Here is a 55,664-nt window from a genome sequence, read left to right as displayed (position 1 = left end):
ACGACGCCCTCGCCTTCCGCTGCCACGGCGCCGGCCAGCCATTCGCCGGTCTTCAGCCCGCCGGAGACGTCGCGCGGCGTGTGGCATTCGCCGCAATGGCCGGGTCCCTCGACGAGATACTGCCCGAGGAGCACGTCCGCCGACGCGCCTTCGATCGAGACGACCGGCGCCGGGTCGAGATTGACCAGCTTCCACAGGCCGATGCCGCGGCGGATGTTGAAGGGAAAGCCGAGGCGGGTCGGCTCGGCCTGGCCCGCCACCGGAGGGAGGGTCTTCAGGAAAGCGAAGAGGTTCGCCACGTCGTCCGGCGTCATCCGCGCATAGGACGTGTAGGGGAAGGCCGGATAATAGTGCCGTCCATCCGGCGAGACGCCGCGCTGCATGGCGTTGGCGAAGTCGCCGATGTCCCAGGCGCCGATGCCGTCGACCGGGTGGGAGGAGATGTTGGGCGCGATGAAGGTGCCGAAACCCGTTGCCAGCCGTACCCCGCCCGGCAGCGACAGGCGGGCTTCGCCCTCCGATCCGGGCGAGGCATGGCAGGAGGCGCAGCCGCCTGCCCAGAAGATGCGCTCGCCCTCGGCGGCGTCGCCCGGCGGAAAGGCAGCGACGTCTTCCGCCGGAAGAACCCGGGGCGCGGTGAGCCACCAGAAGGCGAGCGCGGACGCGCCGGCAAGGACGGCTGCAGCGATGGCCAGCTTGCCGGCGAGTCTCATGCGCGGGCCGTCCTCAGCCCTTCTTGGCGCGGTAGGTCTCGTGGCAGGAGGCGCAATTGCCGCCGATGGTGCCGAGCGCGGCGCCGAGCTTGGCCTGGTCGGCCGGCGGATTCGCCGCGAGCGCCGAGACGTCGGCCTTCATCTTGTCGACGCGCGCCTGGAAGTCGGCCATGTTCTCCCAGATCGCCGGGAGTGCTTCCGTTCCCGCGCCCGAGCCGGCCGGGAACAGCGCCGCGACGTCGAACTTCGCGGCATTCGCGTTCAGCGTCTCCAGAGCTGCGGCGACTGCCGCGGCATCGAACGGCTTCTCGCCCTTGGCCATCGGGGCCAGTTGCCCCAGGGAGGCGCCGAACGACTTCATCAGTGCCTCGCGGTCCTCGACCGGGCCTGCGATCGAGGCCGTCATGGCCAAACCGAGTGCCGCTGCGGCTAGAACGAACTTCCTCATCATGTCCTCCGGATGCCTTGCTGGGTAACGGCCTTGCTGGAATTGGCAGAACCGACGGGACCGACAATGGCAAACTTCGCGGTCACGCGCGTTCACGCTCGCGTGATGAGGCGATCGGCAGATCCGACACACCGTCAACGAAAAACGCCCCGACCATGGTCGGGGCGCTGCGACGTTCGTCTGTGGCTGGGGCCGATCAGGAGGCCTTCTCGAAGCACTCCAGCACGTAGTCCCAGTTGATCAGGTTGTCGACGAAGGCCTCGAGATATTTCGGCCGGGCGTTGCGGTAGTCGATGTAATAGGAATGCTCCCACACGTCGACGCCGAGGATCGGGCTCGCGCCGTGCACCAGCGGGTTCTCGCCGTTCGGGGTCTTGGAGATCTCGAGCTTGCCGTTCTTGACCGAGAGCCAGGCCCAGCCCGAGCCGAACTGGGTCGTGCCCGCGGCGATGAAGTCGGCCCTGAACTTGTCGTAGCCGCCGAGGTCCGAATCGACCGCCTTCTGCAGCGCGCCCGGCAGGGCCTTGCCGCCGCCGCCCTTCTTCATCCACTTCCAGAAATGGATGTGGTTGTAGTGCTGGCCGGCATTGTTGAAGAGACCGGCGTTCTTGCCGTAGGACTGCTTGACGATCTCCTCCAGAGACAGCCCGTCCATGCCCGCTTCGGCGGCCAGCTTGTTGCCGTTGTCGACATAGGCCTTGTGGTGCTTGTCGTGGTGGTATTCGAGCGTCTCCTTCGACATGAAGGGCTGCAGCGCCTCGTAGTCGTAGGGAAGTTCGGGAAGTTCGAAAGCCATCGTGGTTCTCCTTTGGGAGGCTGCGGGACGGGTGAAAGGGTCGGGCTCCATATAGGACAGACGGTCGCGCGAATCGAGACGTCGCTCGCGCGGGAGCCCGGGTTTGCCTCAGGCCGAGCGTCCGTGCGCCCAGTCCCAGTAGAGCGCGCGCGCCTTGGCGGCCACGGGTCCGGCCTGCAGCGTCCGGTCTTCGATCTGCAGCACCGGCACGACCTTGGAATGGTTGCCGGTCGAGAAAATCTCGTCGGCACCGAGGAAATCGGCCACCGTCAGCGTCTTCTCCACGACCGCCTGACCCGCCTCGCGCAGCAGGCCGATGGTGCGGGACCGCGTGATGCCGGACAGGAAGGTGCCGTTGGCCACCGGCGTGAAGGCCACCCCGTCCTTGACCATGAAGATGTTCGACGAGCCGGTCTCGGCCACGTTGCCCAGCATGTCGAGCACCAGCGCATTGTCGAAGCCGCGCGACCGCGCCTCCAGGATCGCCCGGCCGTTGTTGGGGTAGAGGCAGCCGGCCTTGGCGTTGGTCGGCATCGTCTCCAGCGAGGGGCGGCGGAACGGCGAGACCGTCAGCGAGAAGCCCGTCGGCGCGATCATCGGCGATTCGTAGAGGCACAGGCAGAAGCGCGTCGAGGCGGGGTCTGCCGGCACGCCCATGTAGCCGCCGTGCTCGGCCCAGTACATCGGGCGGATGTAGACGGCGGTGTTGCCGTCGAACTTCTTCAGCCCGTCCATCGTCAGGCCGACGATCTCGTCCGCCGTCATCGTCGGCTGCAGGCCGAGCGCCAGCGCCGAGGCGTTGACGCGGGCGGCGTGCAGGTCGAGGTCGGGGGCGACGTTCTCGAACCAGCGCGCGCCGTCGAACACGCTCGAGCCCAGCCACATCACGTGGCTGCGCGGTCCCACCAGCGCCACGTTGCCCTCGTTCCAGTCCCCGTCGACATAGGTCCAGGTGAGCGACTGCGCCTTCGTATCCACCGCCATGATGCATCCGCCTTTCGTTGACCCATGGATAGCGGCTCGTGCGGGTGCGTCAATCGTCCATGCCGCGGTTTTCTTGCGCCAGCGCTGCGCTTGACCGGTGCCGCCCGATCGGATCAAGTCTCGGGATCACCGACGGAACTTCCCATGCGCCACTCCGCCTACGTTTTCGACGCCTATGGTACGCTGTTCGACGTGCACGCGGCCGTGCGCCGCCATGCCGAGGCGATCGGGCCGGACGGCCCGCTCCTGTCGGAGATCTGGCGCGCCAAGCAGCTCGAATATTCCTGGGTGCGGACCCTGATGGGCTCCTACCAGGATTTCTGGCAGCTCACCCAGCAGGCGCTCGACTTCGCCTTCGCCCGCGTGCCCTCGGCCGACCGGTCGCTGCGGCAGACCCTGCTCGACGCCTACTGGCGGCTCGACTGCTATCCGGAGGTGCCGGCCGTGCTGAAGGCGCTGAAGGCCGACGGCGCGCGGCTGGCCATTCTCTCCAACGGCTCGCCTGCGATGCTGGAGGCGGCGGTGAAGTCGGCCGGGCTCGACCTCGTGCTCGACCACGTCTTCTCGGTCGACGAGGTCCGGAAGTTCAAGACCGATCCCGCCGTTTACGACATCGTGACCACGGCGTTACGCGTCTATCCGCAGGCCGTCTCCTTCCAGTCGTCCAACCGCTGGGACGTTGCGGGCGCTGCGAAATTCGGCTTCCGCACGGTGTGGATCAACCGGTCCGGGCAGCCCGACGAGTATCTCGATCATCCGCCCGCGGTGATCCTGCCCTCGCTCGGAGGCTTGCCGAACCTCGGCTGATCGGGGATACCGCAGGCATGAGCGCGGTGCGGCGAAAACCGGGCAACCGTTTGACCGCATGCGCGTTGTGCGGCTTCCACGAGGGTGACAGATTTTCATGACCGGACGTACGACTTCCACCGGCGGCGTTTCGCGGCGCTTCCTGCTGACGGCGGGCGCTCTCGGCGCCGGCCAGCTGGTTCTCTCCGCCTGCACCACGTCGCGCCCGATGCCGCAGCTGCCGCAATTGCCGCGGTTCGGCGAGGAGATGGGCGGCGGCTTCGACCATGCCGAGATCTATGCGGCGCGCAGCGACGGCGGCTTCCTCGTCCCGGCCGTGCCCTACGAGCGGATCCCGTCGCGCTTCCTGCGGCAGTATGTCTCCGACCCCACCGGCGAGGCGCCGGGCACCGTCGTCGTCGACACCTCGAAGCACTATCTCTACCTCGTCCAGCCGGGCGGACAGGCGATCCGCTACGGCGTCGGCCTCGGCCGCGCCGGCTTCGAATGGTCGGGCCGCGCCGTCATCCAGTGGAAGCGCGCCTGGCCGACCTGGACGCCGCCGGACGAGATGATCGCCCGCCAGCCCGAGCTCGCCAAGTACAGCGCCGACAATGGCGGCATGCGCCCCGGTCTCGACAACCCGCTCGGCGCCCGCGCCCTCTACATCTTCAAGGACAACGTCGACACCCTCTACCGCGTCCACGGCTCGCCCGAATGGTGGTCGATCGGCAAGTCCGTCTCCTCGGGCTGCGTGCGCATGATCAACCAGGACGTCATGGACCTCTTCAACCGCGTGCCGAACAAGACGCCGATCCTGGTGCGGTAGGCGGGCGGCACGCGGGTTCGTTCGCGAGAACGGCGGTTCCAACAGTACGGGCGGTCTTGTGGCTCGCCTGTTGGAACTTCTCCAGCCCGTCCGACCATGGTACGTTCCAACAGTTCGGATGAAATCCGCGCGCAACTGTTGGAACCGCCATGGACTTCGTCGAATTCGTCACCGATCAGAGCCGGGAAGCGATCAACACGCGCCAGCGCTACCAGGCATGGCGCAATGCGGTCGAACGCGAGCGCGGCTTCCGCGGGTCGATGGTCTGGGAGACGTCGAAGGGACAGGACTACCTGTTCCGGGCCTATTATGCCGAGGACGGCAAGCGCCGGCAGAAATCGCTTGGCCGACGCTCACCGGAGACCAAGGCCCTCAAGCAGACGTTCGAGAACGAGCGCGCCGCCGCGATCGCCAGCCGCAAGCGGCTCGATGAGGCGCTCGCCCGGCAGGCGGCGGTCAATCGTGCGCTGGGCATGGGCCGCGTTCCCCTGATCGCCGCCCGCATTCTGCGGCTGCTCGACCAGCGCGGCTTCCTCGGCAAGGGACTTCGGGTCGTCGGCACCAACGCGCTCTATGCCTACGAGGCCGCCGCTGGCGTGTTCCTCGATCCGGGCATCACCGCCACCGGCGACCTCGACCTTCTCTTCGACGCCCGCCGCGGCCTGAACCTCGTCGGCGATCCGGCGCTTTCGCAGGACGGGCTCGTCGATCTCCTGCGACGTGCCGATCGATCCTTCCGCAAGAGCCCGCAAGGTTTTCGCGCCGAGAACGACGAGGGCTATCTCGTCGATCTGATCACGCCGCTGCGCCGCCCGCCCTGGGCCCTGGCATCCGCCGCAGCCGGCGCCGACGCGCTCGAAGCCGCCGAGATCGAGGGCCTGTCATGGCTCGAGAACGCCCCCGCCTTCGACCAGGTCGCGCTCGACGAACGCGGCGCGCCGCTGCGCCTCGTCACGGTCGACCCGCGGGTCTTTGCGATCCACAAGCACTGGATTGCGAAACGTGCCGACCGCGACCCCCTGAAACGCCGCCGCGACGACGAGCAGGCGAGAACGGTCGCGGCCCTGACGCGACGCTATCTCGGCCACCTGCCGTTCGAGGCACCGGACCTGCTGATGCTGCCCCGCGGGGTGGTGGAGGAGGCGATGGCGGAGCTTGCCGGATAGACGCTGCCGCTCGCAACCGGGAGGCCTGCCGTTTCCCTTCAGACTGGACCCGGCAGAAGGGCTGCGTCCCTCGCCCCTCAGCGCTTCAAGCTCCCCAGGATCCCCCGCACCAGCGCCCGGCCGAGCGAGGTGCCCACCGACCGCACCACTGACTTGACCGCCGCCTCCGCCACGGTCTGGCGGTTCGAGGTCCGCGGGCGCGGGGCGGACGACTTGCTGCGGGTGCCGCCCGAACCCGATGAGCTCGAACCCGTGCGGCCCGAGGTCGTGCGGCTCGACCCGCCCGAGCGCCTCTGCCGGTACTCCTGCTCGAAGTCCTCGTCGCGGCGGCCCTTGCCGTCGAAATCGGGCAGCGTCCAGCGGTCGCCCTCGCGGGTCGCGTCGCGACCGCCGCTCCCGCGCCGGTCGTCGTCGCGGTCCTCGTCGCGTCCGTCGCCGCCCCAGGGCCCGCGCGGCCGGTCGCCCGCGTCCTCGCCCCACGGCCCGCGCGAACGCCCGCCATCCTCGCGCTCGGCCGCATCGGCCGCCTCGGCGCCGCGCCTCTGCAGGATCTCGAACGCCGATTCGCGGTCGATGGTCTTGTCGTACTGGCCGGCCACCGGGCTCATCGCCTGGATCTGCCGACGCTCCTCGTCGCTGATCGGCCCGAGCCGCGAGGCCGGCGGGCGGATCAGCGTGCGCTGCACGACCGACGGCACGCCCTTGGCCTCCAGCGTCGACACCAGCGCCTCGCCGACGCCGAGCTGGGTGATGGCCTCGGCGCAGTCGAAGTCGGGATTCGCGCGGAAGGTCTCGGCCGAGGCCTTCACCGCCTTCTGCTCGCGCGGGGTGTAGGCGCGCAGCGCGTGCTGGATGCGGTTGCCGAGCTGGGCCAGCACCGTGTCGGGCACGTCGAGCGGGTTCTGGGTGACGAAGTAGACGCCGACGCCCTTGGAGCGGATCAGCCGCACCACCTGCTCCACCCGGTCGACAAGGATCTTGGGCGCGTCGTCGAACAGGAGATGCGCCTCGTCGAAGAAGAAGACGAGCTTCGGCCGGTCCGGGTCGCCCACCTCCGGCAACGCCTCGAACAGCTCCGACATCAGCCAGAGCAGGAAGGTCGCGTAGAGCCGCGGGTTCATCATCAGCCTGTCGGCGGCGAGCACGCCGATGGCGCCGCGGCCGTCGCGCGTCGTGCGCATCAGGTCGGCGATCGCGAGTGCCGGCTCGCCGAAGAAGTTCGCCCCGCCCTGCTGCTCGAGAATCAGCAGCGAACGCTGGATCGCGCCGACGGAGGTCTTCGAGACGTTGCCGTAGAGCCTGGAGATTTCCGCGGCGCGGTCGGCCACGTGCGCCAGCATCGCCTGCAGATCCTTCAGGTCGAGCAGCAGCAGGCCGTCCTCGTCGGCGATGCGGAAGGCGATGTTGAGCACGCCCTCCTGCGCTTCCGAGAGGTTCATCAGCCGTGCCAGCAGCAGCGGCCCCATCTCCGAGACGGTCGCCCGGATCGGATGGCCCTTCTCGCCGAACAGATCCCAGAAGATCACCGGGAATTCCTGGAAGTCGTAGGGCTCGAGCTTCACCTGCTGTGCCCGCTTGACGAGGAACTCCTTGGGCTCGCCCATCGCCGCGATGCCCGACAGGTCGCCCTTCACGTCGGCGCAGAACACCGGCACCCCGGCATTGGAAAAGGCCTCGGCCAGCACCTGCAGCGTCACCGTCTTGCCGGTGCCGGTCGCCCCGGTCACCAGGCCGTGCCGGTTGCCGTATTTCAACAGCAGCGTCTCGGCCTTCTGATAGGCGTCGTCGGGCGTCCGGCTCGCACCGAGAAACAGGCTGTCGTCACTCATCAGGCGCAGTCCTCCATGGTCCCGACCGCGGCCGGTCTTGCCCGTCAGGTATAATCGCACCGATGCCGCCCCACAACGGCGCCACCGAAGGGTGGGACTCCGGCCGACGCTATACCTGCACCGCGTCATTCCGGAAGGCTGCGCCGCGCGGAGCGCGGTGGAGCCTGTCCGGAATCCATTCCGTGACGTCGGTAAGGGGGGGCACCGGCCGCAGGCGTCACGGAATGGATTCCGGATACGCCCGCCTCCGCTTCGCTCGGCGGCCGTTCCGGAATGACGCGGCGCAGCGAGAAAACGGCCGTCCACGACCCCCCTCACACCGGCCGTGCACGGTCCCGGCGAACGTCGCGGTTGCGGTCGGCCTCCGTCCGGCCTAATCCGACCGGCGGGCGAGGAGAGGAGCGGCAGCGATGCGGGAAGGTGTGGCGCCGATGCGTCGGAAGCGGTGCGATGCACGGGCCGGCGCTCCGGCTTTGTTGCGGTGCCCGCGGTTGCCCTCTACTCTGGCGGCGAAGCGGCCCGTGCACGGCCGCGCAGATGCGGACGGACGATGACACCTGATCTCCTGAGCCAGGCGGATTTTCCGCCGGTCGACGAAGCGCTCTGGCGCGACATGGCGGCGAAGGCGCTGCGCGGCGCCGATTTCGAGACCACGCTGGTCTCGCGCACCGACGACGGCATCCGCGTCGAGCCCCTCCACGCCCGGTCGCAGGAGCCGCAGCCGATCTCGCGGGTCGACAAGCATGCCGGCTGGCGCATCCTCCAGCGCGTCGACGATCCCGACCCGGTGCGCGCCCGCGCGCAGGCGCTGGAGGACGTGAAGAACGGCGCCGACGGGCTGTCGATCGTCTTCGAGGGCGCCCCCAACGCCTTCGGCTACGGCCTGCCCGCCACCCAGGAAGCGCTGGCGGCCACGCTCGACGACGTGCCGCTCGGCCGGCTCGACCTGCGCGTCGACACCCATCCGACGAGCCGCATCACCGCCGAATGGCTCGTCGCCTACCTGTCCGCCCGTCGCGCCGATCCCGCCCGCATGCATCTCTCCTTCGGCATCGATCCGTCGGCGATCTTCGCCGGCACCGGGCGCATGCGGATGTCGATCGAGGCGCTGAAGGCTTCGCTGCCGCAGTCGCTCGCCCATTTCTTCGCGCTCGGCGTGCCGGGCGTGCTGCTCGAGGCCGACGGCCGCGTCTGCCACAATGCCGGCGCCACCGAGGCGCAGGAACTCGCCTTCATGCTGTCCTCGGCGCTGTCGCATCTGCGCATGTTCGAGGCGGCGCGCCAGCCGCTGGTCTACGCGGCACCCCATATCGGCTTCGCCACCGCGGCCAACCAGGACCAGTTCGTCACCATCGCCAAGATGCGGGCGCTGCGGCGCCTGTGGTCGCGGGTGCAGGAAGTCTGCTCGGTCGAGCCGTCGCTGGCGATGATCCATGCCGAGACCTCCTGGCGGATGATGACGCGCCGCGATCCCGAGACCAACATCCTGCGCTCCACCATCGCGGTCTTTGCCGCCGCCGTCGGCGGGGTGGATTCGATCTCGGTGCTGCCGCACACGCTGCCCCACGGCCTGCCCGACGATTTCGCCCGACGCGTCGCCCGCAACACCCAGCTGGTGCTGTCGCGCGAGGCCAATGTCGGCTTCGTCAACGATCCGGCTGCCGGTGCCGGCGGCATCGCCCATCTCACCGAGGCACTCTGCGAGGCCGCCTGGGAAGAGTTCAAGGTCATCGAGCAGGAGGGCGGGATCCTGGAGAGCCTTGCCGCCGGCCGTTACCAGGCACGCGTCGTCGCGGCCCGCGAAGCCCGGGCAGCGCGCTACCGCGCCGGCGAGCGCCGCATCGTCGGCACCACCGTCTTCCCGCTGGCGCAGGAACGCCCGGTCGCCACCCTGCCCGCGGAGCGGCGCGAGGGACCGAAGGAGGGCGGCGCCTTCTGCGAGAAGCTCGCCGCCACGCGCATCGACGAGAGCCTGGGAGAACCGGCATGATCCCCGATTTCGCCGCCATCGACTGGTCGAAGCCCGCGCGCGGCAAGACGAGCCGCGACGACCTGTGGGAGACGCCGGAAGGCATCGACATCAAGCGCGTCTACGGCGAGGCCGACGTCGAGGGCCTGCCCTTCCTCGACACGGTGCCGGGTGCCGCCCCCTTCCTGCGCGGCCCCTACCCGACCATGTACGTCCAGCAGCCCTGGACGATCCGGCAATATGCCGGATTCTCGACGGCCGAGGAGTCCAACGCCTTCTACCGCCGCAACCTCGCCGCCGGCCAGAAGGGCCTGTCGGTCGCCTTCGACCTCGCCACCCATCGCGGCTATGATTCGGACCATCCGCGGGTCGCGGGCGACGTCGGCATGGCGGGCGTGGCGATCGATTCCATCCTCGACATGCGCCAGCTCTTCGACGGCATCCCGCTCGGCGAGATGACCGTTTCGATGACCATGAACGGCGCCGTGCTGCCGATCATGGCGCTCTACGTCGTGGCGGCGGAGGAACAGGGCGTCGCCCGGAAGGACCTCGCCGGGACCATCCAGAACGACATCCTCAAGGAGTTCATGGTCCGCAACACCTACATCTACCCGCCGAAGCCGTCGATGCGGATCATCTCCGACATCTTCGCCTACACATCGCGCGAGATGCCGAAGTTCAACTCGATCTCGATTTCCGGCTACCACATCCAGGAGGCCGGGGCGACGGTCGACCTCGAGCTCGCCTACACCATCGCCGACGGCATCGAATATGTCCGCGCCGGCATCGCCGCCGGGCTCGACGTCGACGCCTTCGCGCCGCGCCTCTCCTTCTTCTGGAACGCCGGCATGAACTTCTTCATGGAGCTCGCCAAGCAGCGCGCCGGCCGCCTGCTCTGGTCGATCCTGATGAAGAAGAACTTCGCGCCGAAGAGCGACAAGTCGCTGGCGCTGCGCGCCCACACCCAGACCTCCGGCTGGTCGCTCACCGCGCAGGATCCCTACAACAACATCACCCGCACCATGATCGAGGCGATGGCGGCGACCCAGGGCGGCACCCAGTCGCTGCACACCAACGCCTTCGACGAGGCGCTGGCGCTGCCGACCGACCATTCCGCCCGCATCGCCCGCAACACGCAGATCATCCTGCAGCAGGAATCCGGCACCACGCGCATCATCGATCCCTGGGGCGGCTCGGCCTTCGTCGAGCGGCTGACCTACGACCTCGCCGCCCGCGCGCTCGCCCACATCGAGGAGGTGGAGGCGCTGGGCGGCATGGCCGCCGCCATCGAGAAGGGCATCCCCAAGCTCAGGATCGAGGAGGCCGCCGCCCGCACCCAGGCGCGCATCGACGGCGGACGGCAGGCGCTGATCGGCGTCAACGCCTTCCAGCCGGAAAGCGAGATCGAGGTCGACGTGCTCAAGGTCGACAACGCGCAGGTGCGCGCCCGCCAGCTCTCCAAGCTGCAGCAGCTCAAGGGCACGCGCGACGTCGCCGCCGTCGAAGGCGCTCTTGCGGCGCTCACGGAAGCGGCGGCCGGCGGCGGCAATCTGCTCGAGTTCGCCATCCGCGCGGCGCGCGCCAGGGCCACCGTCGGCGAGATCTCGCTGGCGCTGGAAAAGGTCTTCGGCCGCCATGTCGCGACCGTCCAGACGATCTCCGGCGTCTACCGCGCCGAGGCCGGCGACATCCCCGCCATTCCGCGCGTGCAGGAGAAGGTCGAGGCCTTCCGGCAGAAGACCGGCGCAGCACCCCGCATCCTCGTCGCCAAGATGGGCCAGGACGGCCACGACCGCGGCCAGAAGGTCATCGCCACGGCCTTCGCCGACCTCGGCTTCGACGTCACCGTCGGCGCCATGTTCCAGACGCCGGAGGAGATCGCGAAGCTCTGCGTCGAGCACGACGTCCACATCGTCGGCGCCTCGTCGCTGGCCGCCGGCCACCTGACCCTGATCCCCGAACTGAAGGAAGCCCTGTCGCGTCTCGGCCGCGAGGACATCATGATCGTCGCCGGCGGCGTCATCCCGCCCGACGATTTCGACGCCGTGCTCGCCGCCGGCGCCACCGCCATCTTCCCGCCCGGCACGGTGATCCCGGAAGCGGCGGAGAAGCTCATGGACGCCCTGCTGGAGGGGTGATTTGCGCCTCGGTAACGTGTGTCGTATTCTCGGCCGCATAGGCGAGGCCACACGCATGACGCTCAACATCCGAAATCCCGAAGCCGACCAGCTCGCGCGCCAGCTCGCACGCATAGACGACACCAGCATCACGGACGCGGTCATCGTCGCGCTGCGCGAGGCGATCCGCGCCCGTGTCGGGGCTGAGGCGCCAGGCGAGACTATCCATGACCGGCCCGAGAACGAAACGCCGGGCGAGACGGCCAAGCGGCTGCTCGCCAAGCATGGGCTGTCCTTCCAGCCGGGCCGCCAGCCCGTGCCGCAGAGTGTCTACCACGACATGGATCATGACCTGATCGGCGAGAACTGATGTTCGTCGATGCCTGCGTCATCATTTCACTGATGGCCGGCGAGGACACGGCGGCGGCCTATGAAGCCGCGCTGGAGAAAGCCGACTCCCCCTTCACCTCGCCATTGGCGGCCTGGGAGGCGATCATCGCCATGTCGCGCCCCGACCAGCTCGACTGTCCCTACTCCGCCACCGCAGCCCTCGTCGTCGATTGGCTGGCGGAGCGTCAGATCGAACTGCGAGAGCCGATTTCGCCCCACGAGGTCTTGTCCCACGCCGTCGCCGTTGCCGAGAGGCATGGTCTCGGCAAGCGGTATCTGAGCAATTTCGACTGCTTCCACTATGCCCATGCCAAGGCGGCCGGCGTTCCCATGCTGACGCTCGACCGGCTCCTGCGCGAAACCGACGTGGAGACGCTGCCGGCATAGCCCCCGTTCAGCTGAACGGGTTGATGTCTGCCTCCGCGATCGGCAATTCCCTTCCCTCACGACGTGGAGGAGAGGTGGCACGCGTAGGGTGACGGTGAGGGGGCTTACGCCCTGCGATGCGAGACTTCGCGGCCCCGGCTGTTCCAACCCCTGTTGCAACCTGGTGCGATCAATGTTCTAATGCCCGTTGCAACAGGAGTCCTCGCCATGAACACCGTCATCCGCAAGATCGGCAATTCCGAAGGCGTCATCCTGCCGAAGGACCTGCTCCAGAGCCTCAACCTCAAGGCGGGCGACTCGGTCGTGGTCATCCGGGACGGCGACGAGTTGCGTCTGCGCCGGGTCGAGGATTCAGCGGAGGAGTTCGAGCGCAAGATGGCGATCGCCCGCGAGCGCATGAAGAAATATGAAACCGTCTACCGGGCGCTCGCGAAATGATCGTCCATCATTCGCGGGAGTTCGTGGAGGCTCTCCACGCAGAACAACTGCGCCTCTACGGAGGTCCTCCCGGCATCCGCGATATCGGGATGCTCGAGTCCGCGCTCGCCCGACCGCTGCAGAAGGAAGCCTATGGCGATCCCGACATCTTCGACCTCGCAGCCGCCTATCTCTTCGGAATCGCGCGGAACCACCCTTTCGTCGATGGAAACAAGCGAACGGCGCTGGCCGCCGCCGACCTGTTTCTCTTCTTCAACGGCTGGAGCCTGGAAGCCGATGACGCCGACCTGATTCAGTTCGTCCTGATGGTGGCCGCCGGCGAGATCGACGAGACCGGCGCGGCGGCGTTCTTCCGCGACCATACCGAGGCCGTGCCGGTCGGCGCGTGACGGACCCTGCCCGGCGTGGTAGGCACCGCCGGCCGAAACCGCGCGGACGCCGACGATGCTGAAGACGTACACCGTTGCCGATCACAGGCTCGTCCTGGCCGAGCCGGCCGCCGAAGCCGCCATGCCGGATGGCCTCGTCTGGATCGACATGATCGAGCCGTCCGCCGAGGAGGATGCGCGGGTGGAGGCGCTCGCCGGCATCTCGATCCCGACCCGCGACGAGATGCGCGCGATCGAGGAATCGAGCCGCTTCTACGCGGAGAACGGCACGCTCTATCTGACCTGCCCGGTCATCTATGCGGCCGATTCCGGCGTGCCCGGCATCGCGCCGATCACCTTCGTCCTGTCGGAACGCCTGCTCGTCACCGTACGCTACAGCCGGCCGCAGCCCTTCGACTTCTACGTCGCGCATGCGGGCAAGTCCGGCAACAATCTCGTCTCCGACGGCTGCGAACCGACGGCGGTCCTGTTCGGGCTGCTCGAGAGCATCACCGACCGGCTGGCCGACGTGCTCGAAAGCGTCTCGCAGCGCCTCGACGCGGAATCGACCCGGCTGATCACCGGCGCCCGCGGCAAGCCGATGTCGACCGCCGAGTTCCGGACCGGCCTGCAGTCGATCGGCCGCGAAGGCGAGTTCCTGGGCAAGGTGCGCGACAGCCTGTCCGGGCTCGCCCGCCTGATCCTCTACGTCCAGAACAACGGCAGGCCGGAAAAGTCGAAATCGGCGGCCCGGACCTGGCTGAAGTCGCTGCAGCGCGACGTCCAGTCGCTCACCGAGCAGGTGAGCTATCTGTCGGAACGGACGATCTTCCTCCTCGACACGGTGGTCGGCCTCGTCTCCGTCGAGCAGAATGCCATCATCAAGATCTTCTCGGTCGCCGCCGTCGTGTTCATGCCGCCGACGCTGGTCGCCTCGATCTACGGCATGAACTTCGAGCACATGCCCGAACTCCAGTGGCTGCTCGGCTATCCCTTCGCGCTGGGCGCCATGGTCGTCGCCGCGGTGGTGCCGCTGCTGTTCTTCCGCGCCAAGGGCTGGCTGTAGACGGCGCCGCCGATCCCCATCCTCACCCCAGCGCGACGATCTCCCATTCCTTGCCGCCGACCGTCACCAGCGCGCCGACGCCCTTGCCGAACAGCGCCTGCGCCATCGGCGAGACGTGGCTGATGGTGCCGTGCGCCGCGTCGGCCTCGTCCTCGCCGACGATGCGCCAGGTCTTGCGCGCGCCGTCCTCGTCCTCGATCGTCGCCGTCATGCCGAAGCGCACGACCTCGCTGTCCGGGTCCGGCTCGGAAAGCTCGGCATTCTCGCGCCGTGCCGTCCAGTAGCGCAGGTCGCGCGAGACGAGCGCGATCTTCTCGCGGTCGGCCTCGGCCTCCGCCCGGGCGAACAGCGCGTGCAGTTCGGCGAGTTGCGCGTCGATGGCGGCCAGCCCCTCGCGCGTCACGAGGTTGCGGTGCGGGCTGACGGGACGTTCGCCGATGTCGGAGAGGCCCGACAGGCTGTCGCCATTGCTGGTGAAGGCTCTGCTCATTCCCCGAATCTGGGGTCCCGGGACCGGCGAAGCAACCCGCGCGGGTCGCGACAGGCTGCGAGCCTGCCGGTCGATGGCTCTTCCCCCGCCCAGACAACGTTCCCAGGCTGGACGCCGGACGAGAATTCGCCGAAAGATTGCAGATCGTCTGCCCCCCGGGCTGTCCTCATGCGCAAGACCGTCATTTACGGCCTCGTCTGGTTCGCTGCGCTGCAGCTGCTGACCTGGACCGTCCGGGACGCATCGACGGACGGTCGCCTGCTTGCCTCGATGCTCCTGATGGCGATGCTTCTCTTCCCTGCAGCCATGGTGGGCATCGAACGAATTGCACCGCCGCAGTTCAAACCCAAAGTGAACGGCGAGCCAATGAAGTACATTCCGGAAGTATTTCTTTGTCTCTTTCTCGCCTGCTCGATGACATCGTCCCTGTTGACGCATATCGAGAATGACGATTCGATATGGGGTTTCTTTCGGGAATCGATCGCCGTTGCGGGAAGCTATGTCTTCCCCTTCATCGACAAGTATGAGACGGTGCTTGGCCTCACCGGCGACCATCTTCTACGTGTTCAGTCGATCATGACGACCATCGTGTCTGGCGGATTGGTCTTCACGATGTTCATTGCGCTATCCACCCTGTCGAGGGCGAACAGAAAACCAACCGATTCGGTCTATCCGCAGGGACGACCACCGTTCAGGATCAGGGGTCTGGTTGGATTGTTCCTGTTTGTACTCCTCTTTCTCGCAGCCTATTTCGGATGGATCGACTACGCGGAACACGGATCGGCGAGGCGCGCCGCGCGAGACTGTCTGGTCAGGGCATCCTGCTATACGAGCCGAGGCGATCTCCACCTGATGTCCGCAGCATTTCTCAAGATGATGGCGATCGCACCCTCCCCGCTGATCCTGCTGTTTCTGCACCTGTGGCTGGCGGGACAGCGGAATGCCCCTCTCCCGCGATGACGCCGGCGAACGCTCTCACGTCCGACGCCGTCGTCTACTCCGCGCGTCTGGGCACCCGGTGCTTGAGACCGGCACCTCGTAACGGCTACCTGGTCACAACGATCGTCCAAACCCTCATCGGCGCGCGCCAGCCCGGCGCACCGTCGCCCGCCCCGTCTGGCACGCGTCCTGCCTCGTGTCCCATTCCAACGGCAAGGACGTACCGATGATGGACAGGCGGCGCTTCATGGCGGGACTGGCGGCCACGGGCGCCGCGATGGCGGCAGGCACCGCGTCCACGCGCGGACAGGCCCTGTCCGGTTTCGGGACGGCGGCGCTGCGCGGGGCGATCGACGCGGCCGAGTTCGGCCTCCGGCCGGACGTCGCCGAGGACCAGAGCCGGGCCTTCGCCCGCGTGCTCGCGGCTGCCGCCGGGCGCGAGGCGCCGGTGTTCCTGCCCGCAGGCACCTACGTCGTCGCCGACGTTCCCCTGCCGCGCCGGCTGGTGCTCATGGGCGTGCCCGGCGCCACGCGCCTCGTCCAGGGCGGCGGCGGCTCCCTCTTCGCCGGCGACGGCGCCGCACACGTCGAACTGTCGGGGCTGGTGCTCGACGGCGCCGGCCGGCGGCCTGGAAAGGGCGTCCGGGCGACGCTCGAACTCGCCGGCGTGGCGCGGCTGGTCATCGAGGACTGCAGCTTCACCGGCAGCGCCGGCAGCGGCCTCGCACTCGCGCGCTGCGGCGGCAGCGTCGCGCGCTGCACCATCGCGGAGGCGGCGAATTTCGGCCTCTACAGCGTCGACGCGACCGGGCTCGAGATCTCCGGCAACAGGGTGACCGACTGTGGCAATGGCGGTATCCTCGTCCATCGCAGCGCGCCCGGCGAGGACGGCACGCTTGTCACCGGCAACCGCGTGCAGCGGATCGCCGCCCGCGACGGCGGCACCGGCCAGGTCGGCAACGGCATCAACGTGTTCCGCGCCGGCTCCGTCACGATCTCCGGCAACCAGGTCTCCGACTGCGCCTTCTCGGCCATCCGGTCGAACGGCGGCAGCAATCTCCAGGTCGCGGCCAACACCTGCCTGCGCTCGGGCGAGACGGCGATCTACGCCGAATTCGCCTTCGAGGGCGCGGTGATTTCGAACAACGTCGTCGACGGCGCCGCCAAGGGCATCTCCATCGTCAACTTCGACAAGGGCGGCCGGCTCGCGGTCTGCTCCGGCAATCTCGTCCGCAACCTCTCGCAAACCGGCCCCTACGAATCCTCCGGCGCCGGCTTCGGCATCGGCATCACCGTGGAGGCCGACACCGCCGTCACCGGCAACGTGATCGAGGGCGCGCCGCGCCATGGCCTGCAGCTCGGCTGGGGATCGTTCCTGCGCGACGTCTCCGCCACCGGCAACGTCATCCGCCGGGCCGGCACGGGCATCGCGGTCAGCGTGGTGGAGGGCGCCGGCGCGGCGGTCATCTCCGGCAATATCATCTCCGAAACGCCGTACGGCGCCATTGTCGGCCATCGCTGGGGCAAGCCCGCCACCGGCGATCTCGCGCTCCCCGGCGCCGCCGGTTTCGCGCATCTGACGATCGCGGCCAACCATTCGGACTGACGCGCAGCGCCCCCCGATTGCCGTCGAGGACGGCGCGGCGGCTCGCGCGGCAGGCCCGCCTCAGCGCGCCAGCGCCAGCGCCTCCGTCGGCCGCACCTGCCCGACCGCCGTGCCGTTGCGGTTCTTCACCGCCGGGCGGGCGAGGTCGCTGAGCCGCGCCGACAGCCCCTCGTCGCCGGCAAACAGGCCCGCCAGCACCTCGGCCACGATCGCCTCCGAGGCGCGCGTGCCGCCATCGTCGCATTTCACCGCGACGCCGAGCCCCAGCGTCGGCAGCGCCGCGACATAGACGGCCTCCGCGCCGGTCTTGACGAAGATGCGCCCCTGCCCGGCCTGCATCAGCGCCAGGTCCATCGTGCCGCTGCCCGACATGTGGAAAGGCTCGGCCATGCAGGCCGAAAGCAGCCGGCGCGCCGCCTTCATCCGCTCCACGCCCATGCCGATGCCGCTGCCCATGCGCGCGAAGCCCAGCGCCAGCGCCCGCAAAGGGATCGCGTAGGTCGGGATGGCGCAGCCGTCGATGCCCACATTGGCCTCGTCGTGGATCGCGCCCGTCACCTCCTCCATCGTGGCGCGCAGCAGCGCCTGGTAGCGGTGGCCGTAGTCGACGTAGCCGCGATGGGCGAGACCCATGTGCGTGCAGGCGCAGAGGAAGCCGGCATGCTTGCCCGAGCAGTTGTTGTGCAGCTGCGACGGCGCGCCGCCCGCGCGGGCGAGCTCCAGCGTCGCCTCCTGGCTGCCCGGCCAGTGCGTGCCGCATTCGAGCGCGGTCTCGTCGAGCCCCGCGCGGGCGAGCATGGCGGCCGCACCCGCCACATGCGCCGGCTCACCCGAATGCGAGGCGCAGGCGAGCGCCAGTTCGCGGTCACCGAGGCCGAAGGCGTCGGCCGCGCCGCTCTCCACCAGCGGCAGCGCCTGGATCGCCTTGATGCAGGAGCGCGGGAAGACCGGCCGGTCGGCATCGCCGATCTCCACCAGCGTGCCGCCCTCGGCGTCGACCACGACGACCGCGCCGCGGTGGCGGCTCTCGACGCGGTTGCCGCGGGTGACTTCCACGAGGACGGGGTTCGCCATGGCTTCACCAAGATTTCACTGTCTCGATCCTGCGCCCGCACCTATTCCCTTCGACGATGAGACGCAAAGGCTTTCGAATCCTGTCGACGCTCAAGCTCCTGGCGATGCTGGTCGCCATCCTCTTCGTCGCGCCCGCGGTCGCCACCGCCGGCTGGTGGTCGCTGGTCGACCGGCCCGGCTCCTGGCGCTCGGCCGACTGGTCGTCGAGCGGGCTGCTGCCGGCCGCACCCGAACGCAATGCTGCGGCCGTCTACGTGTTCGCCGCCCGCACCGGCGGCCTGAAGGGAGCGTTCTCGGTGCACAGCTGGATCGTGCTCAAGCGGCCCGGCGCCACCCGCTACGAACGCTACGACAAGGTGGGCTGGGGCTCGCCGATCCGCCGCGACGGCTGGGCCGCCGACGGGCGCTGGTACTCCAATGCGCCCGAGCTCGTGGCGATGGCCGAGGGCGAGCGCGCGGCAAGCCTGCTGGCGGAGATGGACGCGGCGATCGCCTCCTATCCCTATGCCGGACGGGGCGACTACCGCATCTGGCCGGGGCCGAACTCCAACAGCTTCGTCGCGCACGTGCTGCGGCAGGTGCCGGCGCTGGGCGCCACGCTGCCGCCCAACGCGACGGGCCGCGACTATGCGCCGGGCGTCGCCTCGTTCGACCTCGCGCCCGACGGCCGCGACCTGCACGTGACCTTGAACGGCCTCGCCGGCTTCGCGGTCGGTGCCCGCAGCGGCCTCGAACTGCATTTCATGGGGCTGGTGGCCGGGCTGGATCTGGCCCGGCCGGCACTGAAGATCCCCGCCTTCGGCCGCGTGCCGCTCTGGCCGGGAGCCTGATGCTATTCGGCGAAGGCGTTTGCCAGCGCGCCGCGCAGGGAGTCCTCGCCTTCCTCGCCATAGAGCACGTCGTCGATCGTGTAGGCGCCGTCCGGCCCCTTCACCAGCACCAGCCGGTCGATCCAGTTGCCGTCCGGCTGGTCGGGGAAGCGATACTGGACCCGGGCGATCAGCCTGTCGCCGTCGGCGGTGGTGGCGCCGGCCTCGCAGACCGGGGCGACATCGGGAAAACTCTGCCAGGGAATGCCGTCGCCGAGCGGCGGCTTCTCGTCCGGCGTCTCGGCCTGCCGCTTCTCGTTCTCGCCGAGCGCCTTCATGATCGCGTCGCCGAGGCCGGGCGTGACGAGATACAGCCTGCCCATCCCGTTCTCGGCATTGGCCAGCACGCAGAAGGCCTGCACATAGGGCGTACCGAGGTCGTCCTGGGCGGCGGCGGCACCGGTCAGGGCAAGGCCGAAAGCAAGGGTCGCAGCAAGTCTGCGCATCGGGAAAAATCCTCCGGAATCTGTTCTGGTCAGCGGTCGCGGCGGATGATGCCCGCCGCCAGGAACCCGCCGTCGACGGCCAGCGTGTGGCCATTGACGTAGCTCGCCTCCGGCGACAGCAGGAAGGCTACCGCCGCGGCAACCTCCGCCGGGCCGCCGTAGCGCGCCTGCGGCACCCGCGCAACCCAGTCGGCGCGATCCTCGGCACGGTGAAGTTGCGCCACCAGCGGCGTGTCGATCGGACCAGGGGCGACGCAGTTGACGCGCACGCCGTCGGCGCCGAGTTCGAGCGCCAGCACCTCCGTCATCATCTTCACGCCGGCCTTCGAACTGCCATAGGCGACGCGGCCGGCATTCGCCCGCAGCCCCGACACCGACGCGACGTTGACGATCGAGAGCGCTTCTGCGCGGCGCGCGATCGCGGCCCGCACGCAGATGAAGGAGCCGACGAGATTGACGTCGAGGATGCGGCGGAAGAGTTCGGCGCTCGTCTCCAGCGCCGGCAGGTCGCGGGCGATGCCGGCGCAGTTGACCAGCCCGCCGATCGGCCCGAAACGGTCCACGACGGCGTCGAACGCGTCGTCGACATCCTCGCCGGCGGTGATGTCGGCCCGCAGGAAGACCACGTCCTCGCCGTCGAATGCCTCCTCGCTTTCGGCAAGTGCCTCGGCATTCGCATCCAGCACGGCCACCGACCAGCCGTCGTCCAGCAGGCGTTCGACAACGGCCAGGCCGATGCCGGACGCTCCGCCGGTGACGACGGCCACCGGTTTCATTTGACGCGTTCGAGGATCGACACGTAGTTGGCCACCGCCGCACCGCCCATGTTGAAGATGCCGCCGAGCTTGGCGCCTTCGACCTGGATGCCGCCGGCCTCGCCGGTCAACTGCGCGGCCGTCAGCGCGTGCATCGACACGCCGGTGGCGCCGATCGGGTGGCCCTTGGCCTTCAGCCCGCCCGACGGGTTGACCGGCAGCCTGCCGTCCTTGTCGGTGATGCCCTCGGCCACGACGCGAGCGCCCTGGCCTGGTTTGGCCAGCCCCATCGCCTCGTATTCGATCAGCTCGGCGATGGTGAAGCAGTCATGCGTCTCGACGAAGGAGAGGTCGTCCAGCGTCAGCCGCGCCTTCTCCAGCGCGCGTCCCCAGGCCGTCGAGCAGCCCTCGAACAAAAGGATGTCGCGCTTCGACATCGGCAGGAAGTCCTGCACGTGCTCGTTGGCGCGGAAGGCGACCGCGCGGCGCATCGACAGCGCCGTCGACATGTCGGCCAGCACGATCGCGGCCGCGCCGTCGGAGACGAGCGAGCAGTCGGTGCGCTTCAGCGGGCCGGCCACGTAGGGGTTCTTCTCGCTCTCGGCGCGGCAGAACTCGTAGCCGAAATCCTTGCGCATCTGGGCATAGGGATTATCGACGCCGTTCCTGTGGTTCTTCGCCGCGATGCGGGCGAGCGCATCGGACTGGTCGCCGTGGCGCTGGAAATAGGCCGCGGCGATCTTGCCGAAGACGCCGGCGAAACCCGCCGGCGTATCGCCGTCCTCGGGCAGGTAGGACGCGCGCAGCAGGTTCCTGCCGACCTCCGCACCGGGCGTCTTCGTCATCTGCTCGGCGCCGACGACCAGAACGATCCGGGCGGCATTGGCGTCGATGGCGCGGATGCCCTGGCGAACGGCGGCCGAGCCGGTCGCGCAGGCGTTCTCCACCCGCGTCGCCGGCTTGAAGCGCAGCCGGTCGTCGGCCTGCAGCACCAGGCTCGCGGTGAATTCCTGCGGCGAGAAGCCCGCGTTGAAATGGCCGAGCACGATCTCGTCGACGTCGTCCGGGCCGATGCCGGCATGCTCCAGCGCTTCGGTCGCGACCTTGACGATCAGGCTCTCGAGCGTCTCGTCCTCGAGCTTGCCGAAGCGCGAATGTGCCCAGCCGACGATGGCAGCGGTCATGGATGTCTCTCCCTGCGGAACATGTCGTCGCACGATACAGGAAATGTGGCGAGCGGCAAGAACTGTTCAAGTCTGAACCGATTGAAGCCGCGCAAAGGGGACCGTGCAGAAATGCGCAACGCTGTGGGACGCGGGCGAACGCCCGGCCTCACCCGCGCGGGCGATCCTTCTCCGTGACCAGGCGGGCGCCGCGCTCATAGGTCACGTAGCGCCAGAGCCACTGCACCGAGACGCGGACCCGGTTCTGGAAGCCGACCAGCAGATAGACGTGGATGACAACCCAGGCGAACCAGGCGAACCAGCCGCGGACCTTCAGGCGACCCTGCTCGAAGACGGCGGCGTTGCGGCCGACGATGGCGGTGTTGCCGCGGCCGCGATAGCGGAACGGCTCCAGCGGCGCGCCGTCGCGGATGTGGCGCACGAGGCCGCGGCCGAGGTGCCGCCCCTGCTGCTTGGCCACCTGCGCGAGGCCCGGCACCGGCTTGCCGTCCGGCCCCGGGCAGTGCGCCAGGTCGCCGAGGGCATACACTCCGGGCAGGCCGGGCACGGCCAGCGTCTCGTCGACGAGGACGCGGCCCGCCTTGTCGGTCTCGGCGCCGAGCATGGCGGCCAGCGGCGAGGCGGCGACGCCGGCCGCCCACAGCGTGTGGCCCACCGCGACGCTGCGTCCGTCGATGCGGATCTCGCCCTCGCGCACATCCTCGACCGCCGTGTCCGTCAGCACCTCGACGCCGAGCTTGCGCAGGCGCGTCTCCGCGTAGCGCGAGGCCTCCTGCGAGAAGCCCGCGAGCAGGCGCGGCCCCGCCTCGATCAGCATGATGCGTGCGTGTTCGGGAGCGATGTTGCGGAAATCGTCGGCGAGCGTGTGACGGCAGAGTTCGGCGAGCGAGCCGGCCAGCTCGACGCCGGTCGGCCCGCCGCCGACGATGGCGATCGTCATCAGGCGCTGCTGTTCGGCCGGATCGACGCTGCGCTCGGCCTGCTCGAAGGCCAGCAGCACCCGCGACCGCATCGCCTGCGCGTTCGCGAGCGACTTGAGGCCCAGCAGGTGGGGCTTCCACTCGTCATGGCCGAAATGGCTGTCGACCGCGCCGGCCGCCAGGACGAGCACTTCGTAGGGAAGGTTCGACCCGTCCCCCAGCCGGAGCCGCCGCGCCGCCGTGTCGATGCCGTCCACACGTCCGAGCAGCACCTGGACGCTGTCGTGGCCGCGCAGCACCTTGCGGATCGGCTCGGCGATGTCGGCCGCAGAGAGCCCGGCGGTGGCGACCTGGTAGAGCAGCGGCTGGAACAGATGGTGGTTCTCCCGGTCGACCACGGTGACGCCGATGCCGGCGCGCCCCAGCTCCTTCGCGACCTCCAGCCCGGCGAAACCGGCACCGACGATCACCACGCCCGGGTCGGCCGGACGTGATCGTTGCGCGCGCGTCGTCTCGTCGTTCATGCAGTCCGTCGCCTCCGGATCGAAGTCGCAGGCGCAACGGGCGATGCGTCGGGAATGTTCCCCGGCGGTCCCGCGGGGCCGCCACCCGCCGTGAGGTCGCCTTGCCGATTTTTTCGCCAGATGGAGGAACACGCGGCACGAATGCAGGTTCGGGAGGACGCTTGCTCGAGCAGGCGCAACGATGAAAAAAGGACAGGAAAGCCATGAAGACCAGGATGATGACGGCCACTGCCGTCGCGATGATGCTGTGTGCTCCCGCGCTTGCCCAGACCAGCACGACGACCACGGACACCGCCAATTCCAGCGCCACGTCTTCGGCCATGCCTCAGGGATGGAACGACGAACTCGGCACCGCCTTCTTCAGCGATTCGGCCCTCGGCACGCTGCGCACCGAAGACGAGATCACCTCGAACTGGGAAGGCCTCTCCGACGAGCAGAAGGCCCAGGTGACCGGCTACTGCGACACCATGGACACCGCTTCGGCCTCGGGTTCGACGATGTCGTCGGGCGGGTCGTCGGGAACCTCGGCGGGCGGCACGGCCGGCGCGACGGGTGGCGCGACGACCGGCACCGGCACCACCGCCGGCACCACGACCAGCCCCAGCATCACGGGCGACGCCACGCCCAGCACGACGGCCGACACCGCCGCCGGCACCTCCACCGGCACGACGGCGGGCACCACGACCGGCACCGCCGGCGCGTCCGGCGGCGTTTCGACCGACACGACGGCGAGCACCTCGCAGGACGGCACGTCGGCCACCGGCAGCATGGATGCCGGCGCCAGCGTCAACATGGCGTCGATGCAGCGCCTGTGCGACGTGGTCGGCGATCTCGACTGATCGCCGCCTGCCACCACTCTGCAGCAGGGGGTCGCCATCGGCGGCCCCTTTGCCGTTCCGGGCCCGGTGCCGCGATGGCGGACCCGATGCGGCGCGGCCGTCTGCCGGTGCGCGGTCGCTCAGCCTTCGGCCTCCCAGACCGCCAGAATCTCATCCACCTTCATGACGAGCCCTGTGTGGTAGGAGACGATCGACAGCGCCGCCGCTTCCAGTTCCGCGTCCGATCCGCGCACCAGGTCTGCAGCCACGCAGACGCGGTAGCCGAGGTTGGAGGCGTCGAACGTGGCATTGAGCACGCAGCAGTCGGTCATGCCGCCGTTGAAGACGACGCGCTTCACGCCCATCGAGCGCAGCAGGAAGTCGAGATCGGTCGGGTAGAAAGGCGACAGCCGGCGTTTGGTCTGGACGATCAGGTCGGTGTCGAGCACCTCGGTGGCGAACTCGGTCCAGCGCGAGCCCTCGATCGCGTGCTCGTCGATGCCGGGGATCGGGTCGGCATAGAGCTGCACCAGGGTGCGCCAGGCCGCCGGATGCCGCCCCTTCAGGTCGTCCTCGCCGGTCTTGCGCAGCGTCGAGCGGACATGGACGATCGGCACGCCGAGCGCCCGCGCCCGGCGGTGGAAGGCGTCGACGGGGGCGATGATCTCGCGTCCGCGCGGCGCCGGACAGGGGCACATCGGATCCTCCGACAGGTGCCCCTGATGCATGTCGATCGACACCACCGCGCAGTCGTGCCGCGAGCACCAGTCGCGGAACGGCACGTCGGGGATCTCCTTCTCGACGCCGCGGACGATGGCTTTCATGGACGCTCCTTTCGATTGGAAGGGCCGCCGGGCTGCCGGCAGGTCTGCAAGGCAAGGCCCGGCGCCCGTCACGGACGCCGGGCCGGCCGGTCGTCGATCGCCCGTTCAGGGCGTCGGGCAGGCGAGCCGCAGCGCGTTGCCGTCCGGATCGCGCAGCACGGCCATGTACCAGCCGTAATAGGTCGTGAACGGCGGCTTCACGAGCGCCGCCCCTCTGGCCTCGGCCGTCACGACGGCAGCGTCGAGCTCGGCCCTGGTGTCGAAGCGGAAGGTCAGCGCGGTCTGGTCGCCCTCGCCCGCCTTGCGCTCGTCGAGCCCCAGCATGCCGTAGGCGGCGAGCGCGCTGAAGCCGATCATGCACTCGCCCGACATGTAGCCGCGGAAGACGTCGGAGCGCAGGCCGACGTTCTCCGGGAGGTCGAAGACGTCCCGGTAGAATTCCGACAGCGCCACGAAGTCCGCCGAAAAGAGGCTCACCTGCATCAGGAGGTTCATCGAACGGGCCTCACGCGGCGATGCCGAAGGTCTTCTGGAACTGCGCGCGCAGATGCTCGCCCGCCGTCATCTCCGGATATTTCGCCGTGCCGTCCGGCCCGAGGCAGGTCTCGGCGCACTTGACCTTGTAGAAATATTCCGGGTCGACGAAGGTCGGGCAGGAGTAGCGCACCTTGTCGCTGGTGTTGTTCAGCACCCGGTGCATGGTCGCCTTGTAGGCGTCGTTGGTGATGACCGGGAACATCTCGCCGAGATTGACGATATAGGCGCCGCGGACCGGTGGCGCGGCGATCCAGTCGCCGGAGGCCGAGCGCACCTCGAGCCCGCCGACGTCGTCCTGCAGCAGAAGCGTGATCAGGCCCCAGTCGGTGTGCGCGCCGGCGCCGAGCTGGTTGGGCTTGGCGTCCTTCGGCATCGGCGGATATTTCAGAATGCGGCAATAGTGCAGCGGCTCCTCCAGCCCGGCGTCGAAATAATCCTCCGGCAGTTCCAGCGACAGCGCGATCAGGCGGGCGACGTGCCGGCCGAGATCGAGCGCCTTCTCGACATAGGCCTCGTACTGCACCTTGAATTCCGGGAAGCTCGGCGGCCACTGGTTGAGGCCGGTGCCCGGCACGTTGAGCTTGGTGTAGCGATGGTTCTCGTCGGCGTTGACGCTCGACATGAAGCCTTCCTTCAGGTCGGGCGGCGAGCCTTCGTCCAGCGTCTGCGCCGCCATCGGCTCGTAGCCGCGGGTGGAGGACTGGAAGCGCGAGTCCATCGCCATCTTCTCGTCCAGCGGCAGCTCGAAGAACTTCGCCGCCAGCGCCAGCTGGTCGTCCATCACCTGCTGCGGGATGCCGTGGTTGACGATGTAGAAGAAGCCTGGGTCGACGCAGGCCTTGTGGATCTCCCAGGCGACCTTCTTCCGCTTCTCGATGTCGTCCGAGAAGCTGTCGGCGAGGTCGATGAGCGGAACCGAGGTCGCGGGCTGCGGCGGTTCGTAGATGATCATGGTCGGATCTCCCTTGGTTTGAAGAGGCTTGAGGCTCAGGTCCGCTCTTCGCGGATGTGGTGGATGCCGAGTGCGGCCGGCTGTGCCGACCGGTCCTTCAGGCGGGCGGCCGTCCACACCATGACGAGCAGCGTGACGAGGTAGGGCGTCATCAGGAGCAGGTAGCGGGGCACGTCGACGCCGGCCGCCGCGAGCCGCGGGATCAGCGCCTCGATGCAGCCGAACAGCACGGCACCCGCGAGCGCCCGCCAGGGGTGCCAGCGCGCGAAGATGACCAGCGCGATGGCGATCCAGCCGCGGCCGCCGACGACGCCGTCGACCCAGATCCGCGTGACGGCGAGCGTCAGGTAGCCGCCCGCGAGCCCGATCAGCGCGGCCCCCGCGACGATCGCGAGAAACCGCACCGTCGTCGCGTCGATGCCGGCGGCGTCGGCCGCGGCCGGGTTCTGGCCGACCGCACGCAGCGCCAGCCCCGCGCGGGTCCGGTAGAGCACCAGCACCGCGACGAGGAAGATCAGCGGCGTGGCGAAGGCCACGACGTCCTGGCCGAGGAAGACCGGCTGCAAGCCGCCGATCGCCTTGTTGGTCCATTTCTGGCTGCTCGCGACATAGCTCGTCAGCGCCTGCGCAGAGAAGACCAGCGCCAGTCCGGCGATCACGTGGTTGATCCTCAGGCTCGCCGCGAGGACGGCGAAGACGACGCCGAGCGCGGCACCCGCCAGCGCCGAACCTGCGAGCGCCGCTTCGGGAGAGACTCCATTGATCGTCAGGCCGACGCCGGCCAGCGCGCCGGCCAGCATGAAGCCTTCCGCGCCGAGGTTCAGCACGCCCGCCTGCTCGCAGATGATCAGCCCCAGCGCCGCCAGTGCGAAGGGCACCGCGAAGCTCGGCACGATCGCCACCCAGTTGATCAGGAACTCGGTCACGACGCGCTCCGCCAGTGCATGCGGTAGGTGAGGAAGAATTCCGACGCCGCCACGCAGACGATGAAGATCGCCTGCACCAGCTGCACCAGCGCCGCGGGGATGCCGAAAAAGACCTGCAGGCTCTGGCCGAGCAGCAGCAGCACCGCCATCGCGAAGGACACGACCAGCACGCCGAGCGGGTGGTTGCGGGCGATGAAGGCGATGAGGACGCCCGAGAAGAGATAGCCGACGAAGAAGTTCTGCGTCGTGCGGAACTCGATCCCGGCCGAAATCGCGAAGCCGGCGAGCCCGCCGACCGCGCCCGAGGCGAGGATCGCCACCGTCGACAGCGCCGCCACCGGCACGCCGACAGCCCGCGCCATCTCGCGGTTCGCGCGCATCAGGTCGACGAGGTAGCCGAAGCGGCTGACCGAGAGCGCCCACCAGGCGACCAGCACGACGGCGATCGCCAGCGGCAGGGCCAGCGTCAGGTTCTGCCATCCGAGCGGCGCCAGCCGCTCGACGGTTTCGAACTGCTGCGTGTGCGGGAAGGCCGAGACCGGGTCCTTCCACGGCCCGTAGAGCAGATGCAGCAGGAGGTTGAAGGCGACGTAGTTCAGGAGCAGCGTGCTGATCACCTCGTTGACCCCGAGGCGCTGCTTGAGGAAACCCGGACCGGCGATCCACAGCATGCCGCCGGCGCAGGCGGCCAGCGCCATCAGCACGATGCGCAGGCTCTCCGGTCCGACGTCGTGGATCGCCACGAAGGCGGCGAAGATCGCGCCGAGGATCATCTGGCCTTCGAGCCCGATGTTCCAGAAGCCGGCGCGGAAGGCGATCGCGGTGGCGAGCCCGCCGATGGCCAGCGGTGCGGTCTGCGCCAGCACCGAGCCCAGCGCCCGCGGCGAGCCGAAGCCGACGGTCGCGATCTCGCGCGCCAGATCGGCGGGCGCGACGCCCGAGGCGGCGAGCAGCGCCACCGAAGCCAGCGCTGCGACCGCCAGGCTCGCGGCATAGACCGCGATGCGGTAGCGCTCCGACACGCTCTGCCGCACCTCCAGGAACGGGACGAGCTGGACGGACGCGAGCTTGCGGCGGGCCTTTCCGGCGCCCGCCGAAGCGTCCAGGCCTGCGTCTGCGGCAAGCGGTGCGTCGCTCATGATGACGCCTCGTGCGAAACCATCGCCGCGCCGATCGCCGCTCGGTCGGCGGGTGCGGCGAATTCGGCCGCGATGCGGCCGCCGTTCAGCACGCCGATGCGGTCGGAAAGCAGCAGGATCTCGTCCAGGTCCTCGCTCATCAGGATGACGGCGGCGCCCCGGTCGCGCGCCTCGCGCAGGCGGTCGTGCACGGCCTTGGTGGCGCGCACGTCGAGACCGCGCGAGGGGCTATGCGCCAGCACCACGGCCGGCTCGTCGGCGAACTCGCGCGCGATCACCAGCTTCTGCGCGTTGCCGCCCGACAGCAGCGCCGCGCGCTGGCCGGGGCCGCGCACGCCGCGCACGTCGAAGGCGCCGATCGCCGCCTGCGTCGCCGCGCGCGCCGCCTTGCGGTCGAAGCGCAGCCACGACCCGTAGCGGCCGGCGAGCGTGCCCTTGACCGCATAATTGTCCGTCACGCCCACCCCGCCGGCCAGCGCGTGGCGGTAGCGGTCGACGGGAATGAAGGCGAGCCGCGCCCGCCGCTGCTTCAGCGGCGGGGCGGGGCTCAGGCCGGCGCCGTCGCCCATGGCGACCTGCCCCGCCTCGGGCTCCGCCAGGCCGGCGATCACCTCGGCGAGCTGGTTCTGCCCGTTCCCGGACACGCCGGCCATGCCGTAGATCTCGCCGCCGCGCACCTCGAAGGAGATGCCCTCGAGGCCGCGGCGTCCGTCCTCGCCGGCGCGGTGCACGTCCTCCAGCCGCAGGCGCGGGGCGCCGATCGCCTTCGAGGGCGACGGCCGTTCCACGATCTGCTCGCCGACGATCATCGTCGTCAGCCGCGACGGGTCGAGATCGGCCGGCCGCGCCTCGGCCACCTTGCGGCCGCCGCGCATGACCGTGATGCGGTCGGAATGGTCGAGCGCCTCGTGCAGCTTGTGCGTGACGAGGACGACGGCGCGGCCGGCCTCGGCCAGCCCGCGCACCAGCCCCATCAGGACGCGGCCCTCCGCCTCGCCGAGCACGGCCGTCGGCTCGTCCAGGATCACGATGCGGGCGCCGGCCACCAGCACCTTGAGGATCTCGATCCGGTGCTGCTCGGCGATGCCGAGGTCGCCGACCCGCTGCGACAGCCCGACCGCGAAGCCCATGCGGCCGGCAAGCGCCGTCGCCTGCGCGGCGATCTCGGCCGGCGACCGGCCCGGGTTGAACAGGCAGATGTTCTCCAGCACGGAAAATGCGCGCACCAGCTTGAAGTGCTGGTGCACCATGCCCACGCCGCGCGCGGCGGCCTCGCGGGCTCCCGACAGCCGGACGCTCTCGCCGCCGATCTCGATCCGGCCCTCGTCGGGCGCATAGAGGCCGGCGGCGACGTTCATCAGCGTCGACTTGCCCGCACCGTTCTCGCCGAGCAGGGCGTGAACCTCGCCGGTGCGGGCGGCGAAGTCCACGCCGTCCAGCGCCTTGAAGCCGCCGAAGCTCTTGGAGATCCCGCGCAGGACGATCGCGTCGGTCATGACCGCACCACCAGCAATCGGAGGATGAGCGGGGCTACTGCCCGCTCACGCCGGCGACGTACCAGTCCATGGCCCAGAGATCCGCGTCGCCGAGCGAAGCACCTGCGGCGACGCGCTCCTTGCCGTCGCGGTCGGCCAGCGGGCCGGCGAAGATCTGCTTGCCCGCGAGGATCGCCTCGCGCTCGGCCATCACCTTGGCCTTCAGCTCCTCGGAGACGGCCGGGCCGCAGCAGGCGACGTCGATGGCGCCCTCGCCGATGGAGAGGAAGGCGCCGTACGGGGCGGCCTCGAAGGTTCCGGCCGCGATCTTCTCGATCTCGGGCTTCAGGAAGCGCTCCCAGGTCCACACCGACGAGCACTGCGTGGCGCTGCTGAACTCCGACAGGTCGCGGTGGTGGCCGGTGCCGTAGACGCCCTTCTCGGCCGCCACGATCTGCACCGTGGGCGTGTCGACGTGCTGGCCGAGCACGTCCGCGCCCTGCTCGATGAGGGCCTCGGCGGCCGCGCGCTCCTTGACCGGATCGCCCCAGGCGCCGGTGAAGACGACCGACAGTTCCACGTTCGGATTTACCTGGCGGGCGCCGAGCAGGTAGGCGTTGACGGTCCAGTTGACGAGGCCGAAGGGGTTGGCCGCGACGAAGCCGATCTTGTTCGACTTGGTCAGCCCGCCGGCGACCATGCCGCACAGATAATGCGTCTCGTAGGTGCGGCCGTAGACGCTCTTCAGGTTCTTGCCGTTGGTCGTCCCGGCCGGGTTGATGAACACGACCTCCGGGAACTGCTCGGCCAGCGTCGCGAACGTGTCCGAATAGCCGAAGGCCGAGCCGATCACGATGTTGGCGCCCCGCTCGATGAACAGCTCCGCGGCCGGGCGGATGGCGGTGGCCGCTTCCGGCACCTCCGCCGCCTGCGGGATCTTCAGCCCGAGATCGCCTTCGAGCTTCTGGCGCGCCTCGTCGATCGCCTGCGACCAGCCGCCGTCATTGGCCGGTCCGAACAGGATGACTGCCGGCTTCGGGTTCCCGACCGCGGCGAAGTCCGCCGCGGCGGGAGCGATGGCGGCGAACAGGGCGAGCGCACCCGCCGATGCGAGGCGTGGAGCGAAGCGTTTGAAGTCCATGGTACACCCCTTTTGAAACAGCAAAACGTCCGCGCGAGAAGTCGCGCGTAACAACCTGTGGCACCACGACTTGCAGCGCCCGATTTATGATTGAACTGACGATCTTTCGCCTTCGTACGAGACTGCGATACGAGCCGGAGTCCTGTCAATCGTCAATGTTATCTGATTTTTCGTGCTTTCTTTATCATCAGCGCGTCGATATTTTGTGCCCATTATTCAAGCTTATGCTTCGTTTCAGCCCGATCTTTTCTTTCGTCGTCCGCCCGTTGCCGCCCATTGGGACCGCAACCGCACACCGATCGCGCATGTGATCGCGGGATGACCGTCTGCCGTCGTCCGCGGCAACGTCGCGACGCCGGCGGCCGCCCTCGACGCGTCTCTCGGTTTTTTCTTGATTGATGCGTCAATCAAATCTAGCCTCGCACATCCACGGAGTTCGGAATGCCCAAAGTCGGAATGGAGCCCGTGCGCCGCAGGGCGCTGATCGACGCCACGATCGCCGCCATCGGCGAGCGGGGCTCGGTCGACGTCACCATGTCGGAGATCGCCGGAATCGCCGGGGTGTCCTCCGCGCTCGCGCATCATTACTTCGGCGCCAAGACCGACCTGCTGCAGGCCACCATGCGCCATCTCCTGTCGGAACTCGGCGCCGACTGCCGGGCCGCGCTGGCGCAGGCGCGCACGCCGCGGGCGCGCGTCTCGGCGGTGATCGCCGTCAACTTCTCCGACAAGCAGTTCCGGCCGGAGATCATCGCGGCCTGGCTCGCCTTCTACGTGGAAGCGCAGCGCTCGGCGGCGATGCGCCGGCTGCTGCGCGTCTATGCGCGGCGGCTCCACTCGAACCTGATGAGCGGGCTCGTCGGCCTGCTCGAGCGGCCTGCCGCGACCCGCGCCGCCGAGGGCATCGCGGCCCTGATCGACGGGCTCTACATCCGCCACGCCCTGAAGGACCAGCCGCCGGATGCCGCCGCGGCCATCGCGCTCGTCGAAGACCATCTCGAATCCAAGCTGTCGGTCGCCGGAGCCGTGTCATGACCTCGAAGCCCAACATCCTGATCGTCATGGTCGACCAGCTGAACGGGACGCTGTTCCCCGACGGCCCGGCCGATTTCCTGCACGCGCCGCACCTCAAGGCGCTGGCGCGGCGCTCGGCGCGCTTCGTGAACAACTACACCGCCTCGCCGCTCTGCGCGCCGGGCCGCGCCGCCTTCATGAGCGGGCAACTGCCGTCGCGCACGCGGGTCTACGACAACGCCGCCGAGTTCCCCTCGTCGATCCCCACCTTCGCCCACCATCTGCGCGCCGCCGGCTACCACACCTGCCTGTCGGGCAAGATGCACTTCGTCGGCCCCGACCAGCTGCACGGCTTCGAGGAGCGGCTGACGACCGACATCTACCCGGCCGATTTCGGCTGGACGCCCGACTACCGCAAGCCCGGCGAGCGCATCGACTGGTGGTACCACAATCTCGGCTCGGTCACCGGTGCGGGCGTCGCCGAGATCACCAACCAGATGGAGTATGACGACGAGGTCTGCTTCCTGGCGACGCAACGGCTCTACGAGCACGCCCGCCACTCGACCGATCCCGGGCGCCGGCCCTGGTGCCTCACCGTCTCCTTCACCCATCCGCACGACCCCTACGTGGCGCGGCGGAAATACTGGGACCTCTACGAGGACTGTCCGGCGCTGGAGCCGCAGGTCGGCTTCATCCCCTACGAGGCGCAGGACCCGCATTCGCAGCGTCTCTACGTCGCCAGCGACTACCCCTCCTTCGACATCACGCCCGACATGGTCCGGCGGGCGCGGCAGGGTTATTTCGCCAACATCTCCTATCTCGACGACAAGATCGGCGAGCTGATCGACGTGCTCGCCCGCACGCGCATGCTCGACGACACGCTGATCCTGTTCGCTTCCGACCACGGCGACATGCTGGGCGAGCGCGGATTGTGGTTCAAGATGTGCTTCTACGAGGGCTCCGCGCGCGTGCCGCTGATGGTCGCCGGCAAGGGCATCCCCGCCGGGCGGATCGATGCGCCCTCCTCCAATCTCGACTTTCTGCCGACGCTCTGCGATCTCGCCGGGATCGACCTCGCCGCGATCATGCCCTGGACCGACGGCGTCTCGCTCGTGCCGCAGCTGTCGGGCGCCTCCCGCAGTGCGCCGGTGCTGATGGAATATGCCGCGGAGGGCTCGCAGGCGCCGCTGGTCGCGATCCGCGACGGACGCTTCAAGTTCGTCCATTGCGAGATCGACCCGCCGCAGCTCTTCGACCTCGCGGCCGACCCGCTGGAGCTGACCAACCTCGCCGCCGATCCCGCGCATGCCGACACCGTCGCCCGGTGCATGGGCATGGTGCGCGCGCGCTGGGACATGGCCCGCTTCGACGCGGACGTGCGCGAGAGCCAGGCGCGCCGCTGGGTCGTCTATCCGGCGCTGCGCAACGGCTCCTACTACCCCTGGGACTTCCAGCCGCTGCGCCAGGCCTCCGAACGCTACATGCGCAACCACATGGATCTCAACGTGCTCGAAGAAGCCAAGCGGTTTCCGCGGGGAGAGTGAGATGATCAAGGTCTGGGGTCGCGCCACCTCCTCGAACGTCCAGATGGTCATGTGGGCGCTGGCCGAGATCGGCCTGCCCTGCGAGCGGGTCGACGTCGGCGGCAGTTTCGGCGGCACCGATACGGAGGCGTACCGCGCCATGAACCCGAACCGGCTTGTGCCGGTGCTGCAGGACGGCGAGCTGACGCTGTTCGAGAGCGCGGCCATCGTGCGCTATCTCGGCGCGCGCTACGGATCGGACCGGTTCTGGCCGACGGATCCGGCGGTGCGGGCGCCGCTCGACATGTGGGCCGAATGGATCAAGACCAGCTTCGGCCCGCTTTTCCTCGGCCAGGTGTTCTGGCCCCTGATCGGGCAGAGGCAGGAGATGCGCGACACGGCTGCCCTGGCGGCGGCCGAGGCCCGGCTTGCCGCGCTGGCGGGAATGCTCGACGAGCGCCTCGCCGGCGACACGGGCCCCTTCCTCGGCGGCGATGCGCCCTGTTTCGCCGACATCATCGTCGGCACCCTGCTCTACCGCTACTTCACGCTGGAGTGCCAGCGCGCCGCGACGCCGGCGCTCGCGGCCTATTACGACCGTCTGTCCCGCCGCCCGGCCTATGGCGCGCAGGTCATGGTCTCCTATGACAGCCTGAGGGTGTCATGATCCCGACGCTCGACCACCTGCAGCGCGCCCATGCCGTCACCCGCGAGGCCACCCAGGTCACGCCGCTGCTCGAATCCGCCGCACTCGCGAAGCTGACGGGTGCTGCCCGCGTCTTCGTCAAGCCGGAATCGCTGCAATGGGCCGGCTCCTTCAAGGCGCGCGGCGCCTACTGGCGGCTGAAGCAGCTTTCGCCGGAGGCCGCCGCACGCGGCGTCGTCGCCTATTCCTCGGGCAATTTCGCCCAGGGGCTCGCCGCCGCCGGCGAGGCGCTCGGCATTCCCGTCACCATCGTCATGCCGGTCGACGCGCCGGCCGCAAAGCGCGAGGCGACCGCGGGCTACGGCGCCCGCGTGGTCCTGACCGAGCACGGGACCCGCGCCCGCGAGGAGGTCGCCGCCGAGAAGGCCCGCGCCATAGCCGCCGAGGAGACGCTCACGCTGCTGCATCCCTTCGACGATCCCGAGATCGTCGCCGGCCAGGCGGCGGCCGGGCTCGAGGCGCTGGAACAGCTCGCGGCCAAGGGGGCCGCGGCCGATCTCGTCTTCTGCTCGGTCGGCGGCGGCGGACTGATCGGCGGCGTGTCGCTCGCCTTCCACTATCTGTCGCCGCAGACCCGCATCCTCGCCGTCGAGCCCGAAGGTTTCGACGGCATGGGCCGCTCGCTCGCCCACGGCGCGATCGAGGCGACCGCCATCGGTCCGAGCACGATCTGCGACGGGCTGATGGCGCGGCGGCCGGGCGACGCGCCCTTCGAAGCGGTCCGGGTGGCCGGCGTCGAGGGCATCGCCGTGTCGGACGCCGCCGTGCGCGGCGCCATGCGCATCGCCTTCGAACGGCTGAAGCTCGTGCTGGAGCCGTCCGGCGCCGCCTCGCTCGCCGCACTCCTGTCGGGCAGAGCCGACGTCGCCGGCAGGACCGTCCTCGTCATCGCCACCGGCGGCAACATTGCGCTCGCCGATTTCCTGAAACACGTCGCGGAGGCCTGACCATGCCGCGCAAGCACCTCACGCAAAACCATGCTTGAAGCCGATTACGTCATCGTGGGCGCCGGGTCGGCCGGCTGCGCGCTGGCCTACCGCCTGTCCGAAGACGGGAAGCACTCCGTCATCGTCATTGAATTCGGCGGCACCGACATCGGGCCGCTGATCCAGATGCCGTCGGCGCTGTCCTTCCCCATGAACATGAGCCTCTACGACTGGGGCCTGTCGACCGAGCCGGAACCGCATCTCGGCGGCCGCGTGCTCGCCACGCCGCGCGGCAAGGTCATCGGCGGGTCCTCGTCGATCAACGGCATGGTCTACGTGCGCGGCCATGCCCGCGATTTCGACCACTGGGCGGAAGCCGGCGCCACCGGCTGGGGCTATGCCGACGTGCTGCCCTACTTCAAGCGCATGGAGCATTCCCATGGCGGCGAGGAGGGCTGGCGCGGCACCGACGGGCCGCTGCACGTGCGCCGCGGCACGCGCGCGAACCCGCTCTACCGGGTCTTCGTGGAGGCCGGCCGCGAGGCGGGCTTCGAGGTGACGGAGGACTACAACGGCCGCCAGCAGGAAGGCTTCGGGCCGATGGAGCAGACGATCCATCTCGGCCGCCGCTGGTCGGCCGCCAATGCCTATCTGCGCCCGGCGCTGAAGCGCCAGAACGTGCGCCTCGTCAGCGGGCTGGCCCGCCGCGTGGTGATGGAGAACCGCCGCGCGGTCGGCGTCGAGATCGGCACAAGCGGGCCCGGGCAGGTGGTGCGCGCGCGGCGCGAGGTGATCATCGCCGCCTCCTCGATCAATTCGCCCAAGCTCCTGATGCTGTCGGGCATCGGACCGGCCGCGCATCTGAAGGACCGCGGCATCGACATCGTCGCCGACCGGCGCGGCGTCGGGCAGAACCTGCAGGACCATCTCGAACTCTACATCCAGCAGGAATCGATCCAGCCGGTCACGCTCTATTCGGTGCTCAACCCCGTCTCCAAGGCGCGGATCGGGCTGCAGTGGCTGCTCTTCAAGTCGGGCCTCGGCGCGACCAACCATTTCGAGGCGGCGGCCTTCGTGCGCTCCAGGGCCGGCGTCGACTATCCCGACATCCAGTATCATTTCCTGCCCGCCGCGATCCGCTACGACGGCAAGGCGGCGGCGAAGATGCACGGCTTCCAGGCCCATGTCGGCCCGATGCGCTCGAAGTCGCGCGGCGCGGTGACGCTGCGCTCGCCCGACCCGGCCGCGAAGGCCGAGATCCGCTTCAACTACATGTCGCATCCCGACGACTGGACCGACTTCCGCCACTGCATCCGGCTGACGCGCGAGATCTTCGGCCAGAAGGCCTTCGACCCCTATCGCGGCCGCGAACTCTCGCCGGGCGCGGAGGTCCGGACCGACGACCAGCTCGACGCCTTCATCCGCGCGCACGTCGAGAGCGCCTACCATCCCTGCGGCACCTGCCGGATGGGCCGCGCCGACGATCCGATGGCCGTCGTCGACCCGCAATGCCGGGTGATCGGCGTCGAGGGCCTGCGCGTCGCCGACTCCTCGATCTTCCCGCGCATCACCAACGGCAACCTCAATGCCCCGTCGATCATGACCGGCGAGAAGGCCGCCGACCACATCCTCGGCAAGACCCCGCTGCCGCCGTCGAATCAGGAGCCCTGGATCAACCCGCGCTGGCAGGTCAGCGACCGGTGAGGCAGGTGGCGCCGGAGCGGTCAGAGCATGTGAACCAATCGAGGCTGCGAAAAAATGCCCGCTGAAATCCTTGCGAATTTTGGCCTATCGAGCGCGGAAAGGGCATTCTTTCACATCCTCTCAGGCGTCAACGATCTCTATGTGCAGGCGCTTGCCGACCGCGCGCGCCGCCTTGTCGAGGGTTTCGAGAGAGACCGACACGTTGGCAGGGTCGAGAACACGGTCGAGTTGCGACCGGCTCGTTCCGATCCGCTGCGCGACCTCGCTCTTGGAAAGGCCGGACGCGCGGCGGGCTTCTTCGATCTGCCACGCCAGGACGCGCTTGATGGCTTCGCCGTAGACGTCCTCGCGCTCGCCAAGCGAATGGAGAAACTCCTCCAGTGTCCCGCCCACGGTTTCGCGGGTCGTTCCATCCTCGGTCATGTTCCGCATCCTTCTCTCTTTCCAATCGGTGCTCAGGCACCACGCCGATGATCTCGAAACCGAGCCATGGCCGGTTCGACGTCGTCCCGCTGCCGGTCTTTTCCATCGGCGCCATGCAGCAGCAGCATCTGGCCGTCCTCCGGAGCGAAATAGGTCCGTGCCTCGACGTTCCCGGACCGGATGGTCGAACGGACTTCGAAAATCCCGCGTCCGACCGAGCGGCAGATCGGCATTCCGATCGGCCAACCGAACTCCACTGTCGCAATGTCCATTCCGACGATCCTCCGGTCGGCCGCGTCCAGACCCGCGAGCCACTCTCGCACCGGTTCCCTTCCTGCTCGCGTGCGATAGAATCGAGCGACTATCCGCTTCATACGGGTTGCGTACCACAGATGGTACACATCCTCAACAGCCCCGCCCTCGCCCGACCAACGGAGCCCCGACTATGAACGCCCAGCCGAAAGCCTCGCATTACATCAACGGCCGTTTCGTCGAGGACGAGGGCGGGCGGCCGATGGACGTGGTCTACCCCGCCACCGGCGAGGTGATCGCGCGCGTCCATGCCGCAACGTCCAACATCGTCGAACTCGCCGTGGAGGCCGCGCGCGCCGCGCAGGGGGCGTGGGCGCGGCTGAAGCCGGTCGAGCGCGGCCGCATCCTGCGCCGCGTCGCCGACCTGCTGCGCGAGCGCAACGCCGTGCTGGCGCGGCTGGAGACGCTCGACACCGGCAAGGCGATCCAGGAGACGCTGGTGGCCGACCCGGCCTCGGCCGCCGATGCGCTGGAGTTCTTCGGCGGCGCGGTCGCTTCGGTGACCGGCGATTATGTCGATCTCGGCGGCCCCTTCGCCTACACGCGGCGCGAGGCGCTCGGCGTCTGCGTCGGCATCGGTGCCTGGAACTATCCCATCCAGGGCGCGGCGTGGAAGTCCGGGCCGGCGCTCGCCATGGGCAACGCCATGGTCTTCAAGCCGTCCGAGAACACGCCGCTGTCGGCGCTGGCGCTCGCCGAGATCTACACCGAAGCCGGCCTGCCCGACGGCCTCTTCAACGTCGTGCAGGGGTTCGGCGACGTCGGTGCGGCGCTGGCCTCGCACCCGACGGTGGCGAAGGTCTCGCTCACCGGCTCGGTGCCCACCGGCCGCAAGGTGCTGGCGCTCGCCGGCTCGCACATGAAGCACGCCACCATGGAACTCGGCGGCAAGTCGCCGCTGATCGTCTTCGACGATGCCGACGTCGAGAACGCGGTCGGCGGAGCCATGCTCGCCAATTTCTACTCGACCGGCCAGGTCTGCTCCAACGGCACCCGCGTCTTCGTCCAGGACGGCATCCGCGAGCGCTTCCTCGACCGGCTCCTCGCCCGCACCAAGGCGATCCGCATCGGCGACCCGCTCGATCCGGAGACCCAGATGGGGCCGCTGATCAATGCCCAGCAGCACGAGAAGGTCATGGGCTACATCGCCATCGGCAAGGCCGAGGGCGCGACGCTCGCCTGCGGCGGCGGCGTGCCGCGGCTGCAGGGGCTGGAGGGCGGCTTCTTCGTCGAGCCGACCATCTTCACCGGCGTCGTCGACGACATGCGCATCGCGCGCGAGGAGATCTTCGGCCCGGTGATGAGCGTGCTCGGCTTCTCGTCGGAGGAAGAGGCGATCGAGCGGGCCAACGACAGCGAGTTCGGGCTCTCGGCCGGCGTCTTCACCCGCGACCTGCCGCGCGCCCACCGCGTCATCGCCGACCTGCAGGCCGGCACCTGCTGGATCAACCACTACAACCTCTCGCCGGCCGAAATCCCCTTCGGCGGCGTCAAGCAGTCGGGCATCGGCCGCGAAAACTCGCTCGCCGCGCTGCACCATTATTCGCAGCTGAAGACCGTCTACGTCGAGACCGGCGACGTCCAGAGCCCCTACTGAGCCCCCCGCCGGGCCCTTGCAGCGGCGGCCGGCATCCCGCTCCGGCCGCCCTGTCTCCCGCGCGTGAAGCACCCTTTGCCGGCTGCGATCCGCCGCAACCGGCCGGGCGCGCAACGGAAGCACGCAGCATCGTGAAAATATGAGACGACGCGCTTGCAGGATCGCCGGGCGGGCGCTATAGACCCCCCCGACTGGTCACGGAGTGTAGCGCAGCCTGGTAGCGCACATCGTTCGGGACGATGGGGTCGCAGGTTCAAATCCTGCCACTCCGACCAGATTTCCCGATTTTCCCGAATGTTTCGAGCGGATTGGCAAGGGGGCGCCGCCTCCTTCGCATCGACCGAAATCCCGGCGCGGTCCGCGTCGGGCGCGCCGTCTCCGGCGTCGATCGCGGACGGCCCGCCCGACGGCCTCGCGTCGGCCGCCCGCGCCCCTGCCTCCAAATCGCCTCCTTTCGAACCGGAACGATCCCGCGCGCCGATGATTTCGGGGGCGAAGGGAAAGGAACCGCTCAACCGAAGGAGAGATTCCCCATGCTGAAGCGAAACCTGATCACGACGACGCTCGCCCTCGGGCTTCTGGCTCCCGGCGCGGCCATCGCCGCCACGCAGGCCATCACGACCACAGACCTGAACATCCGGACGGGTCCCGGCACATCCTATCAGCGCTTCGACACGATCCCGTCGCGCGACGGCGTGGTCGTCCACGGCTGTCTCGACGGCTACAACTGGTGCGACGTCGGCTGGCGCGGCGAGCGGGGCTGGGTGTCGGGCAACTACCTCGCCTATCGCAGCGAGCGCTACCGCGACCGCACGATCTCGTCCGTCGGCGTCTCCATCGGCCTGCCGGTGGTCGGCTTCGAGCCCTATGCCTATCACGGGCGCTACTACCGCGACCGGCCCTGGTACCGCGACCGCTATCTCGACCGCCGGGACCGCATGGAACGGCGCGAACTGAGAAGCGAGCGCCGCGACGTCCGCGAGGCGCGCGAGGACCTGCGCGACGCCCGCCGCGATCTGCGCGAAGCACGGCGCAACGGCGAGAACCTGCGGCCCCACCGCCGCGAGGTGCGCGAGGAGCGTCGTGACCTGCGCCGCGAACGGCGGGAACTGCGCCGCGAACGCTGGGACTGACGCCTCCCCGAGTCGCGAAGGCCGTGGCGCCGCCGTCCCGCGACGGCGGCGCCTTCACGCAAGGGAAAGCTTTGCATGGAATGGTCGAACGTGCGCGGGACGCGGGAACCACGCCCCTTCCCGCACGTTCATCATGCGGCCCCCAGAGAGCGAGTGCAGGCGATGACCCTCTTCCATGAACCGGTAAGACTGCTGCAGGGCGAGGATGCGCGCCCGCTCGAGATTCACGATGCCGTCCAGGCGGCGATCGCGCTCGAGAACGACTGGCCGGAGGCCCGCGGCAAATGGTACTGGGCGGCCCGGCAGGCCTGCCGCGCCGCCGGCGAAGGCCGCGCCTCGCCGCACATCGCGCGCCGCATCTTCCTGCGTGCCCTCGAGGAGTCGCGGCAGCCGCATCTGTCGGCATGAAAGCCGCAGCCGGAACGAGCCGCGGCGACACGCTCGCCGAACTCGAGCAGCTGGCCCGCAACCTCGATTCGCGCTGGCACATCCCCGGCACGGGCATCCGCTTCGGCCTCGACGCGGTCGCCGGCCTGATCCCGGGCGTGGGTGACGTCGCTGCCGCCCTGGTGTCCGGACACATCATCCTGCATGGCTGGCGCGCCGGCGCCCCCGGCCATGTGATCGCGCGCATGATCGGCAACGTCGCGCTCGACACCGTCGTGGGCAGCATTCCGGTGCTGGGCTCGGTGTTCGACGTCTATTACAAGGCCAACAACCGCAACGTCCGCCTGCTGCGGCGCCATTTCGGCGACGGTGGCCGCTGACGCGTCCCGACCGCCTTTTTCTCCTTGCATAACGTCACGTTACCGCACCCTACGCATGGTGATCGAATGCGTCTGGCAATGATCCCGCGCGCGTCCTAAGACACGGTCGGGACAGGGCGCCGGACCGGCGCGGGAAGTGCTGGAGAGCCAATGCAGTTCATCGATCTCGGGGCCCAGCGGGCGCGCATCAACGATCGCCTGAAGGCTGCCGTCGACCGCGTCATCGACAGCGGCGCCTACATCCTCGGTCCGGACGTGCGCGAATTCGAGACCCGCCTCGCCGATTATGTCGGCGTCCGCAACGTGGTGGCCTGCGCCAACGGCACCGACGCGCTGCTGCTTCCGCTGCTCGCCAGCGGAATCGGCCCGGGCGACGCCGTGTTCTGCCCGAGCTTCACCTTCGCCGCCACCGCCGAAGTGGTCGCGCTGGCGAAGGCCGAGCCGGTCTTCGTCGACATCGATCCCGACAGCTACAACATGGACCCCGCCTCGCTCGAAGCCGCCATCGCCATGGTCAAGGCGGAGGGCCGGCTGACGCCGAAGGCGATCATCCCGGTCGACCTGTTCGGGCTCGCCGCCGACTATCCCGCCATCGGCGCGATCGCGCGGCGCGAGAAGCTGATGGTGATCGAGGACGCCGCGCAGGCGATCGGCGGCAGCCTCGACAACCGCCGCTGCGGCGCCTTCGGCGACGTCGGCGCGACCAGCTTCTATCCCGCCAAGCCGCTCGGCTGCTACGGCGACGGCGGCGCCATGTTCACCGACGACGACGCCTTCGCCGAGACGCTGCGCTCCTACGCCTTCCACGGCAAGGGCGCCACGCAATACGACAACGTCCATGTCGGCCTGAACTCCCGCCTCGACACGCTGCAGGCGGCGATCCTGATCGAGAAGCTCTCGATCCTCGAAGACGAGATGGCCGAGCGCCAGGTGGTGGCGCGGCGCTATGCTGAGGGCCTCGCGGGCGTGGTCAAGACGCCGGTCGTGCCCGAGAACCGTCGCTCGGCCTGGGCGCAATATGCCATCGAGACCCCGCACCGCGATGCCCTGAAGGCGCATCTGCAGGCGGCCGGCATCCCGAGCGTCATCTACTACGTCAAGCCGCTGCACCTGCAGGTGGCCTACGCGCATTTCCCGCGCGTGCCGACCGGCCTGCCCGTCTCGGAAGAACTCCCCTCCCGCATCCTGTGCCTGCCGATGCACCCCTACCTGACGGCCGACGACCAGGACCGCATCTGCGACACCATCGGCACCTTCATCGCCCGCCAGGGCTGAGCCGGCCCGCCCCGGCCGCCTCCTCTCCCTCCTCGTCATCCCGGAACGGCGTCCGAGCGCAGCGCAGGACGGCGTATCCGGGATCCATGCCTCGCCGTCCATCCCCGCGGTCCCGCGCAGGACGAGGCGGCCGGCGCCACCCTTCGGCGCCGTCTTCGCCTTCGCGGTCGCCCCAGTCTGCCCCGTCACCGCAGCCCCCCCCTCCGTCGTCGCTTCGCGACGCCACCTCCGCCCCCACTTCGTGGGGTGGAGGACGAGGGGCCACCCGCAACGCCCATCCTCCAGCCCCACGCAGTGGTGGGAGGTGCCGAGCGAAGCGAGGCGGAGGGGGGGACCCCGCCGCGCGAAACGCGAACCCGGCGCAGGCGAGGCCCGGGCCGTCCGGGACGGTCGACGACCGGCATGGCGGAGCCCGCCACCCTCGTGCCCATCGGCAGCCGGCGGGTCCGCGACCGCCGCCGCGCCATCCCTCACCTTCGTCATCCCGGAACGGCGTCCGAGCGGAGCGAAGGACGGCGTATCCGGGATCCATGCCTCGCCGTCCATCCCCGCGATCCGGTACACGACGAGGCACGTGCCGCCCGTCGTTGCCGCCGCTCCACGGTCGTGGTCGTCGTCACGGTCGCCGCCGTATCCACCAGCGTCGCGCCCCCCCTCCGTCGTCTCTTCGCGACGCCACCTCCGCCCCCACTGCGTGGGGTGGAGGACGAGGAGCCACCCGCAACGCCCATCCTCCAACCCCACGCAGTGGGGGGGAGGTGCCGAGCGAAGCGAGGCGGAGGGGGGGACCACGCCGGACCAATCTGGCAACCGCACAGGGCTGCCTCGGCCGACCTGGCCCCTCCCCGTTCGTCATCCCGGAACGGCGTCCGAGCGCAGCGCAGGACGGCGTATCCGGGATCCATGCCTCGCCGTCCATCCCCGCGATCCGGTACACGACGAGGCACTGCCGCCCGTCGTTGCCGCCGCGCCACGGTCGTGGCCGTCGTCACGGCCGTCGCCATATCCTCCAGCGTCGCACCCCCCCTCCGTCGTCGCTTCGCGACGCCACCTCCGCCCCCACTGCGTGGGGTGGAGGACGAGGGGCCACCCGCAACGCCCGTCCTCCTACCCCGCGAAGTGGGAGGAGGTGCCGAGCGAAGCGAGGCGGAGGGGGGGCACCGGCGCAGGAAACGCGGACCCGGCCCAGGCGCGCAGCGTCACACCACGCGGCCGCAGAAGCCGTCGAGGCCTTCGAGTGCCAGCGTGTCGCCGTCGAGCACCGCGCGCGAGCCGGGGAAGGCCAGCGCTTCCACCGGTCCGAGATTGGCCGGCAGCGTCCAGGCGACCGGTTCGGCCGAGAAGTTGAAGACGCAGAGCAGCCGCGCGCCGTCGGCCTCGCGCAGGAAGGCCAGCACGTCGTCGGTCTGCTCGACGATCTCGATGTCTCCGCCCGTCAACGCCGGGTGCGCCTTGCGGAAGGCGAGCACCTCGCGGTAGCGCGAAAGCACCGAGCCGGCGTCGGCCGCCTGCACGTCCACCGCGCGCGCCCGGTGGGCGGCCGGCACGGGCAGCCAGGGCCGCGCCTGCGAGAAGCCGCCATGCGGGGTGGCACTCTCCCAGACCATCGGCGTGCGGCAGCCGTCGCGGCCCTTGAAGGCCGGCCAGAAGCGGATGCCGTAGGGGTCGCGCAGGTCCTCGAAGGCGATGTCGGCCTCCGGCAGGCCGAGTTCCTCGCCCTGGTAGAGGCAGATCGAGCCGCGCAGGCAGGCGATCAGGCCGATCGAGAAGCGGGCGACCGCGTCCGGCGTCCGGCCCTCGCCCGCCCAGCGGGTGGCGTGGCGCTGGACGTCGTGGTTGGAGAAGGCCCAGCACACCCAGCCGTCGACCACCGCGGTCTCGAACTCGGAGATGCACTGCGCCACATGCGCGGCCGAGAAGGCGGGCGCGAGCAGGTCGAAGGTGTAGCACATGTGCAGCTTGTCGCCGCCGCCGGTATAGGCGGCCACGATCTTCAGGGCGCCCGCGCCGTCGCCCACCTCGCCCACCGCCGCGCGGCCGTCGTAGCGGTCGAGCAGCGCGCGGAATTCGCGCAGGAAGCCGAGATTCTCCGGCTGGTTCTTGTCGTGGATGTGCTGCTGGTAACCGTAGGGATTGGTGTCGGGCACGTCGCCCGCCCCGCCCGGCGCCTTCGGCGGGTTGGGCCGCAGCGCGGCGTCGTGGAAATAATAGTTCACCGTGTCGAGCCGGAAGCCGTCGACGCCGCGGTCGAGCCAGAAGCGGACGGTGTCGAGCAAAGCGGCGCGGACGTCGGGATTGTGGAAGTTCAGGTCCGGCTGCGAGGCGAGGAAATTGTGCAGGTAGTACTGCCGGCGTGTCGAATCCCACTCCCAGGCCGGCCCGCCGAAGACCGACAGCCAGTTGTTGGGCGGGGTGCCGTCCGACTTCGGATCGGCCCAGACGAACCAGTCCGCCTTCGGATTGTCGCGGCTCGACCGGCTCTCCCGGAACCAGGCATGCTGGTCGGAGCAATGCGACAGCACCTGGTCGATGATCACCTTCAGCCCCAGCCGGTGCGCCTCGGCGACCAGCGCGTCGAAATCGGCAAGCGTGCCGAACAGCGGGTCGACCGCGCAATAGTCCGAGACGTCGTAGCCCATGTCGGCCATCGGCGACATGAAGAAGGGCGACAGCCAGATGGCGTCGACGCCGAGGCTCGCCACATGGGGCAGCCGCGCGGTCGCGCCCGGCAGGTCGCCCACCCCGTCCCCGCCCGTGTCCTGGAAGGAGCGCGGATAGATCTGGTAGATGGCGCAGCCGCGCCACCAGTCGGCGCCGGCCGGCGCCCGCTCGACAGTCTCAGCCATTCAGTCCCCCGTCGGTCGTGACGTCTCGATTTCGCAAAGCACGGCTGCGGCGCGACCCGCAAGCGCGATCGCATGCTCCTGCGGCCGCAATTCGGCGTCCTGCGCGGAGCCGATGAGGCTCCAGGCGCAGCCCGGGGCGGTGGGCAGGGTGAAGACGGCCGCGTCATGATCGCCATTGACCAGAAGCGCCACCCGCCGGGGCCCGCCTTCGCCGCCCGCCAGAACCATGGCGAGGCGCCGGTTGGCCGCGTCGTTCCAGCCGGCCTCGTCGAGCGGCCGGCCCGCGGCGGAGAGCCATTCGACGTCCGGCGGCGCGCCGTCCGCCGCCGGGCGCCCGGTCAGGAAGCCGGCGTCGCGCAGGACCGTCACGGTGCGGCGCAGTGCCGCCAGCGCGCCGGCATGCGCCTGCAGGTCGGTGTGGCGGTTCTCCCAGTCCAGCCAGGCGAGGCCGTTGTCCTGCGCATAGGCATTGTTGTTGCCGTGCTGCGTGCGGCCGAACTCGTCGCCCGCCGTCAGCATGATCGTCCCGCGCGACAGGAACAGCGTCGACAGGAGCGCCCGCAGGTTGCGCGCGCGGGCGTTGCGGATGGTCGGCTCGTCCGTCTCGCCTTCCACCCCGTTGTTCCACGACAGGTTCTCGTCGTGGCCGTCGCGATTGCCCTCGCCGTTCGCCTCGTTGTGCTTCCGCTCGTAGGCGACGATGTCGGCGAGGCTCATGCCGTCATGCGCGGCGATGAAGTTGACGCTGCGCGTCCCCGTCGCGCCGTTGCGGGAAAAGACGTCGGAGGAACCGGCGAGCCGCGTCGCCAGCGACGGCACGCGCCCGGCATCGCCGCGCCAGAAGCGGCGGACGTCGTCGCGGTAGACGTCGTTCCATTCGAGGAACGGCGGCGGAAAGCCGCCGAGCTGGTAGCCGCCGGGACCGATGTCCCAGGGCTCGGCGATCAGCACCCGGTCGCCCAGCACCGGGTCGGCGGCGATCTCGCCGAAGATGCGCGCGGCCGGATCGAAGCCGCGATGGTCGCGGCCGAGCACCGGCGCGAGGTCGAAGCGGAAGCCGTCGACGCCGCAGCGCGTGACGAAGTGCCGGAGCGTGTCGAGGATCATCCGGTGCGCTTCGGGATGCTGCGTGGCAACGGTGTTGCCGCAGCCGGTGTCGTTGGCCAGCACCACCGGGTCGCCCGGCAGATGCCGGTAATAGGCGAGGTTGTCGAAGCCGCGCAACGCCAGCGTCGGGCCGTAGACGTCGCTCTCGCCGGTGTGGTTGAAGACGAGGTCGAGGATCACGCCGATGCCGGCCCTTCGCAGCGCCGCCACCGTGTCGCGCAGTTCGGCCACGCCGCCGGGGCAGAGCCGCGGGTCGAGCGCCATGAAGGTGACCGGATTGTAGCCCCAGACGTTCTTCAGGCCGAGCGGTGCCAGATGCCGCTCGTCGATCCAGGCCGTCACCGGCATCAGTTCGACCGCATCGACGCCGAGCGTCGTCAGGTGGTCGAGCACGGCCGGATGCGCCAGCGCCGCGACGGTGCCTCGCAGCGGCACAGGCACGTCCGGATGCTTCATGGTGAAGCCGCGCACGTTGATTTCGTAGACGAAGCCGCCGGGCTGGAAGACGGGCGCCTTCGCCGCCACGGCCGGCAGCGGCCCCGCCAGCACGGCCTTCGGCATCAGCCGGGCGGTATCGCCGCCCTCGCCCCGCCGGGCGCCGAGTTCCGCCGCGTAGCGGTAGGGCCGGTCGATCTCCAGCGCATGGGGGTCCATCAGCAGCTTGTCGGGATCGTGCCAGAAGCCGTTGTCGGGGTCGAAGCGGCCGTCGGTCCGGAAGCCGTAGCGCAGGCCGGGCGCGGCGTCCGCCACGAAGGCCTCGCGAAGGCCGTGGCCAGCCGGCTCCATCTCCACCCGCGCGACCTCGGCCTCGCCCCTCTCGTCGAACAGGCAGAGCCAGACCTTCTCGGCCGAGCCCGACCAGACGCGGAACCGCGCGCCGCCGGCCACGACCGCGGCTCCGCAGGACTCGGCGGTCATGGCATCCGCCATGGTCAGGTGACGACGTCGGGCGCCGCCCGCCCGGTGTGGCGGCCGATGCCGGCGATCGCGTCGGCGGCAAGGATCAGGTCGGCCAGCGCGTCGGGCGTCTCCTGCGCAAGCCGCGCCGGATCGTCCTCGTAGCGCTCGAGATAGACGCGGATCGTCGCGCCCTCGGTGCCCGTCCCCGACAGGCGGAAGACGATGCGCGAGCCGCCCTCGAAGCCGATGCGGATGCCCTGGTTCCTCGACACCGACCCGTCGACCGGATCGGTGTAGGAAAAGTCGTCGGCGAAGGCGACGGTGAGGCCCTGCACCGCCGTCCCCGGCAGGCTCGCCAGCCTGCCGCGCAGTTCCGCCATCAGCGCGTTCGCCCGCTCCGTCTCCACCGCCTCGTAGTCGTGGCGTGCATAATAGTTGCGGCCATACTCGGCCCAGTGCCTGCGCGCGATCTCCTTCGCGCTCTCCTTGCGCACCGCCAGGATGTTGAGCCACAGCAGCACCGCCCACAGCCCGTCCTTCTCGCGCACGTGGTCGGAGCCGGTGCCCGCACTCTCCTCGCCGCAGATGGTCGCCATGCCGGCATCGAGCAGGTTGCCGAAGAACTTCCAGCCGGTCGGCGTCTCGTAGAGGCCGATGCCGAGCTTCTCGGCCACCCGGTCGGCGGCCGCACTCGTCGGCATCGAGCGCGCGATGCCCTTCAGCCCGGCCGCATAGCCCGGCGCCAGATGCGCGTTGGCGGCGAGCATGGCGAGCGAATCCGACGGGGTGACGAAGATGCCGCGGCCGATGATCAGGTTGCGGTCGCCGTCGCCGTCCGAGGCCGCGCCGAAATCGGGCGCGTCGGGTCCCATCATCAGGTCGTGGAGCTCCTTCGCGTGGACGAGGTTCGGGTCCGGGTGATGGCCGCCGAAATCGGGCAGCGGCACGCCGTTGCGCACCGTCCCCGGCGCCGCCCCCAGCCGCCTCTCCAGGATCTCGGTCGCGTAGGGTCCGGTCACCGCATGCATGGCGTCGAAGGCCATGCGGAAGCCGCCCGCAAACATCGCCCGGATGGCGTCGAAGTCGAACAGCGTCTCCATCAGCGCGGCATAGTCGGCCACGGGATCGATCACCTCCACGGCCATGCCGCCGAGGTCGAAGGTCCCGGTCCGGTCGAGGTCGAGGTCGGGCGCGTCGAGGGTCAGATAGCGGTCGATCACCTTGGACCGCGCAAACACCGCCTCGGTGATGCGCTCGGGCGCCGGGCCGCCATTGCCGACATTGTACTTGATGCCGAAATCCTCGGTCGGGCCGCCGGGATTGTGGCTCGCCGACAGCACCAGCCCGCCGAAGGCGCCGTGCCTGCGGATGACGTTCGAGGCCGCCGGCGTCGACAGGAGGCCGCCCTGCCCGACGATCGCCCGGCCGAAGCCGTTGGCGGCGGCCATGCGCAGCGCGGTCTGGATGACCTCGCGGTTGTAGTAGCGGCCGTCGCCGCCGATGACGAGCGTCTTGCCGGCAAACCCCTCCAGGCTGTCGAAGACCGACTGGATGAAGTTCTCGGCATAGTTCTTCTGCTGGAAGACCGGCACCTTCTTGCGCAGGCCCGAAGTGCCCGGCTTCTGGTCGTCGTAAGGCGTGGTGGCAACCGTCCTGATCATCGTTCAGACATCCGAGGCGAGGGTATCGTACAATTGGGCATAGCGGGCCGCGCTGCGGTTCCACGAGACGTCGGCCTTCATGCCCTGGCGCTGGATCGTCGCCCAGACCGAGGGCTCGCGGTGGCAGCGCATCGCGCGCCGGATCGCCTCGAGCAGGGCGTCGGCCGTCGGCGGCGCGAACTGGAAGCCGGTGGCGACGCCCGCCGAAAGGGCCGCCTCGTTGGCGTCGACGATCGTGTCGGCGAGCCCGCCTGTCCGCGCCACGATCGGCACGCAGCCGTAGCGCAGGCCGTAGAGCTGGGTCAGCCCGCAGGGCTCGAAGCGCGAGGGCACCAGGATGGCGTCGCAGCCGGCCTGCATCAGGTGCGACAGCGGCTCGCTGTAGCCGATGACCACGCCGACCCGGCCGTGGTGGCGCGCGGCGCCCGACAGCAGCGCGCCTTCCAGCGCATGGTCGCCCGCCCCCAGCACCGCCACCTTCGCCCCTTCGGCAACGATCCGGTCGAGCGCGTCGGCCAGAAGGTCCATGCCCTTCTGCCAGGTCAGGCGGCTGATGACCGCCAGGATCGGCGCGTCGTCGCGGTCGAGCCCGAAGCGCTCCTCGACCGCCTGCCGGTTCGGCCGGCGCTTCTGGAGGGCGCGCGGCCCGTACGTGGCCGCCAGCAGCGCGTCCGACTGCGGGTCCCAGACGTCGACGTCGATGCCGTTGACGATGCCGTGCAGGTCGCCGGCGCGGGCGTTGATGAGGCCGTCGAGACCCATGCCGAATTCCGGCGTGCGGATCTCCTGCGCATAGGTCGGGCTCACCGTGGTGATGGCGCTGGCCGACTGGAGCCCGGCCTTCAGGAAGCCGACGCCGCCGTAATACTCCACCCCGTCGATCCCCATCGCCGCATCGGGCAGGCCGAGCTGCGGGAAGATCGCGGCTGCGAACTGGCCCTGGAAGGCGAGGTTGTGCACGGTCATCACCGACGGCACCGAACGGGCGTTGCCGTAGCGCATGTAGGCGATCGTCATCGCCGCCTGCCAGTCATGCGCCTGCACGACGTCCGGCAGGAAGCCGTCGCCGCCATGCTCGGCGATCTCGGCGCCGGCCTTGCCGAGGGCGGCGAAGCGGCGCCAGTTGTCGTCGAAATCGGCGCCGTCGCCATAGGGCGCGCCCGGCCGGTCGAAGAGATGCGGCGCGTCGAGCACGAAGAGGTCGAGCCCGGCCGCCTCCGCCGCCAGGATCGCGGCCGGGCCGCCGTGGAACTCCGGATAGGACCGGACCACCCTGCGGCTGCCGCCGAGCGCCGCCATCACCGCCCGGTAGCCCGGCACCAGCGTGCGCACGGCCATGCCGTGCGCGGCGAGCGCCGCGGGCAGCGCGCCCGTCACGTCCGCCAGCCCGCCGGTCTTGACGATCGGATAGATCTCGGAGGCGACGGAGAGAACCTTCATTTCAGCCTGTCGATCATCGACTGCGTCACCAGGCAGATGCCGGACTCGGTCCGGCGGAAGCGCCGCGCGTCCTCGTCCGGGTCCTCGCCGACGACCAGGCCTTCGGGAATGCGCACGCCGCGGTCGATCACCACGCGGGTCAGGCGCGCATTGCGGCCGACATAGCAATCGGGCAGCACCACCGCCTCGTCGAGCATCGAGAAGGAGTTCACCCGCGCCCCGGTGAAGATCAGAGACTTGCGCAGCGCCGCCCCCGAGATGATGCAGTCGCCCGCCACCAGCGACGACACCGCCGAGCCGCGCCGGCCCTCCTCGTCATGGACGAACTTCGCCGGCGGCTTGATCTCGGCATAGGTCCAGATCGGCCAGTCGCGGTCGTAGATGTCGAGCTGCGGCGTGATCGCGGTCAGGTCGATGTTGGCCTCCCAGTAGGCGTCGATCGTGCCGACGTCGCGCCAGTAGGCCTCGCCTTCGAAGGTCGAGCGGACGCAGGACTTGGAGAAGCGGTGCGCCAGCGCCTTGCCGTGCCGGACGATGTGCGGGATCAGGTCCTTGCCGAAGTCGCGGCTGGAACCCGGGGTCGCGGCGTCGCGGCGCAGTTCCTCCATCAGGAACTTGGTGCGGAAGACGTAGATGCCCATCGAGGCCAGCGCGAAATCGGGCTTGTCCGGAATGCCGGGCGGATCGGCGGGCTTCTCGATGAAGGAGACGACCATGTCGTTCTCGTCGACATGCATCACGCCGAAGCCGGTCGCCTCCATGCGCGGCACCTCGAGGCAGCCGATCGTCACGTCCGCGCCGGATTCCACGTGCTCGCGCAGCATCGGCTCGTAGTCCATCTTGTAGATGTGGTCGCCTGCCAGGATCACCATGAATTCGGGATTGTAGTCCTCGATGATGTCGGCGTTCTGGAACACGGCGTCGGCCGTTCCCTCGTACCATTGCGTCTCCGAGACGCGCTGGCTGGCCGGCAGGATGTCGAAGCTCTCGTTGCGCTCCGGGCGGAAGAAGTTCCAGCCGCGCTGCAGGTGGCGGATCAGCGAATGCGCCTTGTACTGGGTGGCGACGCCGATGCGGCGGATGCCGGAATTGAGCGCGTTCGACAGCGCGAAGTCGATGATGCGGGTCTTGCCGCCGAAATAGACGGCGGGCTTGGCGCGGGTGTCGGTCAGTTCCTTCAGTCGGCTGCCGCGGCCGCCCGCCAGCACATAGGCCATCGCGTCACGCGCCAGCGGCTGGATCCGTTTTTCTGCCATGGTTCCTCCCCTCTCCCCGCCGCGTCGCGCGCGGCGTGCATGCTCGTCGAGACCAGTAGCAGGAACGCACGGCCCTGCGCCATGCCCCGCCGGTCGGCGACGGACGGCGCAACGGCTGCGGCGGGGCGAACGTTCCGCCCGAAATGACGATGGCGAACCGGCTCAGAGGCCGGCATGCCAGATGTCGCGGTCATATTCCCGGATCGTCCGGTCGGAGGAGAACCAGCCGACGTTGGCCGTGTTGCGGATCGCCTTGGCGTACCAGTCCGGCGCGTTGCGCCAGATCTCGTCCACCCGGCGCTGCGCCTCCGAATAGGAATCGAAGTCGGCCGCCACCATGAACCAGTCGGTCTGGTACAGAGCATCGACGAGGGCCCGGTAGCGGCCCGGATCGTCGGGCGAGAAGACGCCCGACGAGATCGCGTGCAGCGCCTGGCCGAGTTCGGGCGAGCTTTCGATGATCGCCCGCGGCACGTAGCCCTTGCGGCGCGTCTCCTCCACCTCGTGCGCCTTCAGCCCGAAGATGACGATGTTGTCGTCGCCGACGCATTCGCTGATCTCGACATTGGCGCCGTCGAGCGTGCCGATGGTGATCGCGCCGTTCAGCGCGAACTTCATGTTGCCGGTGCCCGAGGCCTCCATGCCCGCGGTCGAGATCTGCTCCGAGAGATCCGCGGCCGGCACCATGATCTCGGCCACCGAGACGCTGTAGTTCGGCACGAAGACGATCTTCAGCAGCCCCCGCACCGCCGGGTCGCGGTTGATCACGCGGGCGACGTCGTTGGCGAGCTTGATGATCAGCTTGGCGTTGTGATAGCTCGGCGCCGCCTTGCCGGCCAGGAACTTCACCCGCGGCAGCCAGTCCTTCTCGGGATGCGAGCGGATCTGGTCGTAGAGCGCCACCGCCTCGACGATGTTGAGCAGCTGGCGCTTGTATTCGTGGATGCGCTTGATCTGGACGTCGAACAGCGCCGACGGGTCGATGCGCAGGCCGAGCCGCTCGGCGACGAGCTCGGCGAGCTTCTGCTTGTTGGCGCGCTTGACCGCCGCGAAGCGGTCGCGGAAGGCGGCGTCGGCGGCGAAGCGGTTCAGCTCCTTCAGCGCGTCGGTGTCGTCGAGGAAGCGGTCGCCGATTGCCTCGCGCGCCAGCGCCGTCAGCCCCGGATTGCACTGCATCAGCCAGCGGCGCGGCGTGATGCCGTTGGTCTTGTTGTTGATGCGGCCCGGATAGAGCCGGTTGAGGTCGGAGAACACCGTCTGCTTCATCAGGTCGGTGTGCAGGCCCGACACGCCGTTGATCGAGTGCGAGCCGACGAAGGCGAGGTTGCCCATGCGCACGCGCCGGTCGCCGTCCTCGTGGATCAGCGAGATGCGGCGAATCTGCTCGAGGTCGAAGATCTGCCGGCTGCGCGCCTCGAGCAGCACCTGCGCGTTGATGGCGTAGACGATCTGCATGTGGCGCGGCAAAAGCCGCTCGAACACCGGCACCGGCCAGCTTTCCAGCGCCTCCGGCAGCAGCGTGTGGTTTGTGTAGGCGAAGGTCCGCTTGGTCAGCCCCCAGGCGGTGTCGAAGTCGATGCCGTGCACGTCCATCAGGAGCCGCATCAGCTCGGCGATGGCCACCGCCGGATGCGTGTCGTTGAGATGGATCGCCGCCTTGTCGGGCAGCGTCAGCAGGTCGCCATACTGCGACAGGTGCCGCTGGACGATGTCCTGCAGCGAGGCGGCGGTGAAGAAGTATTCCTGCCGCAGGCGCAGTTCCTGGCCGGCCTGGTGGCTGTCGGCCGGATAGAGCACGCGCGTCAGCGAGGCGGCCTGGTTGGCCTCGCGCAGCGCGCCGATGTGGTCGCCGGCATTGAAGGCGGCGAGCAGGATCGGGTCGACGGCCATCGCCGACCACAGCCGCAGCGTGTTGACCCGCCGGCCGCGCCAGCCGACGACGGGCGTGTCGTAGGCCACCGCCAGCACGCGTTCCTGCGGCCGCCAGACATGCCGTTCCAGCCGCCCGTCCTTCGCCGTGATCGATTCGACCGTGCCGCCGAAGCCGATCTCGACGGAGCGCTCGCGGCGCTCGAATTCCCAGGGGTTGCCGTGGTCGAGCCAGGTCTCGGGCAGTTCCACCTGCCAGCCGTCCTGGATCTCCTGCCGGAACAGGCCGTGCACGTAGCGGATGCCGTAGCCGTGCGCCGGCAGGTCGACGGAGGCCATGCTCTCCATGAAGCAGGCGGCGAGCCGCCCGAGGCCGCCATTGCCGAGTGCGGCATCCGGCTCCAGCCCGGCGATCACGTCGATCTCGACGTCGAGCAGCTTCAGCGCCTCGCGCATCTGCTGCATCAGGCCGAGATTGGAGAAGGCGTCGCGCATCAGCCGGCCGATGAGGAACTCCATCGACAGGTAATAGACCCGCTTGCGCTTCTGCGCGTAGGCCTCCTTCGTCGAGGCGATCCAGCGCTCGATGATGCGGTCGCGCACGACCTTGATCGACGCGGCCAGCCAGTCATAGGGCGTGGCCACCGACGCATCCTTGCCGACCCGGTAGGTCAGACACTTCAGGATCTCGTCCGCCAGCGCCTTCGGATCGTCGTCATGCGCCGCAAAAATCGGGAGTTCGCTCGTCGTCGCCCGGTCCATGTCGGTCCCTTCCCCTGCGGGACGACGCCTCACGCCGACCCGCCCAGGTCTCCAGCCTTCCTCCCGCAAGCATGCTAGTCGCAACGGCGGGGATTGCAAATGATGTTGTGGAGGGGATGGGGAAAAGGGGGCCTTCCGATCTGGCGGGGTTCGGCCGCATCACCATCGAGATCGTCAAGCGCTCCGACGCCGCGAAGGGTTTCGAACTCCTGCCCCGGCGCCGGGTCGTGGACCGAACGTTAGCCTGGCTCGGACGCTGCCGCAGGCTCGCCAAGGACCGGGAGAGATCCATCCCATCCGCCGAAGCATGGCTTCTCGTCGCCCACATCCGCCTCCTCACGAGGCGGTTCGCCAGAGTTGATATCGCGAACGCCTTTTTTGAGTCAGACGCTCAAGTGCGACCTTCGCCCTGAACTCCGCAGATTGCAGTTTCCTGTTCCCCGTCATCGGGTCCGTCCTCTCTTCGCCGAAACCAAGCTTAGCGGACTGTCCGGAATTCGGGGACCGCCTCACCAACCGCTACCTCAACATGGACGACCTCAGAGAACACAAGAAGCTCGAACTCCGAAAAGCCGCATGACCAGAACCCATGACCGCCCGAAATTTGCAGAACTTGACGCATACGACCACTTGACGCTGCGAGAGAACTCCGTTTTGGTTCCGATTGCCAGCGCAGCTTCTTTGCTTCTGAATAAATAGGTGGGATGCTGCGAGATGTTAGAATACTGGGGGAGCACGCATCGATTGCCGATGCTGCAAAGTGATGGATGTCTGACAACCGGATTGCACCCGAGATCCTTGAGCTCATTCGCCGCACGTCGACGGTAGGTGGCTGCAGCAATGTCTTTTCACTTGCACCACGCGGCCACAGGGTCGGCTTTTATTTCCAACAAAGGCGTGCGACGCTGCTAGCTAAAGCGCTACGTGACCGGCTTGGCGAAGACGGGCTTAAGTCGGCTAAAATCGCAGTTATCGGGGCCGGCGTTTCGGGGGTTACATTTTTCCTGTCGCTTATTCATTTCGGCGCGAAGAACGTATTTATCTATGATGCTTCTGATGGAATGCTCAATACCGGCGCGAGCGCCGAGCATCGTCTTGTGCATCCAAATTACAACCGATGGCCGATGCTGGGCTCGATGGATCTCTTTACCGCCCTACCGTTGCTTAATTGGTGTGCTGGTACGGCACGGGATGTGGTGGAACAATTGCGCACAAGCGTCCGCAACGGATATACTGAAAAGACCAAGGATCGGTTTCGACGCCGCCATCGCTGCGTATCCGTCACCGAGCAAGAACCGGAATTGATAAATTCCGTTCGTGTTTTGTTCGACGTTGATGGCATCCAGCACGGCGAAGATTTTCAGATCGTTGTAATATCTGTTGGTTTCGGAGAGGAGGATTGTGTAAGATCTGGATTAGAAGACTACTGGACCCCAGAACGAAATCCACTTGACACAGGACATCACAAGCGGGAGGCGCGTGTATTCGGAACCGGTGACGGCGCATTGATCGATATACTTCGATGTTGCGCAAGGGAG

General features: G+C 69.0%; 51 protein-coding genes, 1 tRNA gene and 1 pseudogene (2 of these 53 cut by a window edge). 27 read left to right on the top strand and 26 right to left on the bottom strand.

Translation table 11 applies throughout. The features are described from left to right. The 4 genes from IAI54_RS27235 to IAI54_RS27220 form a co-directional block, all read right to left on the bottom strand. Window positions 1-713, bottom strand: partial view of a cytochrome c gene (locus tag IAI54_RS27235; RefSeq protein ID WP_187970156.1) — the 5' portion only. The gene continues 211 nt to the left of window position 1, outside the view; 713 of the gene's 924 nt are visible here — the first part of the coding sequence; it begins with the start codon at window positions 711-713; its stop codon lies off the left edge, out of view. Between the two features lie 13 nt (window positions 714-726). Then, a complete protein-coding gene (locus IAI54_RS27230; protein WP_187970155.1) occupies window positions 727-1,161 on the bottom strand; it encodes a c-type cytochrome in 435 nt (144 codons plus the stop codon). A 196-nt stretch (window positions 1,162-1,357) separates the two neighbouring features. Continuing rightward, window positions 1,358-1,957 carry a superoxide dismutase gene (locus IAI54_RS27225; protein ID WP_187970154.1) on the bottom strand — a complete coding sequence of 200 codons (600 nt, stop codon included), beginning with the start codon at window positions 1,955-1,957 and terminating at the stop codon, window positions 1,358-1,360. Between the two features lie 108 nt (window positions 1,958-2,065). Next, on the bottom strand, window positions 2,066-2,941 hold the full coding sequence (locus tag IAI54_RS27220) for a branched-chain amino acid aminotransferase (protein WP_187970153.1): 876 nt from the start codon (window positions 2,939-2,941) through the stop codon (window positions 2,066-2,068). A 144-nt stretch (window positions 2,942-3,085) separates the two neighbouring features. Here IAI54_RS27220 and IAI54_RS27215 point away from each other — a divergent pair, with 144 nt between their 5' ends. The 3 genes from IAI54_RS27215 to IAI54_RS27205 all read left to right on the top strand — a co-directional run bounded on the left by IAI54_RS27215 (window position 3,086) and on the right by IAI54_RS27205 (window position 5,722). Further along, entirely contained in the window at window positions 3,086-3,748 is a 663-nt protein-coding gene (locus IAI54_RS27215; RefSeq protein WP_187970152.1) for a haloacid dehalogenase type II, read from the top strand. 97 nt (window positions 3,749-3,845) lie between these two features. Next, window positions 3,846-4,556 carry a L,D-transpeptidase gene (locus tag IAI54_RS27210; RefSeq protein ID WP_187970151.1) on the top strand — a complete coding sequence of 237 codons (711 nt, stop codon included), beginning with the start codon at window positions 3,846-3,848 and terminating at the stop codon, window positions 4,554-4,556. A 149-nt stretch (window positions 4,557-4,705) separates the two neighbouring features. Next, window positions 4,706-5,722 (top strand): GSU2403 family nucleotidyltransferase fold protein, encoded by a 1,017-nt coding sequence (locus IAI54_RS27205; RefSeq protein WP_187970150.1) that lies wholly within the window; start codon window positions 4,706-4,708, stop codon window positions 5,720-5,722. 77 nt (window positions 5,723-5,799) lie between these two features. Here the strand turns inward: IAI54_RS27205 and IAI54_RS27200 are convergent, their stop codons facing one another. Further along, window positions 5,800-7,551, bottom strand: coding sequence for a helicase HerA-like C-terminal domain-containing protein (locus tag IAI54_RS27200; protein ID WP_187970149.1), 1,752 nt, complete (start codon window positions 7,549-7,551; stop codon window positions 5,800-5,802). A gap of 550 nt (window positions 7,552-8,101) precedes the next feature. Between IAI54_RS27200 and IAI54_RS27195 the strand changes: the two genes are divergently transcribed. The 7 genes from IAI54_RS27195 to IAI54_RS27165 all read left to right on the top strand — a co-directional run bounded on the left by IAI54_RS27195 (window position 8,102) and on the right by IAI54_RS27165 (window position 14,286). Beyond that, complete coding sequence (locus IAI54_RS27195) at window positions 8,102-9,541, top strand: methylmalonyl-CoA mutase family protein (RefSeq protein WP_187970148.1); 1,440 nt, start codon at window positions 8,102-8,104, stop codon at window positions 9,539-9,541. Further along, a complete protein-coding gene (gene scpA / locus IAI54_RS27190; protein WP_187970147.1) occupies window positions 9,538-11,658 on the top strand; it encodes a methylmalonyl-CoA mutase in 2,121 nt (706 codons plus the stop codon). The genes IAI54_RS27195 and scpA overlap by 4 nt, the downstream gene beginning before the upstream one ends. Window positions 11,659-11,713: 55 nt before the next feature. Then, entirely contained in the window at window positions 11,714-12,007 is a 294-nt protein-coding gene (locus tag IAI54_RS27185) for a type II toxin-antitoxin system VapB family antitoxin (protein WP_187970146.1), read from the top strand. After that, the gene (locus IAI54_RS27180) at window positions 12,007-12,414 is read left to right on the top strand and encodes a type II toxin-antitoxin system VapC family toxin (RefSeq protein WP_187970145.1); all 408 of its coding nucleotides are present in this window, start codon (window positions 12,007-12,009) and stop codon (window positions 12,412-12,414) included. The genes IAI54_RS27185 and IAI54_RS27180 overlap by 1 nt, the downstream gene beginning before the upstream one ends. Window positions 12,415-12,621: 207 nt before the next feature. After that, window positions 12,622-12,852 (top strand): AbrB/MazE/SpoVT family DNA-binding domain-containing protein, encoded by a 231-nt coding sequence (locus tag IAI54_RS27175; protein WP_187970144.1) that lies wholly within the window; start codon window positions 12,622-12,624, stop codon window positions 12,850-12,852. Further along, a complete protein-coding gene (locus IAI54_RS27170; RefSeq protein ID WP_187970143.1) occupies window positions 12,849-13,241 on the top strand; it encodes a type II toxin-antitoxin system death-on-curing family toxin in 393 nt (130 codons plus the stop codon). Before IAI54_RS27175 ends, IAI54_RS27170 begins: the two co-directional genes overlap by 4 nt. A 55-nt stretch (window positions 13,242-13,296) precedes the next feature. Continuing rightward, complete coding sequence (locus IAI54_RS27165; protein WP_187970142.1) at window positions 13,297-14,286, top strand: magnesium transporter CorA family protein; 990 nt, start codon at window positions 13,297-13,299, stop codon at window positions 14,284-14,286. 22 nt (window positions 14,287-14,308) lie between these two features. Here IAI54_RS27165 and greA read toward each other — a convergent pair whose 3' ends face one another. Beyond that, window positions 14,309-14,776 carry a transcription elongation factor GreA gene (gene greA, locus IAI54_RS27160; RefSeq protein ID WP_187970141.1) on the bottom strand — a complete coding sequence of 156 codons (468 nt, stop codon included), beginning with the start codon at window positions 14,774-14,776 and terminating at the stop codon, window positions 14,309-14,311. Window positions 14,777-14,944: 168 nt separating this feature from the next. On the opposite strand from greA, the gene IAI54_RS27155 reads away from it, so the two are divergent. Together IAI54_RS27155 and IAI54_RS27150 are read left to right on the top strand one after the other, a co-directional pair. Continuing rightward, window positions 14,945-15,736: a hypothetical protein gene (locus tag IAI54_RS27155; RefSeq protein ID WP_187970140.1), complete on the top strand. Its 792-nt coding sequence runs from the start codon at window positions 14,945-14,947 to the stop codon at window positions 15,734-15,736. 205 nt (window positions 15,737-15,941) lie between these two features. Beyond that, window positions 15,942-17,321: a TIGR03808 family TAT-translocated repetitive protein gene (locus IAI54_RS27150; RefSeq protein ID WP_187970139.1), complete on the top strand. Its 1,380-nt coding sequence runs from the start codon at window positions 15,942-15,944 to the stop codon at window positions 17,319-17,321. 60 nt (window positions 17,322-17,381) lie between these two features. Here the strand turns inward: IAI54_RS27150 and IAI54_RS27145 are convergent, their stop codons facing one another. Further along, complete coding sequence (locus IAI54_RS27145; protein ID WP_187970138.1) at window positions 17,382-18,395, bottom strand: asparaginase; 1,014 nt, start codon at window positions 18,393-18,395, stop codon at window positions 17,382-17,384. Window positions 18,396-18,475: 80 nt separating this feature from the next. On the opposite strand from IAI54_RS27145, the gene IAI54_RS27140 reads away from it, so the two are divergent. Further along, window positions 18,476-19,225, top strand: a complete 750-nt coding sequence (locus tag IAI54_RS27140; RefSeq protein WP_187973374.1) for a DUF3750 domain-containing protein — start codon at window positions 18,476-18,478, stop codon at window positions 19,223-19,225. A 2-nt stretch (window positions 19,226-19,227) separates the two neighbouring features. On the opposite strand, the gene IAI54_RS27135 is transcribed toward IAI54_RS27140, so the two are convergent. From IAI54_RS27135 to IAI54_RS27120, 4 genes are all read right to left on the bottom strand, one after another. Then, complete coding sequence (locus IAI54_RS27135) at window positions 19,228-19,710, bottom strand: hypothetical protein (protein WP_187970137.1); 483 nt, start codon at window positions 19,708-19,710, stop codon at window positions 19,228-19,230. Window positions 19,711-19,739: 29 nt separating this feature from the next. After that, on the bottom strand, window positions 19,740-20,486 hold the full coding sequence (locus tag IAI54_RS27130; RefSeq protein ID WP_187970136.1) for an SDR family NAD(P)-dependent oxidoreductase: 747 nt from the start codon (window positions 20,484-20,486) through the stop codon (window positions 19,740-19,742). Beyond that, window positions 20,483-21,649 carry an acetyl-CoA acetyltransferase gene (locus IAI54_RS27125; RefSeq protein ID WP_187970135.1) on the bottom strand — a complete coding sequence of 389 codons (1,167 nt, stop codon included), beginning with the start codon at window positions 21,647-21,649 and terminating at the stop codon, window positions 20,483-20,485. The genes IAI54_RS27130 and IAI54_RS27125 overlap by 4 nt, the downstream gene beginning before the upstream one ends. Window positions 21,650-21,797: 148 nt before the next feature. Continuing rightward, the gene (locus IAI54_RS27120) at window positions 21,798-23,093 is read right to left on the bottom strand and encodes an NAD(P)/FAD-dependent oxidoreductase (RefSeq protein WP_187970134.1); all 1,296 of its coding nucleotides are present in this window, start codon (window positions 23,091-23,093) and stop codon (window positions 21,798-21,800) included. 203 nt (window positions 23,094-23,296) lie between these two features. Here IAI54_RS27120 and IAI54_RS27115 point away from each other — a divergent pair, with 203 nt between their 5' ends. Next, window positions 23,297-23,932, top strand: a complete 636-nt coding sequence (locus IAI54_RS27115) for a hypothetical protein (RefSeq protein WP_187970133.1) — start codon at window positions 23,297-23,299, stop codon at window positions 23,930-23,932. 119 nt (window positions 23,933-24,051) lie between these two features. Here the strand turns inward: IAI54_RS27115 and IAI54_RS27110 are convergent, their stop codons facing one another. From IAI54_RS27110 to IAI54_RS27080, 7 genes are all read right to left on the bottom strand, one after another. Next, entirely contained in the window at window positions 24,052-24,735 is a 684-nt protein-coding gene (locus IAI54_RS27110) for a cysteine hydrolase family protein (protein ID WP_187970132.1), read from the bottom strand. Window positions 24,736-24,840: 105 nt separating this feature from the next. Beyond that, window positions 24,841-25,230 (bottom strand): VOC family protein, encoded by a 390-nt coding sequence (locus IAI54_RS27105; protein ID WP_187970131.1) that lies wholly within the window; start codon window positions 25,228-25,230, stop codon window positions 24,841-24,843. Window positions 25,231-25,240: 10 nt separating this feature from the next. Beyond that, entirely contained in the window at window positions 25,241-26,224 is a 984-nt protein-coding gene (locus tag IAI54_RS27100) for an isopenicillin N synthase family dioxygenase (RefSeq protein WP_187970130.1), read from the bottom strand. 35 nt (window positions 26,225-26,259) lie between these two features. Beyond that, window positions 26,260-27,150 (bottom strand): ABC transporter permease, encoded by an 891-nt coding sequence (locus tag IAI54_RS27095; protein ID WP_187970129.1) that lies wholly within the window; start codon window positions 27,148-27,150, stop codon window positions 26,260-26,262. After that, a complete protein-coding gene (locus IAI54_RS27090; protein ID WP_187970128.1) occupies window positions 27,147-28,289 on the bottom strand; it encodes an ABC transporter permease in 1,143 nt (380 codons plus the stop codon). The genes IAI54_RS27095 and IAI54_RS27090 overlap by 4 nt, the downstream gene beginning before the upstream one ends. Continuing rightward, window positions 28,286-29,785 carry an ABC transporter ATP-binding protein gene (locus tag IAI54_RS27085; RefSeq protein WP_187970127.1) on the bottom strand — a complete coding sequence of 500 codons (1,500 nt, stop codon included), beginning with the start codon at window positions 29,783-29,785 and terminating at the stop codon, window positions 28,286-28,288. Before IAI54_RS27085 ends, IAI54_RS27090 begins: the two co-directional genes overlap by 4 nt. Before the next feature lie 34 nt (window positions 29,786-29,819). After that, a complete protein-coding gene (locus IAI54_RS27080) occupies window positions 29,820-30,905 on the bottom strand; it encodes a BMP family ABC transporter substrate-binding protein (RefSeq protein WP_187970126.1) in 1,086 nt (361 codons plus the stop codon). Between the two features lie 441 nt (window positions 30,906-31,346). Between IAI54_RS27080 and betI the strand changes: the two genes are divergently transcribed. The 5 genes from betI to betA are packed head-to-tail and all read left to right on the top strand — an operon-like array spanning window position 31,347 to window position 36,778. Beyond that, a complete protein-coding gene (gene betI, locus IAI54_RS27075) occupies window positions 31,347-31,940 on the top strand; it encodes a transcriptional regulator BetI (RefSeq protein ID WP_187970125.1) in 594 nt (197 codons plus the stop codon). Beyond that, window positions 31,937-33,463, top strand: coding sequence for a choline-sulfatase (gene betC / locus IAI54_RS27070; RefSeq protein ID WP_187970124.1), 1,527 nt, complete (start codon window positions 31,937-31,939; stop codon window positions 33,461-33,463). The genes betI and betC overlap by 4 nt, the downstream gene beginning before the upstream one ends. Before the next feature lies 1 nt (window position 33,464). Continuing rightward, a complete protein-coding gene (locus tag IAI54_RS27065; RefSeq protein ID WP_187970123.1) occupies window positions 33,465-34,109 on the top strand; it encodes a glutathione S-transferase family protein in 645 nt (214 codons plus the stop codon). After that, entirely contained in the window at window positions 34,106-35,095 is a 990-nt protein-coding gene (locus IAI54_RS27060; protein WP_187970122.1) for a threonine/serine dehydratase family protein, read from the top strand. Before IAI54_RS27065 ends, IAI54_RS27060 begins: the two co-directional genes overlap by 4 nt. Window positions 35,096-35,125: 30 nt before the next feature. Beyond that, window positions 35,126-36,778, top strand: coding sequence for a choline dehydrogenase (gene betA / locus IAI54_RS27055; RefSeq protein WP_187970121.1), 1,653 nt, complete (start codon window positions 35,126-35,128; stop codon window positions 36,776-36,778). A 120-nt stretch (window positions 36,779-36,898) separates the two neighbouring features. Here the strand turns inward: betA and IAI54_RS27050 are convergent, their stop codons facing one another. Continuing rightward, the gene (locus IAI54_RS27050) at window positions 36,899-37,201 is read right to left on the bottom strand and encodes a helix-turn-helix domain-containing protein (protein ID WP_187970120.1); all 303 of its coding nucleotides are present in this window, start codon (window positions 37,199-37,201) and stop codon (window positions 36,899-36,901) included. A gap of 32 nt (window positions 37,202-37,233) precedes the next feature. Next, window positions 37,234-37,575, bottom strand: coding sequence for a type II toxin-antitoxin system RelE/ParE family toxin (locus IAI54_RS27045; RefSeq protein ID WP_187970119.1), 342 nt, complete (start codon window positions 37,573-37,575; stop codon window positions 37,234-37,236). Window positions 37,576-37,646: 71 nt separating this feature from the next. On the opposite strand from IAI54_RS27045, the gene betB reads away from it, so the two are divergent. From betB to IAI54_RS27015, 6 genes are all read left to right on the top strand, one after another. Continuing rightward, window positions 37,647-39,110 (top strand): betaine-aldehyde dehydrogenase, encoded by a 1,464-nt coding sequence (gene betB / locus IAI54_RS27040; protein ID WP_187970118.1) that lies wholly within the window; start codon window positions 37,647-37,649, stop codon window positions 39,108-39,110. A 198-nt stretch (window positions 39,111-39,308) separates the two neighbouring features. Next, window positions 39,309-39,385: transfer RNA gene (locus IAI54_RS27035), tRNA-Pro, on the top strand. A 258-nt stretch (window positions 39,386-39,643) separates the two neighbouring features. After that, on the top strand, window positions 39,644-40,243 hold the full coding sequence (locus tag IAI54_RS27030) for an SH3 domain-containing protein (RefSeq protein ID WP_187970117.1): 600 nt from the start codon (window positions 39,644-39,646) through the stop codon (window positions 40,241-40,243). A 162-nt stretch (window positions 40,244-40,405) separates the two neighbouring features. Further along, entirely contained in the window at window positions 40,406-40,651 is a 246-nt protein-coding gene (locus tag IAI54_RS27025) for a DUF982 domain-containing protein (RefSeq protein WP_187970116.1), read from the top strand. Beyond that, complete coding sequence (locus IAI54_RS27020) at window positions 40,648-41,010, top strand: DUF4112 domain-containing protein (protein WP_187970115.1); 363 nt, start codon at window positions 40,648-40,650, stop codon at window positions 41,008-41,010. The genes IAI54_RS27025 and IAI54_RS27020 overlap by 4 nt, the downstream gene beginning before the upstream one ends. 150 nt (window positions 41,011-41,160) lie before the next feature. After that, window positions 41,161-42,285, top strand: coding sequence for a DegT/DnrJ/EryC1/StrS family aminotransferase (locus IAI54_RS27015; protein ID WP_187970114.1), 1,125 nt, complete (start codon window positions 41,161-41,163; stop codon window positions 42,283-42,285). A 1,199-nt stretch (window positions 42,286-43,484) separates the two neighbouring features. Here the strand turns inward: IAI54_RS27015 and bglA are convergent. The 6 genes from bglA to IAI54_RS26985 form a co-directional block, all read right to left on the bottom strand. After that, a complete protein-coding gene (gene bglA / locus IAI54_RS27010; protein WP_187970113.1) occupies window positions 43,485-45,131 on the bottom strand; it encodes a beta-galactosidase BglA in 1,647 nt (548 codons plus the stop codon). After that, window positions 45,132-47,156, bottom strand: a complete 2,025-nt coding sequence (gene glgX / locus IAI54_RS27005) for a glycogen debranching protein GlgX (protein ID WP_235679183.1) — start codon at window positions 47,154-47,156, stop codon at window positions 45,132-45,134. Window positions 47,157-47,170: 14 nt separating this feature from the next. Continuing rightward, on the bottom strand, window positions 47,171-48,799 hold the full coding sequence (locus tag IAI54_RS27000; RefSeq protein ID WP_187970111.1) for an alpha-D-glucose phosphate-specific phosphoglucomutase: 1,629 nt from the start codon (window positions 48,797-48,799) through the stop codon (window positions 47,171-47,173). A gap of 3 nt (window positions 48,800-48,802) precedes the next feature. Further along, a complete protein-coding gene (glgA, locus tag IAI54_RS26995) occupies window positions 48,803-50,239 on the bottom strand; it encodes a glycogen synthase GlgA (RefSeq protein ID WP_187970110.1) in 1,437 nt (478 codons plus the stop codon). Continuing rightward, on the bottom strand, window positions 50,236-51,495 hold the full coding sequence (gene glgC / locus IAI54_RS26990; protein ID WP_187970109.1) for a glucose-1-phosphate adenylyltransferase: 1,260 nt from the start codon (window positions 51,493-51,495) through the stop codon (window positions 50,236-50,238). The genes glgA and glgC overlap by 4 nt, the downstream gene beginning before the upstream one ends. 162 nt (window positions 51,496-51,657) lie before the next feature. Then, window positions 51,658-54,126 carry a glycogen/starch/alpha-glucan phosphorylase gene (locus tag IAI54_RS26985; protein ID WP_187970108.1) on the bottom strand — a complete coding sequence of 823 codons (2,469 nt, stop codon included), beginning with the start codon at window positions 54,124-54,126 and terminating at the stop codon, window positions 51,658-51,660. A gap of 161 nt (window positions 54,127-54,287) precedes the next feature. On the opposite strand from IAI54_RS26985, the pseudogene IAI54_RS26980 reads away from it, so the two are divergent. Both IAI54_RS26980 and IAI54_RS26975 read left to right on the top strand, forming a co-directional pair. Beyond that, a pseudogene (locus tag IAI54_RS26980) lies at window positions 54,288-54,539 on the top strand (hypothetical protein); the annotation flags it as partial. 354 nt (window positions 54,540-54,893) lie between these two features. After that, window positions 54,894-55,664 carry the start of a hypothetical protein gene (locus IAI54_RS26975; RefSeq protein ID WP_187970107.1) on the top strand. It continues 999 nt past the right edge of the window, so the window shows 771 of its 1,770 coding nt (coding positions 1-771); the start codon lies at window positions 54,894-54,896; its stop codon lies beyond the right edge, outside the window.

Origin of the sequence: Aquibium microcysteis (assembly GCF_014495845.1) — a bacterium.
In the GTDB taxonomy this organism is placed as follows: domain Bacteria; phylum Pseudomonadota; class Alphaproteobacteria; order Rhizobiales; family Rhizobiaceae; genus Aquibium; species Aquibium microcysteis.
The sequence above is the reverse complement of the archived record's forward strand: the minus strand, read 5'-3'. Positions and strand labels throughout refer to the sequence as shown.

Coding starts and splice junctions, on each gene's coding strand:
- IAI54_RS27230 (WP_187970155.1), bottom strand. CDS start 1,161: ATGAGGAAGTTCGTTCTAGCCGCAGCGGCACTCGGTTTGGCCATGACG.
- IAI54_RS27225 (WP_187970154.1), bottom strand. CDS start 1,957: ATGGCTTTCGAACTTCCCGAACTTCCCTACGACTACGAGGCGCTGCAG.
- IAI54_RS27220 (WP_187970153.1), bottom strand. CDS start 2,941: ATGGCGGTGGATACGAAGGCGCAGTCGCTCACCTGGACCTATGTCGAC.
- IAI54_RS27215 (WP_187970152.1), top strand. CDS start 3,086: ATGCGCCACTCCGCCTACGTTTTCGACGCCTATGGTACGCTGTTCGAC.
- IAI54_RS27210 (WP_187970151.1), top strand. CDS start 3,846: ATGACCGGACGTACGACTTCCACCGGCGGCGTTTCGCGGCGCTTCCTG.
- IAI54_RS27205 (WP_187970150.1), top strand. CDS start 4,706: ATGGACTTCGTCGAATTCGTCACCGATCAGAGCCGGGAAGCGATCAAC.
- IAI54_RS27200 (WP_187970149.1), bottom strand. CDS start 7,551: ATGAGTGACGACAGCCTGTTTCTCGGTGCGAGCCGGACGCCCGACGAC.
- IAI54_RS27195 (WP_187970148.1), top strand. CDS start 8,102: ATGACACCTGATCTCCTGAGCCAGGCGGATTTTCCGCCGGTCGACGAA.
- scpA (WP_187970147.1), top strand. CDS start 9,538: ATGATCCCCGATTTCGCCGCCATCGACTGGTCGAAGCCCGCGCGCGGC.
- IAI54_RS27185 (WP_187970146.1), top strand. CDS start 11,714: ATGACGCTCAACATCCGAAATCCCGAAGCCGACCAGCTCGCGCGCCAG.
- IAI54_RS27180 (WP_187970145.1), top strand. CDS start 12,007: ATGTTCGTCGATGCCTGCGTCATCATTTCACTGATGGCCGGCGAGGAC.
- IAI54_RS27175 (WP_187970144.1), top strand. CDS start 12,622: ATGAACACCGTCATCCGCAAGATCGGCAATTCCGAAGGCGTCATCCTG.
- IAI54_RS27170 (WP_187970143.1), top strand. CDS start 12,849: ATGATCGTCCATCATTCGCGGGAGTTCGTGGAGGCTCTCCACGCAGAA.
- IAI54_RS27165 (WP_187970142.1), top strand. CDS start 13,297: ATGCTGAAGACGTACACCGTTGCCGATCACAGGCTCGTCCTGGCCGAG.
- greA (WP_187970141.1), bottom strand. CDS start 14,776: ATGAGCAGAGCCTTCACCAGCAATGGCGACAGCCTGTCGGGCCTCTCC.
- IAI54_RS27155 (WP_187970140.1), top strand. CDS start 14,945: ATGCGCAAGACCGTCATTTACGGCCTCGTCTGGTTCGCTGCGCTGCAG.
- IAI54_RS27150 (WP_187970139.1), top strand. CDS start 15,942: ATGATGGACAGGCGGCGCTTCATGGCGGGACTGGCGGCCACGGGCGCC.
- IAI54_RS27145 (WP_187970138.1), bottom strand. CDS start 18,395: ATGGCGAACCCCGTCCTCGTGGAAGTCACCCGCGGCAACCGCGTCGAG.
- IAI54_RS27135 (WP_187970137.1), bottom strand. CDS start 19,710: ATGCGCAGACTTGCTGCGACCCTTGCTTTCGGCCTTGCCCTGACCGGT.
- IAI54_RS27130 (WP_187970136.1), bottom strand. CDS start 20,486: ATGAAACCGGTGGCCGTCGTCACCGGCGGAGCGTCCGGCATCGGCCTG.
- IAI54_RS27125 (WP_187970135.1), bottom strand. CDS start 21,649: ATGACCGCTGCCATCGTCGGCTGGGCACATTCGCGCTTCGGCAAGCTC.
- IAI54_RS27120 (WP_187970134.1), bottom strand. CDS start 23,093: ATGAACGACGAGACGACGCGCGCGCAACGATCACGTCCGGCCGACCCG.
- IAI54_RS27115 (WP_187970133.1), top strand. CDS start 23,297: ATGAAGACCAGGATGATGACGGCCACTGCCGTCGCGATGATGCTGTGT.
- IAI54_RS27110 (WP_187970132.1), bottom strand. CDS start 24,735: ATGAAAGCCATCGTCCGCGGCGTCGAGAAGGAGATCCCCGACGTGCCG.
- IAI54_RS27105 (WP_187970131.1), bottom strand. CDS start 25,230: ATGAACCTCCTGATGCAGGTGAGCCTCTTTTCGGCGGACTTCGTGGCG.
- IAI54_RS27100 (WP_187970130.1), bottom strand. CDS start 26,224: ATGATCATCTACGAACCGCCGCAGCCCGCGACCTCGGTTCCGCTCATC.
- IAI54_RS27090 (WP_187970128.1), bottom strand. CDS start 28,289: ATGAGCGACGCACCGCTTGCCGCAGACGCAGGCCTGGACGCTTCGGCG.
- IAI54_RS27085 (WP_187970127.1), bottom strand. CDS start 29,785: ATGACCGACGCGATCGTCCTGCGCGGGATCTCCAAGAGCTTCGGCGGC.
- IAI54_RS27080 (WP_187970126.1), bottom strand. CDS start 30,905: ATGGACTTCAAACGCTTCGCTCCACGCCTCGCATCGGCGGGTGCGCTC.
- betI (WP_187970125.1), top strand. CDS start 31,347: ATGCCCAAAGTCGGAATGGAGCCCGTGCGCCGCAGGGCGCTGATCGAC.
- betC (WP_187970124.1), top strand. CDS start 31,937: ATGACCTCGAAGCCCAACATCCTGATCGTCATGGTCGACCAGCTGAAC.
- IAI54_RS27065 (WP_187970123.1), top strand. CDS start 33,465: ATGATCAAGGTCTGGGGTCGCGCCACCTCCTCGAACGTCCAGATGGTC.
- IAI54_RS27060 (WP_187970122.1), top strand. CDS start 34,106: ATGATCCCGACGCTCGACCACCTGCAGCGCGCCCATGCCGTCACCCGC.
- betA (WP_187970121.1), top strand. CDS start 35,126: ATGCTTGAAGCCGATTACGTCATCGTGGGCGCCGGGTCGGCCGGCTGC.
- IAI54_RS27050 (WP_187970120.1), bottom strand. CDS start 37,201: ATGACCGAGGATGGAACGACCCGCGAAACCGTGGGCGGGACACTGGAG.
- IAI54_RS27045 (WP_187970119.1), bottom strand. CDS start 37,575: ATGAAGCGGATAGTCGCTCGATTCTATCGCACGCGAGCAGGAAGGGAA.
- betB (WP_187970118.1), top strand. CDS start 37,647: ATGAACGCCCAGCCGAAAGCCTCGCATTACATCAACGGCCGTTTCGTC.
- IAI54_RS27030 (WP_187970117.1), top strand. CDS start 39,644: ATGCTGAAGCGAAACCTGATCACGACGACGCTCGCCCTCGGGCTTCTG.
- IAI54_RS27025 (WP_187970116.1), top strand. CDS start 40,406: ATGACCCTCTTCCATGAACCGGTAAGACTGCTGCAGGGCGAGGATGCG.
- IAI54_RS27020 (WP_187970115.1), top strand. CDS start 40,648: ATGAAAGCCGCAGCCGGAACGAGCCGCGGCGACACGCTCGCCGAACTC.
- IAI54_RS27015 (WP_187970114.1), top strand. CDS start 41,161: ATGCAGTTCATCGATCTCGGGGCCCAGCGGGCGCGCATCAACGATCGC.
- bglA (WP_187970113.1), bottom strand. CDS start 45,131: ATGGCTGAGACTGTCGAGCGGGCGCCGGCCGGCGCCGACTGGTGGCGC.
- glgX (WP_235679183.1), bottom strand. CDS start 47,156: ATGACCGCCGAGTCCTGCGGAGCCGCGGTCGTGGCCGGCGGCGCGCGG.
- IAI54_RS27000 (WP_187970111.1), bottom strand. CDS start 48,799: ATGATCAGGACGGTTGCCACCACGCCTTACGACGACCAGAAGCCGGGC.
- glgA (WP_187970110.1), bottom strand. CDS start 50,239: ATGAAGGTTCTCTCCGTCGCCTCCGAGATCTATCCGATCGTCAAGACC.
- glgC (WP_187970109.1), bottom strand. CDS start 51,495: ATGGCAGAAAAACGGATCCAGCCGCTGGCGCGTGACGCGATGGCCTAT.
- IAI54_RS26985 (WP_187970108.1), bottom strand. CDS start 54,126: ATGGACCGGGCGACGACGAGCGAACTCCCGATTTTTGCGGCGCATGAC.